At 74.6% G+C, this 40875-nt stretch carries 8 protein-coding genes and 1 pseudogene; 5 read left to right on the top strand and 4 right to left on the bottom strand.

Going from position 1 to position 40875, the window contains the following annotated elements; all coding sequences use genetic code 11:
* From ACN6LD_RS34010 to ACN6LD_RS33995, 4 genes are all read right to left on the bottom strand, one after another.
* Window positions 1–5793, bottom strand: a 5793-nt coding sequence (locus ACN6LD_RS34010; RefSeq protein WP_445045172.1) for a type I polyketide synthase, incomplete at its 3' end; no start/stop codon positions are given.
* Between the two features lie 37 nt (window positions 5794–5830).
* Window positions 5831–16027, bottom strand: a complete 10197-nt coding sequence (locus tag ACN6LD_RS34005; RefSeq protein ID WP_445045171.1) for a type I polyketide synthase — start codon at window positions 16025–16027, stop codon at window positions 5831–5833.
* Window positions 16028–16093: 66 nt separating this feature from the next.
* Window positions 16094–35794, bottom strand: a complete 19701-nt coding sequence (locus ACN6LD_RS34000) for a type I polyketide synthase (protein WP_445045170.1) — start codon at window positions 35792–35794, stop codon at window positions 16094–16096.
* Window positions 35795–36024: 230 nt separating this feature from the next.
* On the bottom strand, window positions 36025–36885 hold the full coding sequence (locus tag ACN6LD_RS33995) for a 1,4-dihydroxy-6-naphthoate synthase (RefSeq protein WP_445045169.1): 861 nt from the start codon (window positions 36883–36885) through the stop codon (window positions 36025–36027).
* Between the two features lie 387 nt (window positions 36886–37272).
* Between ACN6LD_RS33995 and mqnE the strand changes: the two genes are divergently transcribed.
* The 5 genes and pseudogenes from mqnE to ACN6LD_RS33970 all read left to right on the top strand — a co-directional run.
* Complete coding sequence (mqnE, locus tag ACN6LD_RS33990; RefSeq protein ID WP_445045168.1) at window positions 37273–38436, top strand: aminofutalosine synthase MqnE; 1164 nt, start codon at window positions 37273–37275, stop codon at window positions 38434–38436.
* A gap of 124 nt (window positions 38437–38560) precedes the next feature.
* Window positions 38561–38878: a ferredoxin gene (locus ACN6LD_RS33985; protein WP_307059308.1), complete on the top strand. Its 318-nt coding sequence runs from the start codon at window positions 38561–38563 to the stop codon at window positions 38876–38878.
* A 125-nt stretch (window positions 38879–39003) separates the two neighbouring features.
* Window positions 39004–39765, top strand: coding sequence for a thioesterase II family protein (locus ACN6LD_RS33980; RefSeq protein WP_319198302.1), 762 nt, complete (start codon window positions 39004–39006; stop codon window positions 39763–39765).
* A 49-nt stretch (window positions 39766–39814) separates the two neighbouring features.
* Window positions 39815–40714, top strand: a complete 900-nt coding sequence (locus ACN6LD_RS33975; protein ID WP_445045167.1) for a menaquinone biosynthetic enzyme MqnA/MqnD family protein — start codon at window positions 39815–39817, stop codon at window positions 40712–40714.
* Between the two features lie 35 nt (window positions 40715–40749).
* Window positions 40750–40875 (top strand): annotated as a pseudogene (locus tag ACN6LD_RS33970) (dehypoxanthine futalosine cyclase); the annotation flags it as partial.

Below are 40875 nucleotides of genomic sequence, written 5' to 3'. Positions count from 1 at the left end.
CATCACACCCGCCACACCGGCCCCCGCCTGCGTATGACCCACATTCGACTTCACCGACCCCAACCACAACGGCCGATCCACCGAACGACCCTGACCATAAGTCGCCAACAACGCCTGCGCCTCGATCGGATCACCCAACCGCGTCCCCGTACCGTGCGCCTCCACCACGTCCACATCCACCCCGGACACACCCGCATCCGCCAACGCAGCCCGGATCACCCGCTGCTGCGACGGACCGTTAGGCGCACTCAACCCGTTCGACGCACCGTCCTGATTCACCGCCGAACCCCGCACCACCGCCAACACCGGATGCCCCAGCCGACGCGCATCCGACAACCGCTCCACCAACAACAGACCACCCCCCTCCGAGAACCCCGTCCCGTCCGCCGCCTCCGCGAACGCCTTGCACCGACCGTCCACCGCCAACCCCTGCTGACGACTGAAGTCCACGAACAGACCGGGCGTCGACATCACGGTGACGCCGCCGGCCAGCGCCAGGTCGCACTCCCCCGAGCGCAGCGCCTGTGCCGCCAGATGCAGGGCCACCAGCGACGACGAGCAGGCGGTGTCGACGGTGACCGCCGGCCCTTCCAGCCCGAAGGTGTAGGAGACGCGGCCCGACAGGACGCTCGCGGAGTTGCCCGTGCCCAGGTGGGCGCCGACGTCGTCGCCGGGCGCTATCGGACGGGAGGTGTAGTCCTGGTAGTTCGTGCCGGCGAACACCCCGGTCCGGCTGCCGCGCAGCGACCGCGGATCGATCCCCGCCCGCTCGAACGTCTCCCAGGCGGTCTCGAGCAGCAGCCTCTGTTGCGGGTCCATGGCCAGAGCCTCGCGGGGCGAGATGGCGAAGACGCCGGGATCGAAGTCGGCGAACCCGTCCAGGAATCCGCCGGTGAGTGTGGCGGTACGGCCCGCCGTGCCGGGTTCGGGATGGTAGAGCCCGGCCAGGTCCCAGTCCCGGTCCTCCGGGAAGGGGCCCATCACGTCGGTCCCGTCGGCCAGCAGTTGCCAGAACCGTTCCGGGGTGTCCGCCCCGCCGGGGAAGCGGCAGGCCATGCCGACGATCACGACCGGGTCCTCGGCCGTGTCCCGGCGGGTGACGGCGGCCGCGGAGGCGGAGGCGCCCGCCGGGGCGAGCTGCTCGCCGAGGTACTCGGCAAGGGCCGCGGGCGTGGGGTAGTCGTACACGAGGGTGGCGGGCAGCCGCATGCCGGTCGCCTCGCCCAGGGTGTTGCGCAGCTCGACGGCGGTGAGGGAGTCGAAGCCGAGTTCCCGGAACGCCCGGGCCGGCTCGACGTCGTCGGGGCTCGGATGGTTGAGGACGTAGGCGATGTGTCCGCGCACCAGCTCGAGCAGGGCATGCCGGCGGTCGGCCTCCCCGAGGGCGGCGATCGTGGCCATCACGTCGTTGTCGTCGCCGCCGGATACGGCCGGGGCGGCGGCGCGCTGCGCGCGCAGCTGTCCCAGATCCGGAAGGTCGGCGTAGAGACGGCGCGGGCGGCCCTTGCCGAGCTCCGCACCGAAGACCTCCCAGTCGATGTCGGTGACCACGAGCGCGGTGTCGTCCTGGTCCAGGGCGTCTTGCAGGGCCGTGACGGCGACGGCGGGGTCCATGAGGCGGACGCCGTGGCGCTGGAGCCGCTCGCCGACCGTGCCGGAGGCCATCCCTCCCTCGGCCCAGCCGCTCCACGCGATCGCCGTGGCCGGCAGACCGCGCGAGCGGCGGTCCTCGGCGAGGGCGTCCAGGAAGGCGTTGCCGGGGGCGTAGTTGCCGTGTCCGGGGCTGCCGAAGACACCCGAAGAGGAGGAGAACAGCACGAAGGCGGAAAGGTCCAGGCCGGCGGTCGCGGCGTCGAGGTTCCGAGCGCCTCCCGCCTTCACCCGCAGGACCTCGGCGAGGCGCTCGGACGTGAGCGAGCCGATGACCCCGTCGTCGAGAACGGCGGCGGTGTGGAAGACGGCTGTGAGGGGGCGCTCCTCGGGCACGGAGGCCAGCAGGGAGGCGAGGTCCGCGGGGTCGGCGACGTCGCAGGCGACGAGGTCCGCGCGGGCGCCGAGGGCGGTCAGTTCGGCGAGCAGCCCGGCGGCGCATTCCGCCTCGGGGCCGGAGCGGCTGACCAGGAGGAGGTGCTCCGCTCCTTCGCGGGCGAGCCAGCGGGCCACGTGACGGCCGAGGGCGCCGGTGCCGCCGGTCACGAGGACGGTTCCCTCCGGTCGCCACCGGCGCCGGCCTGCGAGCCCGCCGACGGCTGCGCGCTCCAGCCGGCGGCCCAGGGTGCCGATGGCGCGTACGGCGACCTGGTCCTCGTGGTCGGTTCCGGCGAGGACGGCGACGACCCGGTCGGCGGTGCGTGCGTCGAGCTGATCGGGCAGGTCGATCAGGCCGCCCCAGCAGTCGGCCTGTTCCAGGGCGACGACCCGTCCGAAGCCCCAGACGAGGGCCTGGGCCGGTGAGGCGGGGGCCTCGCCGGCACGGGTGGCCACGGCGCCGCGGGTGAGGAACCACACCGGCAGCCGGACGTTGAGGTCGTCCATGGCCTGCACCAGGGCGACGGTGGAGGCGAAACCACCGTGCAGCAGCGGGTGCCGAGGATGCGCGCTGCCGTCGAGGGCGAGCAGGGACAGGACACCGCGGGCGTCGGCCGTCGCCTCGGCCATCACGGCGGCGAGCGCCCGGCGGTCGGCGTGCTCGTCGACCACGACGAGCACGCAGTCGGCGCCGGCGCGGGCCAGGGCGGCCTGCACGCGGGTGGCCTCGGGACCGTCGTGGTGGCCGCGGGGCGCGACGAGGATCCAGCGGCCGGTGAGGGTCGGCGTCGGCGTGTCCTGCAGCGGGCGCCAGGTGATGCGGTAACGCCAGCGGTCGGCGGTGGCACGGTCGTTGCCGCGCCGCCGGTAGTCGGCCAGGGCGGGGAGCAGCGCGGCCGTGGCCTGTTCGTCGAGGCTGAGCGCTTCGGCGAGGGCGGAGAGGTCGCCGGACTCGACGGCCTGCCAGAACGGGGCGTCCGCGGCGCCGGCGGTCACGGTGGGCGCGGCGGCGGTGAACCCCGGCCAGTACCGGCGGCGTTGGAAGGCGTAGACGGGCAGGTCGACGCGGTGCGCGGGCTCGTCGTGGACGGCGTCGAAGTCGACGGATCCGCCGCGGACGGCGAGTCCGGCCACGGAAGTGAGGAAGCGTTCTCTCCCGCCCTCGTCGCGTCGCAGGGTGCCGAGGACGGCGCCGCCGGTGATGCCGAGGTCGTCGAGGATGTCGCCGACCGCCGTGGTGACCACGGGGTGCGGGCTCATCTCGACGAAGACGCGCTGTCCGGCTTCGGCGAGAGCGCGCACCGTGCTCTCGAAGCGGACGGTGCGGCGGATGTTGTCGTACCAGTAGGCGGCGTCGAGCGTGGTGGTGTCCTCGACCCGGTTCCCGGTGACGGTGGAGTGGAACGGGATGTCGGCGGGGCGCGGGCGCACCGGTGCGAATCCGGCGAGGAGGGCGTCGCGGACCTCCTCCACCTGGGCGCAGTGCGAGGCGTAGTCCACCGGCACACGGCGTGCGCGGATTCCGTCTTCGGTGAGGCGGTCCAGCAGTTCGGCCAGCGGTTCGGCGTCCCCGGACACGGTGACGGACCGCGGGCCGGTGACGGAGCCGACGGAGACGCGGCCGTCGTAGGGGGCGATGAGACGTTCGACCTCGGCGAGCGCCAGCGGTACGGCGACCATGCCGCCGCGGCCGGTGATGGCGGTGAGTTCCCGGGAGCGGGCGACGACGATCCGGGCCGCGTCCTGGAGGGTGAGGACGCCCGCGATGTGTGCGGCGGCGATCTCGCCCTGGCTCTGTCCGGCGACCGCGGCGGGTCGGACCCCGCACGCCATCCACAGCCGGGCGAGGGCGACGCAGACGACGAAGAGGGTGGGCTGGACGACGTCGAGGCGCTCCAGGGGCGGGGGGCCGGCGGCCCCCCGCAGCACGTCCAGGACGCGGAAGTCGACGAACTCCTCCACGGCGGCGGCGGCTTCGTCGAAGAAGGCACGGAACCGGGCGTCGGCGTCGTGGAGTTCGGCGGCCATGCCCTCCCACTGCGGCCCCTGGCCGGGGAAGAGGAAGACCGGGTCGCCCTCGGCGTCGGCGACGCCGCGCACCACGGCGGGGTCGGGGGCGCCGTCGGCCAGGGCGCTCAGGCCGCGCAGGAGTACGTCGGTGCCGGGGGCGACGACGACGGCACGGTGTTCGAGTGCGGACCTGGTGGTCGCGAGGGACCAGGCGAGGTCGGCGAGGGGCGGGGCGCCGTCCGGGTCGGCGCGCAGGCTTGCGGCGAGCCGGCGGGCCTGGTCGCGCAGGGCGGACGCGGTGCGGCCGGACACGGTGAAGGCGCGCGGGCGGGGCGTGTCGCCCGAGGGTCCGGTGGTGTCGTCCGGCTCGGTCGGCGGGGCCTGTTCCAGGATGACGTGGGCGTTGGTGCCGCTGACGCCGAAGGAGGACACGCCCGCGCGGCGCGGGCGGTCGCCGACGGCGGGCCAGCCGCGGGCTTCGGTGAGCAGTTCGACGTTTCCGGCGGTCCAGTCCACGTGCCGGCTCGGCCGGTCGACGTGGAGGGTCGCGGGCAGCCGGCCCGCGCGCAGCGCGAGGACCGTCTTGATGACGCCGGCGACACCTGCCGCGGCCTGTGTGTGGCCGATGTTCGACTTCACCGAGCCGAGCAGCAGCGGCCGGTCCGCGGGCCGGTCCTGTCCGTAGGTGGCGAGCAGGGCCTGGGCCTCGATGGGGTCGCCGAGGGTGGTGCCGGTGCCGTGCGCCTCGACGGCGTCCACGTCGGCGGGTGCGAGCCTCGCGTTGGTGAGCGCCTGCCAGATGACGCGTTCCTGGGAGGGGCCGTTGGGAGCGGTCAGACCGTTCGACGCGCCGTCCTGGTTGACGGCGGAGCCGCGCAGGACGGCGAGGACGGGATGTCCGAGGCGACGGGCGTCCGAGAGCCGTTCGACGACGAGGACTCCCGCGCCCTCGCCCCAGGCGGTGCCGTCGGCGGTGTCGGCGAAGGCGCGGCAGCGGCCGTCCGGCGACAGGCCGCGCTGGCGGCTGAACTCGAGGAAGATCGTGGGCGTCGACATGACGGTGACGCCGCCGGCCAGCGCCAGGTCGCACTCTCCGGCGCGCAACGCCTGCGCCGCCAGGTGGAGGGTGACGAGGGAGGAGGAGCAGGCGGTGTCGACGGAGACCGCGGGGCCTTCGAGGCCGAGGGTGTAGGAGATCCGGCCTGACAGCACGCTGGGCGCGTTGCCCACTCCGTCGTCGCCGGCGTTGTCGGACAGACTGAGCAGGGTGGTGTAGTCCTGCAGGTTGGTGCCGGAGAACACGCCGGTGCGGCTGCCGCGCAGGGCGAGCGGGTCGATCCCGGCGCGTTCCAGCGCCTCCCAGCAGATCTCCAGCAGGATTCGCTGCTGCGGGTCGGTGCCGACGGCCTCGCGCGGCGAGATGCCGAAGAACCCGGCGTCGAAGTCGCCGACACGGTCGATGAATCCGCCGGTGCGGGTGTAGCTGCGGCCGGGCGTGCCCGGTGTCGGGTCGTACAGGGCGTCGACGTCCCAGCCCCGGTCGTGGGGCCACTCGGACATGGCGTCGCCGCCCTTGTCGAGCAGCCGCCACAGATCGTCGGGGTCGCCGACCCCGCCCGGGAACCTGCAGCCCATCGCGACGATCGCGACGGGGTCGTTGCGGTGGGCCTCGGCCGCGGCCAGGCGCTGTCGCGTCTGGTGGAGGTCGGCCGTGACCTTCTTCAGGTAGCCGAGGAGTTTTTCCTCATCGCTCATGTGTTGTCACCCGTTCTCAGGTCCCTTGGCCGCGCCGTCAGGAGATGCCGAGGTCGTTCTCGATGAAGTCGAAGATCTCGTCCGCGCCGGCGGACTGGATCCGGTCGCTGACGTCGTCACCGCCGGTGGCGGGGACGGCGGCGGGGCCGCCGGTGAAGCCGGTGAATCCTGTGAGGAGCGACTGCAGCCGGGCGCCGATGCGGTCGCGCCGGGCGTCGTCCTTGGCCAGGGCGGCCAGGGCGGCCTCCAGGGAGTCAAGGCCCGCGAGGACGGTTTCGGAGCCTTCGGCGTCGTCCGAGAGCCGGCCGCGCAGGTACCCGGCGAGCGCGGTGGCGCTCGGCTGGTCGAACAGCAGGGTGGCGGGCAGGGCGAGGCCGGTGGCGGCGCCGATCCGGTTGCGCAGCTCGACCGCCATCAACGAGTCGAAGCCGAGGGCGTTGAACGCCGTGGCGGCGCCGACCCGGTCGGTGTCGGTGTGGCCGAGGACGGCGGCGGCCTCGGTCCGCACCAAGCCGGTCAGGGTGCGTTCGCGTTCGGCCGGGGACTGTCCGGTGAGCCGTTCACGCAGGGCCTGCGGGGCGCCCGTGGCGCTCTGCGGGAGGCGGGCGTGCAGGTCACCGACCTCGGGGATTCCGGCCAGCAGGGGGCTCGGCCGGGAGGTGGTGAAGCCGGGCGCGAAGCGCGCCCAGTCGATGTCGGCGACGGCGAGGACGGCGTCGGTGCGTGCGACGGCGCGGCCGAGGGCGTCGACCGCCCGCTCGGGGTCGAGCGGTTCGATGCCGCCGCGCCGCATGCGGTTCTCGCTGTCGGCGTCCGCGGTGGCCATGCCGCCGCCCGCCCACGGCCCCCACGCCACAGAGGTTGCGGGCAGCCCGGCGGCTCTGCGCTGTTCGGCCAGGGCGTCCAGACAGGCGTTGGCCGCCGCGTAGTTGGCCTGGCCGATGGTGCCGAGGGTGCCGGAGATCGACGAGTACAGGACGAACGCGGTGAGTTCGCGCCCGCGCGTCAGTTCGTCGAGATGGCGCGCGGCAGCCAGCTTGGGCCGAAGGACGCGGTCCAGGGCTGCGGCGTCCAGGCCGTCGAGCAGCCGGTCGTCGAGCACGCCCGCGGTGTGCACGACGGCGTCGACGGGGTGCTCGGCGAGCAGCGCGGCGAGCGCTGCGCGGTCGGCGGTGTCGCAGGCGGCCAGGACCAGTTCGGTGCCGGAGTCGGCGAGCGCGTCCTTGAGGCGGGAGGCGCCGTCGGAACCCGGGCCGGACCGGCTGACGGCCACGATGCGGTCGGCGCCCTGCGCGGCGAGCCAGACGGCTGTGCGCAGACCGAGCGCCCCGGTGGCCCCGGTGAGCAGTACGGTGCCGGACCAGTCGGGTGCGGCGGCCACCGGCGCGCCGGCCGGGACGCGCTCGAGGCGGCGCACGAACGTGCCGGCGGGCCGTACGGCGATCTGGTCCTCGCCCGCCCGGTCGGCGAGCGCTGCGGCCAGGCGTCGGGCCACGTCGCTCGCGACGGCGGTGTCGGTGCCTGCGGGCAGGTCCACCAGACCACCCCAGAGCTGTGGGTGTTCGAGGGCGGCGGTGCGGCCCAGACCCCACACGGCGGCCTGTTCGGGGACGACGGGCGCCTCCGTCCCGAGGACGCCGGCGGCGCCCGCGGTGAGCGCCCACAGGCGCACCGCGTCGGTGCCCGCGGCCCCGTCGGCGAGGGCCTGGACGAGGGCGGCGGTCGCGGCGAGACCGGCCGGGACGGCGTCGAGTCCGGGCAGCGCGGCGGTGTCGGCGGCGAGCAGCGACAGCACGCCCGTCCAGGGCCCGTCACCGTCCTGGCGCAGGGCGCTCAGGGCGGTGGCCACGGCCGTGCGGTCGGCGGTGGCGCAGTCGACGGGCAGGACGCGGACGTGGGCGCCGTGCGCGGTGAGCGCGTCCGCGACGGAGGTCGCCCAGGCTCCGCCGTGGAGCCGGTCGGGTACGGCGAGGACCCAGGCGCCGCCCGGTGTGGCCGCGTTCTCCGTGGTGGGCCGCCACACGACACGGTGCTCCCAGGCCTGGATCTCCGCCTGCCTGCGGTCCTCGCCGCGCCAGGCGGCGAGGGCGGGCAGGACGGCGCTGAGCGGGGCGTCGGTGTCGACCGCGAGGCGCTCGGCGAGGGCCGAGGCGTCCGTCGCCTCGACGAGTTTCCAGAACGCGGCCTCCTGGCCGGCCGCGGCGGGGGCCGGCGCGGACGCCTCCAGCCAGAAGCGCTCGCGCTGGAAGGCGTACGTCGGCAGGGGCACGGGCCGGGCCGCGGCGTCGGCCGACGGCGCCGGCACGTCGCCGAGCCCGTGTACGTGCAGCGTGGCGGCGGCGAGCAGCGCGGAGCGACCCTCGGGCGTGTCGCGGCGCACCAGGGGTACGGCGGTCATCTCCGCGGAGGCGCTGAGACCGTCCTGGACCAGGGTGGTGAGGGTGGCGTCGGGGCCGAGTTCGAGTGTGAGGGTGACGCCGTTCGCCTCCAGGGTGCGGACGGTGTCGCCGAAGCGGACGGCGCGGCGGACGTGGCGCACCCAGTAGTCGGGGGTGGTCAGGTCGTCGCCGGCCGCGAGGTCGCCGGTCACGTTGGACACGACGGGGACGGTGGGGTGGTGGAAGCGGACGCGGGCGGCGACGGCGCGGAACTCGTCGAGCATGGCGTCCATCAGCGGCGAGTGGAAGGCGTGGCTGACCCGCAGGCGCCGGGTCTTGCGGCCGCGGGCCCTGAACTCGGCGGCGATCGCCGCCACGTCCTCGGCGTGGCCGGAGACGACCAGGGAGACCGGTCCGTTGACGGCGGCGACGGCGACGCGGTCGGCCCGGTCCTCCAGCAACGGCCGGACCTCGTCCTCGGTCGCCTCCAGGGCGGCCATGGCGCCGCCCTCGGGCAGGCTCTGCATGAGCCGGCCCCGGGCCGCGACCAGGGCGCAGGCGTCGGCCAGGTCGAGGACTCCGCTGACGTGGGCCGCGGTCAGTTCGCCGATGGAGTGCCCGGCGAGCACGTCGGGCAGCACGCCCCAGGAGCGGACGAGGGCGTGGGCCGCGGCGCCGTACGCGAAGAGGGCGGCCTGCGTGTAGGCGGTGCGGTCCAGCAGGGCGGCCTCGGCGCTGCCCGGGGCGGCGAAGACGACGTCGCGCAGCGGCGGTCCGTCGAGGTGAACGTCGAGTCCGGCGCACACCTCGTCGAAGGCGCGCGCGTAGACGGGGTGTGCGTCGTACAGGTCGCGGCCCATGCCGGGACGCTGGGCGCCCTGTCCGCTGAACAGGAGGGCGAGCCGTGCGCCGCCGGCGGTGCCGGTGGCGGTACGGGCGTCCGGCTCGCCTGCGGCGACTGCGGCGAGCCCGGCCAGGAGTTCCGCGCGGTCCGCGGCGACGACAGCGGCGCGGTGGGCGTGCGGATGGCGGGCGACGGCGAGGGTGCGGGCGAGGTCGCGGGGGTCGTCCTCGTGGCGCAGCAGGTGGGTGTGCAACCGGGCGGCCTGGGCACGCAGCGCGTCCGGGGTGTGCCCGGAGAGCGGGTGTACCCGGGGCACGGCGGCGGGCGCCGCCCGTTCGGCGGCGGGCTGGGCTGCGGGCGGCTCCTCCAGGACGACGTGGGCGTTGCTGCCGCTGATCCCGAAGGAGGACACGCCCGCGCGGCGCGGCCGGTCGCGGCGGGCCGGCCAGGGACGGGCCTCGGTGAGCAGTTCGATGGTGCCGCTGGACCAGTCGATGTGCGGGGAGGGCTCGTCGACGTGCAGGGTGCGCGGCAGCTCCCCGTGGCGCATGGCCATGACCATCTTGATGACGCCCGCGGCGCCCGCGGCGGCCTGGGTGTGACCGAAGTTGGACTTCGCCGATCCCAGCAGCAGGGGCTCCGCGTCCCGTTCGCGGCCGTAGGCGGCGAACAGCGCCTGGGCCTCGATGGGGTCGCCGAGGGTGGTTCCGGTGCCGTGCGCCTCGACGGCGTCGACGTCGGACGGGGCGAGCCCGGCCGAGGCCAGCGCCTGTCGGATGACGCGTTCCTGGGAGGGGCCGTTGGGGGCGGTCAGGCCGTTGGAGGCGCCGTCCTGGTTGGTGGCGGAACCGCGGATCACGGCGAGGACGGGGTGGCCTTCGCGGCGGGCGTCGGAGAGGCGTTCCAGCAGGAGCATGCCGACGCCCTCGGAGAAGCTGGTGCCGTCGGCGCCGGCGGCGAAGGCCTTGCAACGGCCGTCGGCCGCCAGCCCGTTCTGGGCCGTGAACTCGGTGTAGGTGCCGGGGGTGGCCATGACCGTGACCCCGCCGGCCAGGGCCATCGAGCACTCGCCCTGGCGCAGGGCGTGGGCGGCGAGGTGCAGGGCGACCAGTGCGGACGAGCAGGCGGTGTCGACCGTCATGGTCGGCCCCTCCAGGCCGAAGGTGTAGGCGACCCGGCCGGAGATGACGCTGCCGGACACGCCGAGTCCGATGTAGCCCTCCATGCCTTCGGGGATGTCGGCCAGGCCGGAGGCGTAGCCGGAGCCCATCGCGCCGACGTAGACGCCGGTGCCGCTGCCGCGCAGCGAGAGCGGATCGATCCCGGCGCGTTCGAAGACCTCCCAGGACGTCTCCAGCAGCAGCCGCTGCTGGGGGTCCATGGCGAGCGCCTCGCGGGGTGCGATGCCGAAGAGGGAGGCGTCGAAGTGCGTGGCGCCGTAGAGGAATCCGGCCTCCAGGCCGGGCAGGCGGTCCAGGTCCCAGCCACGGTCGGTGGGGAACGCGCCGATGGCGTCGCCGCCTTCGGAGACGAAACGCCACAGGTCCTCGGGGGAGGTGACGCCGCCGGGGTACTGGCAGGCCATGGCGACGACGACGACCGGGTCGTCCTCTTCGGCCGCGGCCCTGGTGGTGGCGAACTCCTCTGTGACGCCCGCGAGTTCGCGTACGAGGTGACGGGCGAGCGCGGTGGGGCGGGGGTGGTCGAAGACGAGTGTGGCCGGCAGCCGTAGTCCGGTCTCGGCGTTGAGGCGGTTGCGCAGGTCGACGGAGCTGAGGGAGTCGAAGCCGAGGTCCTTGAAGGACTGTTCGCCGTCGACGGCGCCGGCCGAGCCGTGGCCGAGGGCCACGGCGGCGTGGCGGCGGACCAGCTCGAGCAGGTGGCGCTCCTGTTCGGGCGCGGACAGGCCGGACAGGAGGCGGCTCAGTGCGGAGGTGTCCGCGTCCGCGGCGCGGGCGGTCCGCCGGGCCGGGGCCGCCGGGACGAGGCCGTGCAGGAGGGCGGGCAGCCGTCCGGACGAGGCGGCGGAGCGCAGCGCGGCGGGGTCGGTGCGCAGCGGCGCGAGCAGCGGCTCGCCGGCGGCGAGAGCCTCGTCGAGCAGGCTGAGGGCCCGGTCCGGGTCCAGGGCGGGCAGTCCGGAGGCCGCGATGCGGCGTCGGCCGTCCTCGCCGAGCCCGCCGGTCATGCCGCTGTCGTGGTCCCACAGCGTCCAGGCCAGCGAGGTGGCGGGCAGACCGGTGGCGCGGCGGTGGTGGGCCAGCGCGTCCAGGACGGTGTTGGCGGCGGCGTAGTTGGCCTGTCCGGCGCCGCCCAGCAGGCCGGAGGCCGAGGAGAACAGGACGAAGGCGGTGAGGTCGGCGTCCCGGGTCGCGTCGTGCAGGGTGAGCGCGGCGTCCGCCTTCGCCCGCAGCACGGCGGCGAGCCGGTCGGGGGTGAGCGAGCCGAACACGCCGTCGTCGAGGACGCCGGCGGTGTGCACCACGGCGCGCAGCGGCCGCTGTGCGGGCAGCGTGCCGAGGAGGTCGGCCACGGCTCCCGGGTCGGCGGCGTCGCACGCCTCGACGCGTACGACGGCGCCGTGGGCGGTGAGTTCGTCGGTCAGCTCGCGGGCGCCGGGGGCTTCGGCGCCCCTGCGGGAGGTCAGCACCAGGGAGCGCACGCCGTGAGCTACGACCAGGTGGCGGGCGACCAGCGCGCCGAGCGCGCCGGTGCCGCCGGTGACGAGGACCGTGCCCTCGGCGTCCCAGACGGGCGCCCGGTCGGCTGCGGGGACTCGGGTCAGCGCGGGGGTGAGCAGCGTGCCGTCGCGCAGGGCGAACTGGGTCGCCCCTGCGCTGACGGCGGCCGCGAGGGCCGCTCGGGAGGCTGCGGTGTCGTCGACGTCGGCGAGGACGACGCGTCCCGGGTTCTCTGTCTGGGCCGAGCGGACCAGGCCCCAGACGGCGGCTGCGGACAGGTCGGTGACGTCCTCGCCGTCGACCGCGCCGACCGCGCCGACGGCGCCGCGTGTGACGATGACGAGGGGTGCGCTGTCGGTGCGCGGATCGGCCAGCAGTGTCTGCAGGCCGGTCAGGACGCGGCCGGCGATGTCGGCCGGGGTCTCGTCGGGAGCGGAGACGCACGGCAGGATCACGGCCGAGGGGGCGTCGTCGGCGCCGAGCACCGGCCACGCGGGGACCACGCCCGCCGGATCGTCGCCGGCGAGCCGCAGGCCGTCGGCGAACGCGTCGTCGGGCAGAGCGGCGTGGGGCAGAGCGGTGTCGCTCCAGCGCACCGCGTACAGGGCGCCGTCGGCGGGCCGGGAGGTGTGCGGGGCAGTCTGGGAGACCGGGCGGCTGACGAGGGAGCCGACGGTGGCGACGGGGCGTCCCGTGCCGTCGGCGAGGTGCAGGCTCACGGCGCCGGAGGGACCGCGCTCCAGGCGGACCCGCAGCCCGGTGGCGCCGACGGCGTGCAGCGTGACGCCGCTGAACGCGAACGGCAGGCCCACGCCTCGCCGTCCGCCACCGCCCCCGCCGCCGTCGCCGGCACCGGCGTCGGCGTCGGCGTCGGCACCGGCGAGCTGGGCGTGCAGGGCCGCGTCCAGAAGCGCCGGGTGCAGGCCGAAGCGGGCGGCGTCGCGGTGCTGGTCCTCCGGGAGGGTCACCTCGGCGTACCAGACGTCGCCGGACCGCCATGCGGCCCGCAGGCCCTGGAAGGCGGGGCCGTACTGGTAGCCCTGGACGGCGAGAGCGTCGTAGAAGCCGTCCAGGGGAACGCTGCGGGCGTCGGCGGGAGGCCAGGCGACGGGCTCGGCCCCGGGCTCGGGCGCGGCGGGCGCCGGTGCGAGAACGGCGGTGGCGTGCCGGGTCCAGGGGCCGTCGTCGTCGGCGTCGGCCCGGGAGTGCACGGCGACCGGTCTGCGGCCGTCCGCGTCGGGGGCGCCGACGGCGATCTGCAGCTGGATGCCGGAGGCGTCCGGGAGCACCAGCGGGGCTTCGAGCGTGAGGTCGTCCAGGAGAGCGCAGCCGACCTCGTCGCCGGCGCGCAGCACGAGTTCGACGAACGCGGCGCCCGGAAGCAGGACCGTGCCGGACACGGTGTGGTCGGCGAGCCAGGGCTGGGCGCGGGTGGACAGCCGACCGGTGAGCAGGACCCGGTCGTCGTCGGCGACGCGGACGACGGCTCCGAGCAGCGGGTGGCCGGCGCCGACGAGCCCGGCGCCGGTGACGTCGCCGGCGTCGAGGGAGGGGCGCAGCCAGTAGCGGTCCCCCGTGAACGCGTAGGTGGGCAGGTCGACCCGCGGGTCGGCCGGGTCGCCGCCGAGCAGGGCCTCGAGTTCGACGGATGCGCCGTGGACGTGGACGGCGGCGACGGCCGCGAGCAGCGTGCGGGACTCGGGCCGGTCCTTGCGCAGCACGGGCACGCAGAGGCGGTCGGCGCCGTCGTCGGGCAGCGCGGTCCGGGCGAGCGCGCTGAGGGTGGCGTCGGGGCCGATCTCCAGGTAGCGGGTGACACCGTGGGTGGCGAGCCAGTCGACGCCGTCGGTGAAGCGGACGGTGTGGCGCAGGTGGCGCACCCAGTAGTCGGCCGACGCCAGCTCCTCGGCCGTGGCCGGACGTCCGGTGAGGTCGGAGACGACGGTCAGGCGCGGGGTGTGCGCGGTGACGCTTTCGGCGACGGCCCGGAAGTCGTCCAGGACGGCGTCCATGCGTGCCGAGTGGAAGGCGTGCGAGACCCGCAGCCTGCGGGTGGTGCGGCCGCGGGCCGCGAGTGCGGACGCGACGGCTTCGACGGCGGTCTCGTCACCGGAGATCACGACGGCGCGCGGGCCGTTGACGGCGGCGACCGACACGGCGTCGCCGTGTGCGGCGAGCAGCGCGGTGACCTCGTCCTCGGCGGCCTCGACGGAGACCATGGCGCCCCCTCGCGGCAGCGCCTGCATCAGCCGCCCGCGGGCGGCGACGAGCCGGCAGGCGTCGGGCAGCGACCACACACCGGCGACGTGCGCGGCGCAGAGTTCGCCCAGCGAGTGCCCGAGAACGTACTTGGGCGTGACGCCCCACGATTCCAGCAGGCGGTAGAGGGAGACCTCGACGGCGAACAGGGCGGGCTGGGCGAGGCCGGTCTCCTGCAGCGCCTCGTCGTCCGGGGCGCTGTCGAGGACGGCTTCGCGCAGGCTCAGGCCCAGTTCGGGGTCGAGATGGGCGCAGACCTCGTCGAAGGCGCGGGCGAAGGCGGGGAACGCGCCGTACAGTTCGCGGCCCATGCCGGGCCGCTGGGCGCCCTGGCCGGAGAAGAGGAACGCGGTCGCGCCGCGCAGGGTGCGGCCCGTCACGACGTCCGGATGCGCCTCCCCCGCGGCGAGGGCGCGCAGGGCGTCGCGGGCGCCGGCCGTGTCCTCGGCGAGGACGACGGCCCGGTGTTCGAAGGCCTGCCGGGTACCGGCGAGTGCGCGGGCGGTGACGTGCGCGTCGTCGGCGGGGTGGGCGTCGGCGTGTTCGAGGAGGCGGGCGGCCTGGGCGCGCAGCGCTTCAGCGCCGCGCGCGGACAGCAGCCAGGGCGCCAGCGGCAGCCGCACGGCGGTCGCGGGGGCAGGACCCGCGTCCTCGCTCCCCTCGCTCCCCTCGGCCTGCTCGGTCCCGCCGGGCGCGGCCTCCAGGACGACGTGGGCGTTGGTGCCGCTGATTCCGAAGGACGAGACGGCGGCGCGCCGGGGACGTCCCTCGGTGAGCGGCCAGTCGGCGGCCTCGGTGAGCAGCCGGACGTGACCGGCATCCCAGTCGACGTGCGTGGAGGGCTGGTCCACGTGCAGCGTGCGCGGCAGCCGTCCGTGCCGGAGGGCCATCACCGTCTTGATGACGCCTGCGACGCCGGCCGCCGCCTGGGTGTGGCCGAGGTTCGACTTCAACGAACCCAGGTGCAGCGGATGTGCGGCGTCCTTGGCACGGCCGTAGGTGGTGAGCAGGGCCTGGGCCTCGATGGGGTCGCCGAGGGTGGTGCCCGTGCCGTGCGCCTCGACGGCGTCGACGTCCGCGGCGGTGATCCCGGCGTTGGCGAGGGCCTGCTCGATGACGCGCTGCTGGGCGGGCCCGTTGGGCGCGGTCAGACCGTTGGAGGCGCCGTCGGAGTTCACGGCGGAGCCGCGGACCACGGCCAGCACCGGGTGTCCGTTGCGGCGGGCGTCGGAGAGGCGTTCCACCAGCAGCAGGCCCACGCCCTCGGACCAGCCGGTGCCGTCCGCGGCGTCGGCGAAGGCCTTGCAGCGTCCGTCGGGGGCGAGGCCGCGCTGCCTGCTGAACTCGAACAGCAGGCCTGGGGTGGCCATCACGGCGACGCCGCCGGCCATGGCGAGGTCGCACTCGCCCGCCCGCAGGGCCTGCACCGCCCAGTGCAGGGCGACCAGGGAGGACGAGCAGGCGGTGTCGACGGTGACGGCCGGCCCTTCCAGGCCCAGGACGTAGGAGATACGGCCGGAGGCGACCGAGGTGGCGTTCCCGGCGAGCATCAGTCCGTGCACGTCCTCGGGCACCTCGACCGGGCCCTGACCGTAACCGGAGGTCGCGGCGCCCACGAACACGCCGGTGGAGCTGCCGCGCAGGGTCCGCGGCCGGATCCCGGCGCGCTCCAGCAGCTCCCAGGACGCCTCCAGCAGGATCCGCTGCTGCGGGTCGGTGGCGAGGGCCTCGCGCGGGCTCATCCCGAAGAAGGCGGCGTCGAAGGAGGCGGCGTCGCGCAGGAAGCCGCCCTCGCGGGTGGAGAACGTGCCGGGCCGGTCGGGGTCCGGGTCGTAACGGTCCGCGATGTCCCAGCCCCGGTCCTCCGGCAGTGGGCCGATGGCGTCCCGGCCCTCGTCGACGAGCCGCCACAGGTCCTCGGGCGAACGGACGTCGCCGGGGAAGCGGCAGCTCATCGCGACGACGGCGATCGGCTCCCGGCTGCGGTCCTCGACCTCGCGCAGCCTGCGGCGGGTCTGGCGGAGTTCACCCGTGACCCGCTTGAGGTATTCAACGTACTTGTCGTCGTCAGCCACGAAAGTCACTTCCTTGAACCGGGCGGGGCCGGGGCGTCGGGTGCGTGCGGAGGACCTGCGGGGCGCTCATGCGTCCCCCAGCTCGCGGTCGATCAGGTCGAAGAGGTCGCCCGCCGTCTCGACGTCGGCGAGCTCGTCGTCCCGGGCGGCGGGAACGGCGACCGGAATGAGGGGCTCGCCCTGCCAGCGGGAGAGCAGCTCGCGCAGCCGGGCGGTGACCTTCTCGTGGTCCTCACCGGCCATGTCGGCGTCCGCCAGGGAGCCTTCGAGGCGGTCCATCTCCGCGAGGAGGGCCTGCGCGGTGCCGGGCGGCTCGGGCAGGGACAGTTCGTTCAGCAGGTACCGGACCTGGGCCAGGGCGGTCGGGTAGTCGAAGACGAGGGTGGCGGGCAGCCGCAGGCCGGTGACGGCGCCGAGCCGGTTGCGCAGCTCGACCGCCGTCAGCGAGTCGAAGCCCAGCTCCTGGAAGGTCTGTTCGGGATCGATGTCGTCCGCCGAGCCGTGTCCGAGGACGGCGGCGGCCTGCTCGGCGACCACGTCGAGGAGGAGCTGGTCGCGGTCCGCGCGGGACAGCGGAGCCAGCCGGTCGGCCAGCGACTGCGGAGCCCCGGTGACGGGTGTCGTCCCGGCGGCGGTGGCGCGGCGCCGGGCGGGGGTTCGGACGAGGCCGCGCAGGAGCACCGGCAGGACGTCGTGGTGTTCGCGCAGCGCGGCCGGGTCCAGGTCCATCGGCAGCAGTGCGGCCCGGTCGGTGCCGACGGCTGCGTCCAGGAGCCGCATGCCGGCAGCGGCGTCGAGCGGCGCCATGCCGGTTCGGGCGTGCCGTTCGCGGTCGGCGTCGCCGAGCTCTCCGGTCATGCCCGCCTCGGGCAGCCAGGTGCCCCAGGCGAGCGACGCGGCGGGCAGGCCCTGGGCGCGCCGGTGGTGCGCGAAGGCGTCCAGGAAGGCGTTGGCGGCCGAGTAGTTGGCCTGGCCCGCTCCGCCGAACGTGCCGGCGACGGAGGAGAAGACCACGAATCGGGCGAGGTCGAGGTCGCGGGTCAGTTCGTGCAGTGCGACCACGGCGTCGGCCTTGGGACGCAGCGCTTCGTCCAGTCGGTCCGGTGTCATCGAGGACAGCACGCCGTCCGCGAGGACACCCGCGGTGTGGATCACGGCCGTCAGCGCCCGGTCGGCGGGGATGCCCGCAAGGAGCGCGGCGAGCGCGGTGCGGTCGGCCACGTCGCAGGCGGCCACCGTGACGTCGGCTCCCGACTCGCGGAGTTCGGCGCGCAGTTCGGCGGCGCCGGGCGCGTCCGGGCCGCGCCGGCCGGCGATCAGCAGGTGCCGTACACCGTGCTCGGCGACGAGATGGCGGGCGACGATGCGGCCGAGTCCGCCGAGTCCGCCGGTGAGCAGGACCGTGCCGGCCGGGTCGGGCTCGGTCGGCAGGGTCAGCACGACCTTGCCGATGTGCCGTGCCTGGCTGACGAACCGGAAGGCGTCAGGCGCCCTGCGTACGTCCCATACGGCCATCGGCAGCGGCCTGAGCACGCCGCGCCCGAACAGGTCGGCCAGGTCGGCCAGCATCTCGCCGATCCGGTCGGGGCCGGCCTCGATCAGGTCGAACGCCCGGTAGACGACGCCGGGATGGTCGGCGGCGACCTGCCCGGTGTCGCGTACGTCGGTCTTGCCCATCTCCAGGAAGCGGCCGCCGCGCGGCAGCAGCCGCAGGGAGGCGTCGACGAACTCCCGGGCCAGCGAGTCGAGGACGACGTCGAAACCACGGCCGTCGGTGGCGGTGCGCAGCCGCTCCTCGAAGCCGAGGTCGCGGGAGGAGGCGGTATGGGCGTCGTCGAGGCCGGCGGCGCGCAGCGCGTCCCACTTGGCGGGTGACGCGGTGCCGTAGACCTCGGCTCCGAGGTGCCGGGCGAGCTGGACGGCGGCCGAGCCGACGCCGCCGGCCGCAGCGTGCACGAGAACGCTCTCGCCGGGCTCGAGTCCGCCGAGGTCGACCAGCGCGTAGTAGGCGGTGAGGTAGGCGATGGGGACGGTCGCGGCCTCGGCGAAGCTCCAGCCCTTCGGGATCCGCGTGACCATCCGGGCGTCGGCGACCGCGACGGGCCCGAAGGCGCCGGCGAACATGCCCATCACCCGGTCCCCGGGGGCGAGGACGGTCACCTCGGCGCCGACCCCGGTGACCACGCCGGCGCCCTCCAGGCCGATCGCGGTGGCGTCGCCGGGGTACATGCCGAGCGCGGTGAGGACGTCGCGGAAGTTGACGCCGGCGGCGCGCATCGAGATGCGCACCTCGTGGGGGGCGAGCGCCGCGTCGACCTCCGGGCAGGCCTCGAGACGCAGGCCGTCCAGACTTCCCTTGTGTTCCACGCCGAGCCGCCAGGCGGCGGTCCCGGCGGGCGGGAGAAGGGCACGGTCTGCGGCCAGCGGGACGATGTGCGGTGCGGCCACCACCCCGTCCCGGACGACGAGTTCGAACGCGTCGTCGCCGAGCACGGCGGGCAGTGCCCCCGCCGAGGCGTCGCCGCCGTCGGTGTCGGCGAGGACGAAGCGGCCCGGGTTCTCGGTGCGGGCGGCCCGCACGAGGCCCCAGACCGCCGCCTGCGCCGGATCGGCCGGGCGGGGGCCCGCGGGGACGGCGTCACGGGTGACGACGGCCAGCCGGGCGTGCGCGAACACCGGGTCGTCCGCCCACTGCCGGACGACGGCGAGCGCCTCGGCGAGGGTCGTGCGGGCCGCGTCGGCGAGGTCGGCGGCGTCGCCCTGGACGCCCGCCGTGACGGGCACGGCGTACAGGACGGTGTCGGGCGCCTCCCCGGCCTCCGCCAGGGCGTCGAGGCCGGGGACGCGGCGCACGGTGTGACCGGAGGCGCGCAATGCGCCGGCCAGTGCCTCCGCCTCGTCCGCGCCGACGATCGTCCATGCGGCCGGAGCGACGGCGTCCGCCGCGGCCAGCGGCTGCCAGTCCAGTTCGTACAGGCCACGACGGTCGGGGGCGCCGACGGTGGAGCCCGCCAGATCGCCGGTCAGCTCGCGCAGGGTGAGCGAGCCGACGGACCCGACCGGGCGGCCCGTCGGGTCGGCGAGGGCGAGGCCGACGGCCTCCGGGCCTTCCTGGACCATCCGCAGCCGCAGCGCCGAGGCGCCGACGGCGTCCAGGCGTACGTCGCTCCACGAGAAGGGCAGCCGTCCGGCGTCCTTCATGGGCACGAACATCACGGCGTGCAGCGCGGCGTCGAGCAGGGCCGGGTGCAGGTCGAAGGCGTCGGCTGCCGGGGCGGCGTCCGCGGGCAGCTCGACCTCGGCGAACACCTCCTCGCCGCGCGTCCAGACCCGGGTCAGCCCCTGGAACAGCGGGCCGTAGAGGTGGCCGCGGTCGGCGAAGGCCTCGTAGAAGCCGTCGAGCGGGACCTCCGTGCCGTGTTCGGGCGGCCAGACGGTGAAGTCGTACGGTGCGGCAGCCGGTTCGGCGGCGGCGGTGAGCAGACCGCCGGCATGCAGGGTCCACGGTGCGCCGGCCTCGGCTGCGTCGGGCCGGCCGTGCACGGTCAGGGGGCGGGCGCCGGTGGCGTCCGGGGCCTCGACCCGTACCTGGACCTGGACACCGCCCTGGGCGGGCAGGGTGAGCGGGGCCAGGATCGTCAGCTCCGCGACCTGTTCGCAACCGGTCCGGGCGCCGGCGTGCAGGGCCAGGTCGAGGAACCCGGTCGCCGGGAACAGGGCGGTGCTGGTGAGCGCGTGGTCCTTGAGCCACGGGCTGCTGCCGAGTGCGAGCCGGCCGGTGAGGACCTGGGTGTCGCCGTCGGCCAGTTCCACGGCCGCGCCCAGCAGGGGATGGCTGCTCGCGCCCAGCCCCGCGGAGGTGACGTCGCCGAGGAGCAGGGGCGGCCTCGGCCAGAAGCGGCGGCGCTGGAAGGGGTACGTGGGCAGCTGAACGGTGCGGGCGGCGGCGCCGTCGAACAGTCGCGGCCAGTCCACCGGCAGGCCGTGCGCGAAGGCCTGGGCGACGGCGTCGAGCAGCGTCTCGCGCTCGCCACGGTCCTTGCGCAACGACGGCACGAGGAGGGCGCCTTCGGCGTCCGGCAGGCAGCTCTGCGCCATCGCGGTGAGGGTGCCGTCGGGACCGACCTCCAGGAACCGGTCGACACCGTGCTCGGCGAGCCGGCGGACGCCGTCGGCGAAGCGGACGGCGTCGCGCACATGGCGCACCCAGTACTCCGGGTCCTGGAGTTCGCCGCCGGCGGCGCTGCCGGTGACGTTGGAGACCACCGACATCCGGGGCGCCTCGTAGGCGATGCTCGCGGCGACCTCGCGGAACGCGTCGAGCATCGGCTCCATGAGCGGGGAGTGGAAGGCGTGGCTGACCCGCAGCCGGGTGGTGCGTCGCCCGTCGGCGGAGAAGCGTGCGGCGATGCCGGTGACCGAGTCCTCGGCGCCGGAGACGACCACCGAGCGCGGGCCGTTCACCGCGGCGATGCCCGCGTCGCGGAGCCCCTCCAGCAAGGGCAGTACCTCGTCCTCGGTGGCTTCGAGCGCGAACATCGCGCCCCCTGAGGGCAGTTCCTGCATGAGCCGGCCACGGGCGGCGACCAGGGCGCAGGCGTCCTGGAGCGAGAACACTCCGGCGACATGGGCCGCGGCGATCTCGCCGACGGAGTGGCCGGCGACATGGTCCGGGCGGACGCCCCACGACTCCAGCAGGCGGTACAGGGCCACTTCGACGGCGAACAGCGCGGGCTGGGCCCACTCGGTGCGGTTCAGCTGCTCGGCTTCGCCGCCGAGGACGAGGTCGCGCAGTTCGTCGCCGAGATGGGCGCAGACGGCGTCGAAGGCGGCCGCGTAGACCGGGAACGCTTCGTAGAGTCCGCGTCCCATGCCCGGTCGCTGCGCGCCCTGCCCGGAGAAGAGGAAGGCGGTCTTGCCCTCACCGCGGCGGACGCCGGTGACCGTGTGCGGTCCGCTCTCGCCGGAGGCGATCAGCCGCAGTCCGTCGGTCAGCGCCGCCCGGTCGGCGCCGAGGACTACGGCGCGGTGTTCGAAGGCGGTGCGGGTCGCGGCGAGTGACAGGCCGATGTCGGCGACGCCGGTGTCGGGCGACTCCCGCAGGTGCTCGAGGAGTCGGGCGGCCTGGGCGCGCAGGGCGTCACGGCTGCGTGCGGTGAGGACCCACGGGGTGGGCGGGGCGTCCGTGCCGTCGGCGTCGGACGTGTCGTGCGGTCCGTCGGCCGCGCCTTCGTCGTACGCCTCGTCGGCGACGCCCTCCAGAATGACGTGCGCATTGGTGCCGCTGATACCGAACGACGACACACCCGCACGCCGCGGACGCCCGGCCTCCTCCTCCCAGACCCGCGCCGCCGTCACCAACTCCACCGCACCCGACGACCAGTCCACATGCGACGACGGCTCATCCACATGCAACGTCGCCGGCACCACACCCGACCGCATCGCCAACACCATCTTCATCACACCCGCCACACCGGCCCCCGCCTGCGTATGACCCACATTCGACTTCACCGACCCCAACCACAACGGCCGATCCACCGAACGACCCTGACCATAGGTCGCCAACAACGCCTGCGCCTCGATCGGATCACCCAACCGCGTCCCCGTACCGTGCGCCTCCACCACGTCCACATCCACCCCGGACACACCCGCATCCGCCAACGCAGCCCGGATCACCCGCTGCTGCGACGGACCGTTAGGCGCACTCAACCCGTTCGACGCACCGTCCTGATTCACCGCCGAACCCCGCACCACCGCCAACACCGGATGCCCCAGCCGACGCGCATCCGACAACCGCTCCACCAACAACAGACCACCCCCCTCCGAGAACCCCGTCCCGTCCGCCGCCTCCGCGAACGCCTTGCACCGACCGTCCACCGCCAACCCCTGCTGACGACTGAAGTCCACGAACAGACCGGGTGAGGCCATGACCGTGACGCCGCCGGCGAGGGCGAGGTCGCATTCGCCCGTGCGCAGGGACTGCGCGGCGAGGTGCAGGGCGACGAGGGAGGCGGAGCAGGCGGTGTCGACGGTGACCGCCGGGCCTTCCAGCCCGAAGGTGTAGGACAGCCGGCCGGAGACGACGCTGGCCGCGTTTCCGGTGAGCATGTAGCCCTCGAAGTCCTCGCCGGAGGCGGCGAGCATTCCGGTGTAGTCCTGGCCGTTGGTGCCGGCGAACACCCCGGTCCGGCTGCCGCGCAGCGACCGCGGATCGATCCCCGCCCGCTCGAACGTCTCCCACGCCATTTCCAGCAGGAGCCGCTGTTGCGGGTCCATCGCCACGGCCTCGCGCGGCGAGATGTTGAAGAACGCCGGGTCGAATCCGCCCGCGTCGCTGAGGAATCCGCCGGTCCGGGTGTAGACGGCGCCGGCCTTCCCGGGCTCGGGGTCGTAGAGGGCGTCGAGGTCCCAGCCGCGGTCCGCGGGGAAGGGGACGAGGCCCTCTTCACCGTCCAGGAGCATCCGCCACAGCTGGTCGGGGGTGCTGATGCCGCCGGGGAACCGGCAGCCCATGGCGACGACGGCGATCGGGTCGTCGTCGGCCACGGTGCGGCGCCGGGCTTCGTCCGGCGCGGCGGGTGCGGTGTCCTCGGCGACCTGGGTGAGCAGGAAGTCGGCCAGCGCCCGGCAGTCGGGATGGTCGAAGACGAGGGTGCTCGGCAGGCGCAGGCCGGTGACGCGGTTCATGCCGTTGCGCAGTTCTATGGCGCTGAGCGAGTCGATGCCGAGGTCGGTGAAGGGACGTTCGGGTTCGACGGCGTCGGCCGAGGGGTATCCGAGGACGCTCGCGACGTGCCCGCGGACGATCTCCAGGGCGGCGCCGGCCCGTTCGTAGTCGGGCAGGGCCGTCAGGTGGGCGTGGAGCGACGACACCTCGGCATCAGCCGTCGTGTCCTGCGGGGCGGTCTGCAACGCCCGCCGTGCGGCGGGCAGTTCGTCGAGGAGGCGGGTCGGCCGCGGGGCGGTGAAGGACAGCGCGTAGGTGTCCCAGCGCAGGTCGGTGACGACGACGTGGGTGTCGCCGAGGTCGAGGGCACGGCCGAGGGCCTCGCAGGCCTCGGCGGTGTCCATGGGGTGCACTCCGTAACGGCGCATGCGGTCGCCGGCGGCGTCTCCCACCATGCCGCCCTCGGCCCACAGGCCCCAGGAGACGGCCGTGGCGGGAAGCCCGGCGGCTCGGCGTTCGGCGGCGAGGGCGTCGAGATACGCGTTGCCGGGAGCGTAGTTGCCGAGTCCCGCGCCGCCCAGGACGCCCGCGGTGGAGGAGAACATGACGAAGGCGGAGAGGTCGAGATCGCGGGTGAGTTCGTGCAGGGCCCGGGCGGCGACGGCCTTGCCGCGCAGGACCGGCTCCATGCGGTCGGCGCCGAGCGATTCGATCACACCGTCGTCGAGGGCGCCGGCGACGTGGAACACCGCGTCCAGCGGCAGGTCCGCGGGGACCGCGGCGAGCAGGCCGGCGAGGGCGGTCCGGTCGGACACGTCGCAGGCCGCGAGGGTGACGTCGACTCCACGGGCGGTGAGTTCGTCCCGCAGGTCGACGGCGCCCGGCGCGTCGGCGCCGCGGCGGCCGGCCAGCACGAGACGGGTCGCGCCGCGGTCGGCGAGCCAACGGGCGACGTGGCCGCCCAGGGCTCCCGTGCCCCCGGTGACCAGGACGGTTCCGCGGGGCTGCCAGGGCTCGGCGAGGACGTCCGCGGCCGGGGCGTGGACCAGCCGCCGGCCGTGGGCGCCCGTGGCGCGCAGCGCGATCTGGTCCTCCTGGCCGGGGGCGGCGAGGACGGCGGTCAGGCGGGTGGCGGAGCGGGCGTCGAGGTCGGCGGGCAGATCGATCAGGCCGCCCCAGCGCTCGGCGTGCTCCATGGCGGCGACCCGGCCGAAGCCCCAGACGAGGGCCTGGGCGGCGTCCGGCGCGGGATCGGCCGCGCCCACCGCGACGGCGCCGCGGGTCGCGCACCACAGGGGTGCGTCGACGCCGAGGTCGCCGAGCGCCTGCACCAGGGCGAGCGTCGAGGCGAGACCGACCGGGACTGCCGGGTGGGCGGGGTGGTCGCGGGTGTCGAGTGCGAGCAGGGAGAGCAGGCCGTCGACGCGTCCCGTGTCCTCGTCGGCGGTGAGGAGGCCGGCGAGCGCGGCCCGGTCGGCGCCGCCGTCCGGCAGGACGATCCGCCGGACCGTGCGGGCGCCGCCCGCGGCGAGCGCGTCGGCGACCGCGTCGGCGAGTGCGGTGTGGCCGGCGGCGTCGGCGGGGGCGAGCAGCAGCCAGGTTCCGGTGAGGGTGGCCGGGCCCGGGTCGAGCGGCGTGAAGGCGACGCGGTAGCGCAGGGCGTCGGTGGCGGCCAGTGCCCGGCGGGCGCGCCGCCAGCTGCCCAGCGCGGGCAGCACGGTGCTGAGCGGGGCGTCGGCGGGCAGGTCGAGGGCGTCGGTCAGGCTCTCCAGGTCCTCCTGCTCCACGGTCTGCCAGAAGCGGGCCTCGACGGAGTCGGCGGTGAGCCCGCCGTCGGCGGCGAGGTCGGCGGCGACCGCCTCCCGCAGGGTCGGCCAGTAGCGCCGGTGCTCGAACGGGTAGGTGGGCAGGTCGGTGCGGGTGGCGCCGGTGCCGGCGAAGAGGGCTTCGAAGTCGATGCCGACGCCGTGCACGTGGGCCTCGGCGAGCGCGCCGAGGAACTGCCTGAGGTCGCCCCGGTCGCGTCGCAGGGAGCCGAGGACGGCGCCGTCCGCTCCGGCCGCGTCGAGGGTGTCACGCAGTCCGACCGCGAGCACGGGATGCGGTCCGACCTCGACGAAGGTGCGGTGTCCGGCGGCGATCAGGCCGCGCACGGCCTCCTCGAAGCGGACGGTCTCGCGCAGGTTGGCGTACCAGTAGTCGGCGGTCAGCCCGGTGGTGTCGAACCAGTCGCCGGTGAGGGAGGAGCGGAAGGGGATGTCCGCCTCTCGCGGCGTGATGCCGTCCAGGGCGGCGAGGACGGTGTCCCGGATCGCCTCGACCTGTGCGGAGTGCGACCCGTAGTCCACGTTGACCTTGCGGGCCCGGATGCCGTCACCGGTGAGGGCGGCGTGCAGTTCGTCCAGGGCGCCGGCCTCGCCGGAGACGACGACGGACGCGGGGCCGTTGACGGCCGCGACGGCGAGCCGGTCCGCCCACGGCGCCATGCGGGCGCGGGTGTCGTCGGCCGACAGCGGCACGGACATCATGCCGCCGGCGCCGGCGATGCCGGTGATGGCCCGGCTGCGCAGGGCGACGACGCGGGCGCCGTCCTCCAGACTCAGGGCGCCGGCGACGCACGCGGCCGCGATCTCGCCCTGGGAGTGTCCGACGACGGCGGCCGGACGGACGCCGTGGGCTCGCCACAGGGCGGCGGTCGCCACCATGACGGCCCACAGGGCGGGCTGCACGACGTCGACGCGACCGAGGTCGGCGCTGTCCTCGTCGCCCCGCAGCACCGCCGTCAGGGACCAGTCGACGTGCGGGGCGAGCGCCTGCTCGAGGCGGTCGATCTGTTCGGCGAACACCGGCGACTCGTGGAGGAGTTCGCGGGCCATGCCGACCCACTGGGCGCCCTGTCCCGGAAAGACCAGAACGGGTTCGTCGCCTCCGGGGACGGCCGCTCCGACCACTGCGGGCGCGCTGAGCGGTCCGTCGGCGGCGAGTGCGGCGAGCGTCTCGTCGAGCCGGTCCGCGTCGTCGGCCAGGACGGCGGCGCGGTGGGCGAAGGAGGCGCGTCCGACGGCGAGGGTGTAGCCGAGGTCGGTGAGGGACGTGCCGGGCCGGGCGCGCAGGCAGGCGCGCAGCCGGACGGCCTGGGCGCGCAGCGCGGCGGGCGTGCGGGCGGAGAGCAGCACGGGGACGGCGGGCAGCGCGGCGCGTTCGGCGGGCAGCGCCGGGGCATCGGGCGCCTGCTCGACGATGACGTGCGCGTTGGTGCCGCTCATGCCGAAGGAGGACACTCCGGCGCGACGGGCGCGGCCGGTGACGGGCCAGGGCTGTTCCTCGCTCAGCAGCCGGACCCGGCCGGCGCTCCAGTCGACGTGCGGGGTCGGCTCGTCCGCGTACAGGGTGCGCGGCAGGATCCCTTCGCGCAGGGCCATGACCATCTTGATGACGCCGCCGACGCCTGCGGCGGCCTGGCTGTGCCCGATGTTGGACTTCAACGAGCCGAGCCACAGCGGCCGGTCCTCGTCGCGGTCCTGGCCGTAGGCCGCGATCAGCGCCTGGGCCTCGATGGGGTCGCCGAGGGTGGTTCCGGTGCCGTGCGCCTCCACGGCGTCCACGTCCTGCGGGGACAGCCCCGCCGAGGCCAGCGCCTGGCGGATGACCCGCTGCTGCGACGGCCCGTTGGGGGCGGTCAGACCGTTGGACGCGCCGTCCTGGTTGAGGGCGGAGCCGCTGACGACGGCGAGCACCTGGTGACCGTTGCGGCGCGCGTCGGAGAGGCGTTCCAGGACGATCATGCCGACGCCCTCGGCCCAGCTCGCGCCGTCGGCGTCCGCGGAGAACGGCTTGCAGCGGCCGTCCTCCGCGAGGGCGCGCTGGCGGCTGAACTCGATGAGCGAGCCCGGCGTCGACATCACGGTGACACCGCCGGCCAGGGCGAGTTCGCATTCTCCCTGACGCAGCGACTGGGCGGCCAGGTGCAGGGCGACCAGGGAGGACGAGCAGGCGGTGTCGACGGAGACGGCCGGGCCTTCCAGCCCGAGGGCGTAGGAGATGCGGCCGGACAGCACGCTGGGCGAGTTGCCGGTGCCCACGTAACCCTCGAAGTTGTCGTCGGAGGCGGCGAGGATCGTCACGTAGTCCTGGTAGGTGACGCCGGCGAAGACGCCGGTGTCGGAGCCGCGGGCGGCGACGGGGTCGACGCCGGCGCGCTCCAGTGCCTCCCAGGACACTTCGAGGAGCAGACGCTGCTGGGGGTCCATGGCGAGGGCCTCGCGCGGACTGATCGCGAAGAACGCCGGGTCGAAGCTGCTCGCGTCGTGGAGGAACCCGCCTTCCCGGGTGTAGACCGTGCCCGGGTGGTCGGGGTCGGGGTGGTAGAGCCGCTCGGGATTCCAGTTGCGGTCGGTCGGCAGGGGCGAGATGCCGTCCACTCCGGCGCGCACCAGGTCCCACAGGTCCTCGGGCCCGGCGATGCCGCCGGGGTAGCGGCAGGCCATGCCGACGACCGCGATGGGGTCGTCGTCGACGGCACGGCGGACGCGGGCGGGCACGCCGGTGACGACGGCGCCGAACAGGTCGTCGGCGAGGTGGCGGGCGAGGACGGCCGGGGTCGGGTGGTCGAAGACGAGCGTGGCGGGCAGGGTGACGCCGAGGGCCGCGCTGAGTCCGTTGCGCAGTTCGACCGCGGTGAGGGAGGTGAGGCCGAGGTCGGTGAAGGGTCTGGCGGGTTCGACCTCGTCGGGACCGCTGTGGCCGAGCACGGCGGCGACCCGGTCCCGTACGGTGGCGAGAAGTGCGCGCTCGCGTTCCGCGGCCGGCCTGCCGGCCAGCCGTTCGAGGAGGCTGCCGGGGGGCTGGGTACGGGCGGCGGCCCGGCGGCGGCCCGGTTCCGGGACGGGCCCGGTCTCCGGGCGGGCGGCGGCAGCCGAGGTCGTGGACGCCCCGGGCGCCGGCCGCAGCAGCAGCGACCCGACGGCGAGGACGGGGTCGCCGACCGCGTCGGCGGCGGTGAGGGACAGCGTGTCCGCTCCGGTGCGCTCCAGGCGGACGCGCAGCGTCGTGGCGCCGGTGGCGAACAGCCGGACGGCGCCGGCGGAGAACAGCATGCGTCCCTCGCCCAGGCCGTCGAACGTCCCGAGGCCCAACGGGTGCAGGGCGGCGTCGAGCAGGGCCGGGTGCAGGTCGTGGCGGCCGGCGTCGGCCGTGGCGGACTCGGGGAGCGAGACCTCGGCGTACACGGCGGTCCGGTCCCGCCAGACTGCCGACAGGCCCTGGAAGACGGGCCCGTAGTCGAGACCTGCCTCCCGCAGCCGCGTGTACAGCCCCTCGGCGTCCAGTTCCTCGGCGCCGGGCGGCGGCCATGCCGTCAGGTCATGGTCCGGGGCCGGTTCGGTCTGCGCCGTGAGGACACCGGCGGCGTGCCGGCTCCACGCGGCGCCGGCGCCGGCGGCCGGGCGTGCGTGGACGGCGAAGGCACGGTCACCGCGGGCGTCGGGCGCCTCCACGCGGATCTGCAGGGCGACGGCGTCGTGCTCGGGCAGTGACAGCGGGCGTTCCAGGACCAGTTCCCGAACCTGCGGGCAGCCCGCGTGGGCGCCGACGGCGAGGGCGAGCTCGAGGAAGGCGGTGCTCGGGACGACGGCTGTGCCGCCGATGCGGTGTGCGGCGAGCCAGCTCGCGGCTCGGGTGCCGAGGCGGCCGGTGAACAGCAGGGAGTCGTCGACGGCGGACGGGACGACCGCGCCGAGCAGGGGGTGGTCGGCGGGAATGAGTCCGGCGGCGGCCGGGTCGCCCCCGGCAGCCCCCGCCTCGATCCAGTATGGCCGGTGCTGGAAGGCGTAGGTGGGCAGTTCCACCGGGCGGGCGCCGGGCGCGGTGGCGTGGAGCACGGCGCGCCGGTCGACGGGTGCGCCGTGGGTGTGCAGGGCGCCGACCGCGGTCAGGAACGTCTCCGCTTCGTCGCGGTCGTCGCGCAGCGTGGGCACGGCGAGCGGCGCGCTGCCCTGCCAGGATCCCTGGGCCAGGGCGGTCAGGGTGGTGTCGGGGCCGAGTTCGACGAGGCGGACGACGCCTTGCTCCTCCAGGGCGGCGACCGCGTCGGCGAACCGTACGGCGTGCCGCACGTGCCGCACCCAGTACGCGGCGTCCGTCAGCAGGCCGGGTTCGGCGACGCGGCCGGTGAGGTCGGAGACGACGGGGACGTGGGGCTCGGTGTACGCGACGGTGTCCGCCACGGCCCGGAAGTCCTCGAGCATCGGCTGCATGCGCGGCGAGTGGAAGGCGTGAGCGACCCGCAGCCGGGTGGTCTTGCGGCCCTGCTCCGCGAAGTGGGCGGCGACGGCGAGAACGGCGTCCTCGTCGCCGGAGACGACCACGGACCGGGGTCCGTTGACGGCCGCCACCCCGATGGCCTCCTCACACCCGGCGAGCAGCGGCAGCACCTCGTCCTCGGACGCCTGGAGGGCGATCATCGCGCCGCCCTCGGGCAGCGCCTGCATCAGCCGGCCGCGGGCGGCGACCAGCCGGCAGGCGTCGGGCAGGCTGAACACCCCGGCCACGTGAGCGGCGGCGATCTCGCCCACGGAGTGGCCGATCAGGTGGGTGGGCCGCGCCCCGAGCGACTCCAGGAGGCGGAAGAGGGCGACCTCCACGGCGAACAGGGCGGGCTGGGCGTACTCGGTGCGGTTCAGGGTGTCCGCGTCGCCCTCGTGCACCACCTCGGCCAGAGGCCGTGCGAGGAGTCCGTCGAAGTGCCCGCAGACGGTCTCGAAGGCGTCGGCGTACACGGGGAACGCGTCGTGCAGTCCGCGGCCCATCCCCGGGCGCTGGGTGCCCTGTCCGGCGAACAGGAACGCGGTGCCGCCCCCGCTCAGGGTGTCCCCGGTGACCACGGCGGGGCTCGTCTCTCCCGAGGCGAGCGCACGGAGTCCGGCCAGCAGTGCGGCACGGTCGGAGCCGGTGACGACGGCTCGGTGTTCGAGCGGCGCACGCGTGAGGGCGAGCGAGTGCGCGACGTCGGCGGCGTCCAGAAGCGGGCGCTGTTCCAGGTGGGCGAGGAGCCGGCTCGCCTGGTCGCGCAGGGCGGGTGCGCTGCGCGCCGCCAACAGCCACGGCAGCGCGGTCCGCTCGCGGTCCGTACCGCCGGCGCGGGGAGCGCCCGGCTCGTGCCCGGCGGCGGCCGGTTCGGCGAGGATGACGTGCGCGTTGGTGCCGGAGACGCCGAACGCGGAGACGCCGGCGCGGCGGGTGCGGTCACCGGCGTGCCAGGCCACGGCCCGGTCCAGGAGGCGGACCCGACCGGTGTTCCAGTCGACGCGGGAGGAGGGGCGGCCGGCGTGCAGGGTGGTCGGCAGCGTCCCGTTGCGCAGGGCGAGGACCATCTTGATGACGCCGACGGCTCCGGCCGCTGCCTGGGTGTGGCCCAGGTTGGACTTGACGGAGCCGAGCCACAGCGGCCGGTCCTCGTCGCGGTCCTGCCCGTAGGCCGCGATGAGCGCCTGGGCCTCGATGGGGTCGCCGAGGGTGGTGCCGGTGCCGTGCGCCTCCACGGCGTCCACGTCCTGCGGGGACAGCCCCGCCGAGGCCAGCGCCTGCCGGATGACCCGCTGCTGCGACGGCCCGTTGGGGGCGGTCAGACCGTTGGACGCGCCGTCCTGGTTGACGGCGGTCCCCTCGACGACGGCCAGCACACGGTGGCCGTTGCGCCGGGCGTCGGACAGCCGCTCCACGACGAGGATGCCGACACCCTCGGCCCAGCCGGTGCCGTCGGCCTCCTCGGAGAACGCCTTGCACCGGCCGTCCGGGGCCAGTCCGCCCTGAAGGCTGAACTCGACGAAGGCGCCCGGGTCGGCCATGACCGTCACGCCCCCGGCGAGGGCCAGATCGCTCTCGCCGGACCGCAGCGACTGGGCGGCCAGGTGCAGGGCGACCAGGGAGGAGGAGCAGGCGGTGTCGACGGTGACGGCCGGGCCCTCGAGTCCGAGGGAGTAGGCGATGCGGCCGGAGACGACACTGCCCGCCTGGCCGGTCAGCAGATGTCCGCCGAGGCCCTCGGGGATCTCCGTCAGACCGGTGGCGTAGCCGGAACTGCCGGCGCCGACGAAGACGCCGGTGCGCGAGCCCTTCAGAGCGGTGGCGTCGATGCCGGCGAACTCCAGCGCCTCCCAGGAGGTTTCCAGCACCAGCCGCTGCTGCGGGTCGAGCGCCTGGGCCTCGCGGGGGCTGATGCCGAAGAACGCGGCGTCGAAGGCGGAGGCCCGGGTCAGGAAGCCGCCGGAACGCGTGTCGCTGACCTCGAGCAGGGACGTCAGGTCCCAGCCGCGGTCCTCGGGGAACCCGCCGACGGTGTCGCCGCCCGCGGCCAGCAGCTCCCACAGCTGGTCGGGGCCGTCGATGCCACCGGGCAGACGGCAGCCCATGCCGACGATGACCACGGGGTCGTCGTCGGCGATCCGTGCCGTGGCCTCGTGCCGGACCTCCACGGTCCGGAACAGCACGTCCCGGAGGTGCTCGGCGACGGCGAGCGGCGTGGGATGGTCGAAGACCAGCGTGGTCGGCAGCGGAACGCCGGTCTCGGCGGTGAGGTCGTTGCGCAGTTCGACCGCGGTCAGCGAGTCGAAGCCCATGTCGCGGAAGGCCCGTCCCACGGTGACCGCGCCCGGGTCGGCGTGGCCGAGCGCGGCGGCGGCACGACGGCACACCAGGTCGAGCAGGCCGGCCTCGCGCTCTTCCGCGGTGAGCGGCGCGAGACGATCGCGCAGCGTGCTGCCCGCCGCCGTGACGGCGCCGTCCGCGGCCGGTCCCGCGGCCGTGTCGCCCGGCACGGCGAGCAGGGGGCTGGGGCGGCCGGTGGTGAAGGCGGCCAGGAACCGCTCCCAGTCCACGTCGGCCACGACCACGGTCGTGTCCCGGCCGGCCAGTGCGCGCTCGAGCGCGGTCAGCGCGGCAGCGGGATCGAGCGGCCGCAGTCCCCTGCGGATCAGCAGCCTCGCCGCCTCCTCGTCGGCGGCCATGCCGGTGTCGCCCCACGGCCCCCAGGCCACGGAGGTGCCGGCCAGGCCGCGGGCGCGACGGCGTTCGACCAGCGCGTCCAGGTGGGCGTTGGCTGCGGCGTACGCGGCCTGCCCACCGCTCCCCCAGACGCCGGCGATCGAGGAGAACGTCACGAAGGCCGACAGGCCGCTGTCACGGGTCAGCTCGTCGAGGTGGTCGGCGGCCACGGCCTTGGCCCGCAGCACGGCCGCGAGCCGGTCGGGCGAGCAGGCGGCGATGACCTCGTCGTCGAGGACGCCCGCGCAGTGCAGCACCGCGTCCACGGGGTGCTCCGCGAGGAGCCGCTCGACCGCGTCACGGTCGCCCATGTCGCAGGCCACCACGGCCACCCGCGCGCCGAGCTCGGCGAGTTGCGCGCGCAGCTCGTCCGCACCCGGAGCCTTGGGTCCACGACGGCCGGTCAGCACCAGCTCGCGCGCCCCGCGCGCGACGGCCCAGTGCGCGACGCGCGCACCGAGGGCGCCGGTGCCGCCGGTGATCAGGACGCGCTCCGGGGACGTCCACTCCCCCGTCCCGGCGGGGACGGGAGCGGGCACGAGCCTGCGGGCGTAGGCCTGGGCGCCGCGCACCGCGACCTGGTCCTCGTCGGCGGCCTCCAGAACGGCGGCGGCCCTAGCGAGTGCGCGCCGGTCCGGCCGTGTGGGCAGATCGAGCAAACCGCCCCAGACATCCGGGTGTTCGAGCGCTGCGACCCGGCCGAGGCCCCACACGGAGGCCGCCCCGGGATCGACCGCGGCCTCGGTCCCGGCTCCCACGGCCACGGCTCCGCCGGTGACGATCCACAGCGGCGCGCTGAGCCCGGCGTCGCCGTGGCCCTGCACCAGGGCGAGAGCGCTGTCCACATCCGGCAGGCACGAGAGCACACCGGCGACGGGAACGCCGTCGGCCACGGCCGCGCCGAACAGATCGCGGAGAACCGTGCGTTCCCCATGGGCGGCGCAGACCACGCGCTCGACTCCCGGCACGAACTCCTCGATGCCGGGCAGCGCCTCGTCCTCACCGGCCTGCAGAAGCAGCCACCGACCGTTGACCGTCCGCTCGCCGCCCGTCGCCAGACGATCCCAACGGACGCGGTAGCGCAGCGAATCCACGGCGGTCCGCTCGAGCTGAGCACGCCGCCACTCCGCCAGCGCCGGCACGACACCGTTCAGCTCCCCGCCGTCGAGGCCGAGGACACCGGCGAGTTCATCGGCGTCACCCTGATCGACGGCAGCCCAGAACGCGGCCTCCCCGGCCGTCACCACGGCCGTCGTCGCAAGGGCCCGCTTCTTCACCTCGGGCCAGTACCGGGTGCGCTGGAAGGCGTACGTGGGCAGCGGCGCGGGGCGCACGCCGGCGAAGATCCGGTCCCAGCGGACGGGAAGTCCGCAGGCGTGCTGAGCGGCCATCGCCGCGAACAGGCCGTCGACTTCGGGGCGGCCCTTGCGCTGCACGGGAACGCAGACGACACCGTCCCCGAGAGCGGTCCGGGCGAGGGCGGTGAGGGTTCCGTCGGGGCCGATCTCCAGGAACCGCGTCACTCCCTCGGCGGCCAGCGCAGCGATCCCGTCGGCGAACCGCACCGCCTCACGCACATGCCGCACCCAGTACTCCGCCGACGCCAACTCGCCCTCCACAGCGAGCCGCCCCGACACATTCGACACCAACGGAACCGACGCAGAGCCATAGGAGACGCCCTCCGCGACCTCACGGAAAGCCTCCAGCATCGGCTCCATCAACGGTGAATGGAACGCGTGCGACACCCGCAGACGCGACACCCGACGGCCCTGCGCCTTGAGCTGACCGGCGATCTCCGTGACGGCCGCCTCGACACCCGCGACCACCACCGCCCGCGGACCGTTCACCACAGCGACCGACACCTGCGCCCCACGGCCCTCCAACAGCGGCACCACCTCGTCCTCGGACGCCTGAAGGGCGAACATCGCACCGCCCGACGGCAACCCCTGCATCAACCGACCCCGCGCCACCACCAGCGCACACGCATCCTCCAGCGAGAACACACCCGCCACATGCGCGGCAGCGATCTCACCGACCGAGTGACCCATCAGGAAGTCCGGACGCACCCCGAACGACTCCACCAGACGGAACAACGCCACCTCGACCGCGAACAACGCAGGCTGCGCCCACTCCGTACGCTCCAGCAGCGCCACGTCCTCACCGAAGATCACATCCCGCAACCCACCCCCCACCTGCGCGCACACCGCGTCGAACGCCTCCGCGAACACCGGAAACGCCTCATACAACCCACGCCCCATCCCCACCCGCTGCGCACCCTGACCCGCGAACAAGAACCCCGTCCGACCACCGCGGCGGGCGGTCGCGGTGATGACGTCGGGTGAGGTGCCGCCGGCGGCGAGGACGTCGAGGCCCGCGGTGAGGGTCTCGCGATCGGCGCCGAGGACGACGGCGCGTTGTTCGAAGAGGGAGCGTCGAAGGGTCAGCGTGTGGGCGACGGCCAGGTCGTCGGTCCCCGGGTGCGTGTCGAGGTGGTCGAGCAGGGCGGCGGCCTGAGTTCTCAGGGCGTCGGCGGTCCGGGCGGAGAGGACCCAGGGGACGACCGGCGGCGCCGTGGGTTCGGGTGCCGTGTCGCCGTCTTCCGGTTCCGTGGCCTCGGTCTCGTTCGGCGGGGTCTCCTCCAGGATGACGTGCGCGTTGGTGCCGGAGACCCCGAATGCGGACACTCCGGCCCGCCGCGGCCGGTCGCCGGGCGGCCACACGACGGGCTCGGTGAGGAGACGTACGTGGCCCTCGGTCCAGTCGACCTTGGTCGTGGGCGCGTCGACGTGCAGAGTGCGGGGCAGGCGGGCGTGGCGCAGCGCCATGACCATCTTGATGACACCGCCGACGCCGGCGGCGGCCTGGGTGTGACCGATGTTGGACTTCAGGGAGCCGAGCCAGAGCGGACGGTCCTCGGCGCGGTCCTGTCCGTAGGCTGCCAGGAGTGCCTGGGCCTCGATGGGGTCGCCGAGGGTGGTTCCGGTGCCGTGCGCCTCGACCGCGTCGACGTCCAGCGGCGAGAGCCCGGCGGAGCTCAACGCCTGGCGGATGACGCGTTGCTGGGACGGTCCGTTGGGAGCGGTGAGTCCGCTGCTCGCGCCGTCCTGGTTGACGGCGGAGCCGCGGACTACGGCGAGCACCTCGTGGCCGTTGCGACGCGCGTCGGAGAGGCGCTCGAGCAGGAGGACGCCCGCGCCCTCGCTCCAGCCGGTGCCGTCGGTGGCGTCGGCGAAGGACCTGCAGCGTCCGTCCGGTGCGAGTCCGCGCTGTCGGCTGAACTCCAGGAAGGTGACCGGCGTCGACATGAACGCGACACCGCCCGCGAGGGCGAGGTCGCACTCACCCTGCCGCAGTGACTGCACCGCGAGGTGGAGGGCGACGAGGGAGGAGGAGCACGCGGTGTCCACCGTGACGGCGGGCCCCTCGAAGCCGAAGGTGTAGGAGACGCGCCCCGAGGCGATGCTCGCGGCGCTGCCGTTGCCGAGGTGGCCCTCGACGCCGGGGGGCGGCTCGGGGAACCGGGTGGCGTAGTCGTTGTACATGACTCCGGCGAAGACTCCGGTGGCGCTTCCGCGCAGGTCGGCCGGGCGAAGGCCGGCCCGTTCGAGGGATTCCCAGACGATCTCGAGCAGCATCCGCTGCTGCGGGTCGGTGGCGAGGGCCTCACGCGGGGACATGCCGAAGAAGGCGGGGTCGAAGTCGGCGGCGTCGTGGAGGAAACCGCCTTCCCGGGTGTAGCAGGTGCCCGGGTTGGCGGGATCGGGGTCGTACAGTGCGCCGAGGTCCCAGCCGCGGTTGTCCGGAAAGGCGGAGATGCCGTCGGTGCCCGTGTCGACGAGGCGCCAGAGGTCCTCCGGCGTGCGCACCCCACCGGGGTAGCGGCAGCTCATGGAGACGACGGCGATCGGTTCCGTTGCCCTGCCCTCGACCTGGCGCAGCCGGGCGCGGGTGCGCTGGAGGTCGCTGGAGACTCGGGTCAGGAACTCGCGCAGCCTGTCCTCGCTCACGGATCGGTCTCCCTTCGGCGGCGGGCACACAGGCTCGCGGTGGGGCACGGGCATCGGGCCGGCCCCGGCGCCTCGCGGGCGCCGGGGCCTGGTGAGGGCCGGCGTGCCGTCCGATGCCCTCGCGGGACGGGCCCGCGGCGCTCCCGGTGCCGGGCCTGTCCTTCGGGCCGATTATGGGAAGGGTTGCGCCCGTTTCGGGCTGTGGTCCGGGCGGCTCTAAGAGAACTTCTAGCGTTGCCGGGCGGGCCGGAGACCGGCCGGGCTTCGGGACCATGACCCTGCGCTCACAGACGGAGGGTCGTGTCCAGTGCGTTCTCGGCGACGCGCGGCAGGAGGCCGAGCTCGGCCGAGCGGTCCAGGAGGGTGCGCACGGCGTACAGTCCGTCCTGGCCGAGTGCGGCGGTGAACTCGTTGACGTACAGGCCGATGTGCTGGTCGACGACGTCCGGTTCCATCTCCTGGGCGTGCCGCAGGACGTGGGCGCGGGAGGCGTCGGGATCTTCCCGTGCCGCGCGGAGGGAAGCGCGGATCGTTTCGGTGAGCCGACGCAGTACGGGTTCCCCCAGGGAACGGCGGGCGACGATCGCGCCCAGCGGGATGGGCAGTCCGGTGCGCTTCTCCCACTCCTCACCCATGTCGGCCGTGCAGTGCAGACCGTAGCGCCCGTAGGTGAAACGAGCTTCGTGGATGACGAGTCCGGCGTCGACGGCTCCGTCCCGGACGGCGGGCATGATCTCGTGGAACGGCAGGACGACGATCTCGCCGACACCGCCCGGTATCGCGTCGGCCGCCCAGAGCCGGAACAGCAGGTAGGCCGTCGACGTGGTGCTGGGCACCGCGACGCGGGCGCCGGCCAGTGCGGCGGGCTCACCGGGCTCCGCCACCAGGACGAGGGGACCGCAGCCGTGGCCCAGGGCGCCGCCGCAGGGCAGCAGCGCGTAGTCGGCGAGGATGTGCGGCAGCACCCCGTAGGAGACTTTCAGGACGTCCAGTTCGCCGCGTTCGGCGAGCCCGTTGGCGATGTCGATGTCGGCGAGGGTGAGCCGTGTGCCCGGCGCGTCGGGGAGCAGCCCCTCGGTCCAGGCGTGGAAGACGAACGTGTCGTTGGGGCAGGGCGAGTGCGCGAGCGTCAGGGGCGCCGTCATGGCCGGTCCTTCCTTCTTGCTCCGTGGTGGGTACGGCAGCGATGCCCTCAGCAAAGCCGTTGCGGGTGTGGGGTTTTCCCCAGACTGCCCTCCGCGAGGATGAGCGGGCCCCACCCGACGCGGCGTCGATGCCCGCCGTCCGGCCGGGGACCCGCGGCTGCCGGATCGTTGGCCGGTTCCGCGGGTCGCCGAGGCCGGTCGGACCGACGAGTCGCCGTGTGGTGCGGATCCGTACTGTGCCGCCCGGTCACCACCGGGCGGAACGGTCGGTTCCGCGGGGCGTCGCGGTCGCGCCCTCGGGACCGTCGACGCGGCAGACCACGCCCATGCCACGTGCGCACCGTCACCATGCGGGCCGCCTGGCACTGAACGAGGAGGTTCCCGGCCATGGACGCTGGGCTCAAGCGCGAGCTGGAGGAGAAGGTCCTCTCCGGTGAGCGGCTGTCCCGCGAGGACGGCATCGCCCTGTACGAGTCGGACGACCTGGCGTGGCTGGGCGGACTGGCGCACGAGGTGCGGACCCGCAAGAACGGTGACGTGGTCCACTTCAACGTCAACCGTCACCTCAACATGACGAACGTGTGCACCGCTTCGTGCGCCTACTGCTCCTTCCAGCGCAAGCCGGGCGAGCAGGACGCGTACACGATGCGCATCGAGGAGGCCGTGCGTCTGGCCAAGGCGATGGAGAACGAGCACCTGTCGGAGCTCCACATCGTCAACGGGCTGCACCCGAACCTGCCGTGGCGCTACTACCCGCGCTCGCTGCGCGAGCTGAAGAAGGCGCTGCCCAACGTCGGTCTGAAGGCGTTCACGGCGACGGAGATCCATCACTTCGAGACGATCAGCGGGCTCACGGCCTCGGAGATCCTGGACGAGCTGATCGACGCGGGCCTGGAGTCGCTGACCGGCGGCGGCGCGGAGATCTTCGACTGGGAGGTCCGCCGGCACATCGTGGACCACCGCACCCACTGGGAGGACTGGTCGCGGATCCACCGCCTGGCGCACGAGAAGGGGCTCAAGACCCCGTCGACCATGCTGTACGGGCACATCGAGGAGCCCCGCCACCGCGTCGACCACGTCCTGCGGCTGCGCGAGCTGCAGGACGAGACGAACGGCTTCCAGGTCTTCATCCCGCTGCGCTACCAGCACGACTTCGTGGACATGAAGGACGGCAAGGTCCGCAACCGGCTCCAGGCCCGGACGACGATGGCGACGGGCGCGGAGGCGCTGAAGACGTTCGCGGTCTCGCGGCTGCTCTTCGACAACGTCCCGCACGTGAAGGTCTTCTGGGTGATGCACGGCGTCCAGACCGCGCAGCTCGCGCTGCAGCACGGCGCGGACGACATGGACGGCTCGGTCGTCGAGTACAAGATCACGCACGACGCCGACAACTACGGCACGCCGAACAAGCTGACCCGCGAGGACCTGCTGGACCTCATCCGGGACGCCGGGTTCCGCCCGGTGGAGCGCAACACCCGCTACGAGATCATCCGCGAGTACGACGGCCCCGACCCGGCCCTGCGCGAGTCGCCGCAGCCCATGCGGGTGTGACCCGCCGGCCCGGCCGCAGCGGCCGGGCGTTTCGTGTACCGCGTGCACGACTTCCCACGTGTGCGGTGCGTACGCCGCTCGGTCTCGAGCAGATGTCCGCGCACCGTGTTCACACCACGACGACATGGCCAGGCAGGTGTTTATGTCCCCACGGACGACGAATGACGAGGACCTGGAAGTCTGGATCGACCAGGACCTGTGCACCGGCGACGGGATCTGTGCCCAGTACGTCCCCGAGGTGTTCGAACTGGACGTCGACGGGCTCGCCTACGTCAAGAGCGAGCAGGACGAACTGCTCCAGGCTCCGGGAGCGACGACGCGCTTCGCCCTGGATCTGCTCACCGACGTGGTCGACTCGGTCAAGGAGTGCCCCGGCGAATGCATCCACGTGCGCCGTGTCTCCGACGGGGTCGAGGTGTACGGCCCCGAGGCCGCCGACTAGGCCCCCGTTCTCGCCCCCGGCCCCGGAGCGGCCGGATTCACCGCCCGGCGGGCCGGGCCGCCGCACCGCCCCGGCCACCGCACCGCCGGGCCGCTACATCGACGCACGGGAAGGACACACGTCCGATGAGTTCCACCACCGACAACCTGTGGGTCCGCAGGTTCCGGCCCTCCTCCGACGCGGCCGAGCGGCTGGTCTGCTTCCCGCACGCGGGCGGTTCGGCCAGCTTCTACCTGCCGGTCGCCGCCGCGCTCAGCCCCGGCGTCGATGTCGCCGCCATCCAGTACCCCGGTCGTCAGGACCGCCGGCACGAACCGGGCCCCGCCTCGATCGCCGCACTCGCCGACGAGGTCTGCGCGGCCCTCGCGGAGTGGGACGACGACCGGCCCACGACCTTCTTCGGTCACAGCATGGGCGCCCTGGTGGCCTTCGAGGTCGCGCGCCGCATGGAGCGCACCGGCGCGGGCCCCGTCCGGCTCTTCGCCTCCGGGCGCCGCGCCCCTTCGCGGGTGCGGAACGAGAGCGTGCACATGCGCGACGACGACGGTGTGATCGCCGAACTGCGCGCTCTGGCCGGCACCGACGCCCAGGTCCTCCAGGACGAGGAGCTGCTGCGCATGGTGCTGCCCGCGATCCGCAGCGACTACCGGGCCGTCGAGACGTACCGCTGTGAGCCCGGCGCCGCGGTGCGCTGCCCCGTGACCGTCCTCACCGGCGACGCCGACCCGCGTACGTCGTTGGAGGAAGCCCGCGCGTGGGGTGAGCACACCGAGGCCGCATCGGACGTGCGGGTCTTCTCCGGCGGGCACTTCTTCCTCTCGGAACGGCCGGCCGAGGTCCTGGCCGTGCTGAACGAGCACTTCACCGCCGCGGTCCCCCGAGCCTGACGGCGTTTCTCTGTCCCTCCCCTCGACCCGTTTCCGGGAGTTGTGCACCATGACCCAGCAACTCGCGCCCGACACGGTGCGGTCGACGCCTGTGCGCCGGCGCCGGCCCCGTGTGGGCCACATTCAGTTCCTCAACTGCCTGCCGCTGTTCTGGGGACTCGCCCGCACCGGGTCCCTCCTCGACATGGATCTGCACACCGACACGCCGGACGGCCTCAACGACGCGCTCGCCGCGGGCGATCTGGACATGGGCCCGATCAGCCTCCTGGAGTTCCTGCGGCATGCGGACGACCTGGTCGCCCTGCCGGACATCGCGGTCGGCAGCGACGGAGACGTCATGTCCTGCCTGATCGTCAGCCAGGTACCGCTCGGGGAACTGGACGGGCAGCCGGTGGCACTGGGCGCGACGAGCCGCACGTCGGTCCGTCTGGCGCAGCTGCTGCTGACGGAGCGCGTCGGGGTGAACCCCGAGTACTTCGTGTGCCCGCCGGACCTGCGCACCATGATGTCCGAGGCGAAGGCCGCGGTGATCATCGGCGACGCCGCCCTGCGCGCGGCCCTGCACGAGGCGCCCCGGATGGGCCTGGAGGTGCACGATCTGGGCCGGATGTGGAAGGACTGGACGGGACTGCCCTTCGTGTTCGCCGTGTTCGCCGCGCGCCGCGACTTCCTGGCCCGCGAACCGGAACTGGTGCGCCAGGTCCACGCCGATCTGCTGGCCTCGCGGGACCTGTCCCTGGCGGAGGTGGCGAAGGTCTGCGAACAGGCCGCCCAGTGGGAGGAGTTCGACGCCGCGACGCTCGAGCGCTACTACACCACGGCCCTCGACTTCAGTCTCGGCGAGGAACAGCTCGCGGGCATCGCCGAATTCGCGCGCCAGGTCGGCGGCGGCGACGAGGGCTTCCCGCCCGACGTCGCCGTCCGGCTGCTCGATCCCATCGCCCCCTGAACGCCCCACGCCACCGGAAAGGCCCGGCCACCACCATGCCCCGACCTCCGCAACACCGCCTCCAGTCCGTCCTCGACCGTGCCGCCGCCGGTGGGCGGATCACCCCCGAAGAGGCTCTCGACCTCTACCGCGACGCCCCGCTGCACGCGCTGGGCGCCGCC

This window comes from Streptomyces sp. SAS_272 (genome assembly GCF_052543235.1).
The sequence above is the reverse complement of the archived record's forward strand: the minus strand, read 5'-3'. Positions and strand labels throughout refer to the sequence as shown.

Excerpts from the sequence above, each read along its gene's own strand:
- ACN6LD_RS33975 (WP_445045167.1), top strand. The coding sequence starts at position 39,815 with ATGACCCAGCAACTCGCGCCCGACACGGTGCGGTCGACGCCTGTGCGC.
- ACN6LD_RS33980 (WP_319198302.1), top strand. The coding sequence starts at position 39,004 with ATGAGTTCCACCACCGACAACCTGTGGGTCCGCAGGTTCCGGCCCTCC.
- mqnE (WP_445045168.1), top strand. The coding sequence starts at position 37,273 with ATGGACGCTGGGCTCAAGCGCGAGCTGGAGGAGAAGGTCCTCTCCGGT.
- ACN6LD_RS34000 (WP_445045170.1), bottom strand. The coding sequence starts at position 35,794 with ATGCCCGTGCCCCACCGCGAGCCTGTGTGCCCGCCGCCGAAGGGAGAC.
- ACN6LD_RS33995 (WP_445045169.1), bottom strand. The coding sequence starts at position 36,885 with ATGACGGCGCCCCTGACGCTCGCGCACTCGCCCTGCCCCAACGACACG.
- ACN6LD_RS33985 (WP_307059308.1), top strand. The coding sequence starts at position 38,561 with ATGGCCAGGCAGGTGTTTATGTCCCCACGGACGACGAATGACGAGGAC.